This is a genomic window from Dactylosporangium sp. NPDC049742 (genome assembly GCF_040674675.1).
Classification (GTDB): domain Bacteria; phylum Actinomycetota; class Actinomycetes; order Mycobacteriales; family Micromonosporaceae; genus Dactylosporangium; species Dactylosporangium maewongense.
Map to the genome: position 1 here is coordinate 55,181 of NZ_JBFANF010000033.1, position 57,011 is coordinate 112,191.

The following is a 57,011-nucleotide window of genomic DNA, read 5'->3' on the forward strand; positions in this document are numbered from 1 at the left end:
GAACGTCGCTGGTGTGAGGGTGGCGCTCCGCGGTGTGGGCTGGGAGGGTGGCGCTCCGCGGTGTGGGCGGCGACGATGGTGTGATGCGGATGACGTCGGAGCCGCCGGTCGAGTACGTCGCGTTCGTGTCGCGGCACCTGGAGCCGCTGCGGCGCGACGCCGTGCGCGTCGTCGGCGCCGAGGCGGACGCGGATCATCTGTACGGCGACGTCCTCACCGACGTCGCGGCCCGGTGGAGCTGGCTGGAGCTGCAGCGCACCCGGCTCGGGCACGAGGGCGCCGCCGACGACTTCCTCGGCCGGGTCTTCGCCCGCAGGTCCGAGCGCTGGTTCCTCGGCGAGGATGGGGCCGGCGACGACGACCACGAGATCCAGGTGACCGCCTGGCATCCGGACGAGCCCCCGCCGGCGCGCCGCGTGTACGTGAGCAACGCCGTCCGCCTGGCCCCGATGCTCGTGCCGCGGCGCAGGAGCACCGTGTTCGTCGCCGGACCGGTGTGCGAGGCGGCGATCGCGTGGTGGCACGCCTACGAGACGGTCCGGCGGCGGCGCCTCGCGTACCTCGGATTCGCGGCGATCGCGCTGCTGATGGCCCTGGCGAGCGTCAGCGCACCGCCCCCGGCGTGACGCACGGGGGTTGAGCTGCGCGACGGCGGGCCGGGTGTGTTCGGCGTCACGGCATCCTGACCTTGCGGTGGGCGGCGCTCGCGGCTGCGTTGACGGATCCTGCTATCGTCCGCCGAGGGCCGGCTTGGGGGTGACATGAGCACGACGACACGCGTCGCGGGACGCTCGGCGCGGCGGATGCGCGCGCGACGCCGGATCTCGGCTGCCGCGCTGGCCGTCGCCGTCGGCGCCGGGATGTTCGGCGCGCTCGCCGTCACCGGGCCCGCGCAGGCCGCGCCCGCCGAGGCCGACATCGAGGTCAGGGCCGACGGCAGCGCCCAGGGCAAGGCCGGCGAGAAGGCGAACGTCGACTTCGAGGTGGAGAACCACGGTGACCAGGACGTGGTGGTCGTCGTGACGATCCGCGCCCCCTCCAACGCCCAGATCGAGTCCGCCAACCCCTGCAAGGTCGCGGCCAACCGCACCGCAGCCACCTGCCAGGGCACCATCCAGGGCAACCAGAAGATCAACGGCACGATCCAGCTCGTGCTGCGCACCGGCGGCGACGGCGAGGGCGGCATCGTCGCCCGGCTCGCCGCCAACCAGAGGGTCAGCGACCCGAAGCCGGGCAACAACGACGCCAAGTTCAAGGTCAAGGTCACCGGCGCCAGCCCGACCCTGTCGAAGTCCGTGAAGTCCTCGCGCAGCGCCTCCGCCGACCCGGCCGCCACCTCCACCGAGGAGATCGCCCCGCCGGAGGCCGGCAACGGCGCGATCCCGCGCGAAGAGCCGAGGACCACCCCGGTCAAGGACGAGGGCGGCCTGTCGTTCGGCTTCTGGATCGGCGTGGTGGCCATCGTCGCGGCCCTCGGCCTGGTCGGCAGCCTCTTCTACTTCCGCCGCAAGGACCGCCTCGAGCCGGACACCGGCATGTTCCACCTGCCGAACGCCGGCGGCGACAACCCGACCTCGGTGATCCCCCCGTATCAGGGCGGGTCGACCGTCTACGGCTCGCCCGCGGCTCCGCCGCCGCCCGGTCCTCCCGGTCCTGGGTTCCCGCCCGGTCCTCCGTTCCCGCCCGGACCTCCCGGTCCGCCGTCGGGTCCGCCGGTTCCGCCGCCGGGAAACAACGACCAGACCATCCTCATGCGCCGACCCAACGACCTCTGACCCGTGCCGCTCCCGCCCGGATCGGGCAGGATGGGGCGATGCACAGCGAGCGGACCTCATCGATGCGATCGGCCGCGCTCGGCACGGCGCTCGTCTTCACCGCGAGCGGCACGCTGCTCGGCACGTGGGTGTCGCGGATCCCGGCGGTCGTCGCCAAGCTCGACGTCACCGCCGGCGAGCTCGGGCGGGCGCTGCTCGCGCTCGGCATCGGCTCGCTGCTGTCGATGCCGCTGACCGGGCACGTCTGCCGGCGGCTGGGCAGCCGCACCTGGGTCGCGTGCATGTCGGTGGCGGCGGCGGTGGTCCTCAGCTGCGCCGGGCTGGCGCCCGACCTGGTGTGGCTGTCGGTGGCCCTGTTCGCGCTCGGCATGGTGTACGGCTCGTGGGACGTCGCCATGAACGTGCAGGGCAGCGCCGTCGACCAGCTGGCCGGGCGCGAGTGGATGCCGCGGTACCACGCGTGCTGGAGCCTCGGCTCGATCCTCGGCGCGGCGGCCGGCTCCCTCGCGGCCCGCGGCGGCACCGGGATCGCGCTGCACTTCGCCGTGGCCGCCTGCTGCGCGACCGCCGCGACGTTCGCGGGGCTGCTGCGGTACGTGGACGAGCGGGTCTCCCCCGCCCCTTCCTCTGAGGCGTCCGTTGCGCGGCCGACCGGCCCGCCGGTCAGGAACCGGGCGCTGCTGCTCATCGGGGCGCTCACGCTGTGCGCGACCGTCATCGAGGGTGCCGCCGGCGACTGGCTGGCGCTGTACCTGCACGCGGGGCGCGGGCTGTCGGAGGCGTCGGCCGCGCTCGGCTTCTCGGTCTTCGCCACCGCGATGACGGTCGTGCGGTTCGCCGGTACACCTGCCGCGGCGAGACTCGGAAGGGCCGGCGCGGTCCGGGCGGGCGGCCTCCTCGGCATCGCCGGCGTGCTCATCACCGTCCTGTCGCCGTGGGTGCCGCTGACCTACGCCGGCGCGCTGCTGTGGGGCGCCGGGGTGTGCCTGGTGTTCCCGGCCGCCGTGAGCGCCGCCGGCGAGACCGACCGGCCCGCCGAGTCCATCGCGCTCGTCACCACCATCGGCTACGGCTCGATCCTGATCGGCCCGCCGCTCATCGGCGCGCTCGCCGACGTGGTCGGCATGGGCCGGGCGCTGCTGACCCTGGCGGTGCTGGCCGCCGGCGTCGCCGTCCTCGCCCCGGCCGTCCGACCGGCACGCAACCGCGATCAGTCCGGCAGCGCGTCCATCGCCCGGTAGATGCGCACGTCGGAGACCGGGTAGGCGGTGCCGAGCGCCTGCGCGAACAGGCCCACCCGCAGCTCCTCGATCATCCAGCGGATCTCCCGCAGCTCGGGGCTCATGGTCATGCTGGACACCAGCTGGTCGTACTCCCGCTGGACCTCCTGCACGGTCAGCATCCGGTCGCGGTCGCGGGCGGTGTCCGTCGGCACCTTCTCCAGCCGCCGTTCGATGCCGCGCAGGTACCGTTCGAGGTCCGGGAGCCGCTGCCATCCGGTGTCGGTGACGAAACCCCGGTACACCAGCCGCCCCAGCTGCCCGCGCATGTCGGTGAGCGCGGGGAGCAGCAGCGGGTTCTTGGTGCGGGCGAGGCGCTGCTCGACGTCGTAGGACGCGGCGAGGATCCGCTGCACGTTGCCGACGACGTCGAGGGTCAGGTCGACCAGGTCGGCGCGGACCTTGTCGCGCAGCTTCGCGAACGCCTCGCCGTCCCACACGGGCCCGCCGGCGTCGGTCATGAGCTGGTCGACGGCGCAGGAGGCACAGTCGTCGAGCAGGTCGACGGCGTTGCGGTGCGGGTTGCGGCTCAGTGCGAGCTTCGCCTCGTTGGACAGGCGGCCCTGCACGAACTTCGCCGCCGGCGGCAGCGTGAGCAGCAGCAGGCGGCGGGTGCCGGCCCACATCTCGTGCCGCTGCCGGGCCGGCAGGTCGAACGCCTTGACCGCCACCGACGTGCCCTCGTCGACGATCGCCGGGTACACGGTGAGGGTGTGCCCGGCGACGGTCCGCGACAGGCTGCGCGGCAGCGTGCCGAAGTCCCAGGTGGTGCTGCCGGTGCGGGTGACCTCGGTGGCCGCCTCCGCGACCGTCTCCTGCACCTTCGGCGCCAGCCGGTCCCGCAGCTGCGGGAGGCTCTTGCTCTCGGCGAGCACCTGGCCGCCGTCGTCGACGACCCGGAACGACATCTTCAGGTGCTCCGGCACCTTCGTGAGGTCCCAGGCGTCGCGCGGGACGGTCACGCTGGTCAACCGGCGCAGCTCCCGCTCCAGGGCCTCCAGGAGGTGCCCGTCGCGGACGGGCATGCCGGCGAGCGCGTCGCGGGCCGTGTCGGGCGCCGGGACGAAGTTGCGCCGCAGCGTCTTCGGCAGCGACTTGATGAGCGCCGTCACGAGGTCCTCGCGCAGCCCGGGCACCTGCCAGCTGAAGTCCGCGTCCCGGACCCGGCCGAGCAGCGGCAGTCCGATGTGGACGGTGACGCCGTCGGCGTCGGCGCCGGGCTCGAACTGGTACGTCAGCGCGAACCGCTGGCCGTCCTGCTCCCACGCGTCGGGGTACTGGTCCTTCGCGACGCCGCCGGCGGTGTCGTTGACGAGCATCGCCGGGTCGAACGTGAGCAGCTCCGGCTGGTCCCGGCGGGTCTGCTTCCACCAGCTGTCGAAGTGCCGGCCGGAGACGACGTCCGGGCCGATCCGCTGGTCGTAGAACTCGAACAGGGTCTCGTCGTCGACGAGGATGTCACGGCGGCGGGCCCGGTGCTCGAGCTCCTCGACCTCTTCGAGCAGCCGCCGGTTCTCGGCGAAGAACGCGTGGTGGGTCTCCCAGTCGCCCTCGACGAGCGCGTGCCGGATGAACAGCTCGCGCGACAGCGCCGGGTCGATCCGGCCGTAGTTCACCTTCCGGGAGCTGACGATCGGGACGCCGTACAGCGTCACCTTCTCCATCGCCATCACCGCCGCGGGCTTCTTCTCCCAGTGCGGCTCGCTGTAGTTGCGTTTGACCAGGTGCTGGGCGAGCGGCTCGATCCACTCCGGCTCGATCCGGGCCGCGACCCGCGCCCACAGCCGGGTCGTCTCGACCAGCTCCGCCGCCATCACCCAGCGGGGCGTCTTGCGGAAGAGCGCCGAGCCGGGGAACACCGCGAACTTCGCGCCCCGCGCGCCGAGGTACTCGTTCTTCTCCGCGTCCTTCAGCCCGATGTGTGACAGCAGCCCGGCGAGCAGCGAGACGTGGATGTTGTACGGGGCGGCCGGCTCCTCGTTCGGCACCACATCCATGCTGCGCAGCACGGACCGCAGCTGACTGAAGATGTCCTGCCACTCCCGGACCCGCAGGTAGTTGAGGAACTCCGCCTTGCACAGCTTGCGGAACTGGTTGCTGGACAGCTCCTTCTGCTTCTCCTGCAGGTAGTTCCACAGGTTGACGTAGCCGATGAAGTCGGAGTCCTTGTCGGCGAACCTCGCGTGCTGCTGCTGCGCCTGCGCCTGCTTCTCCACGGGCCGCTCCCGCGGGTCCTGGATCGACAGCGCGGCGGTGATGACCATGACCTCGCGGACGCAGCCGTTGCGCTCGGCCTCGAGGACCATCCGGGCCAGGCGCGGGTCGACCGGCAGCTGCGACAGCCGGCGGCCGAGCGGGGTGAGCCGCTGGCCGCTCTCCAGCGCGCCGAGCTCCTCCAGCAGCTGCACGCCGGCGGTGACGTTCCGGCGGTCCGGCGGGTCGATGAACGGGAACGCGGCCAGGTCGCCCAGGCCGAGCGAGATCATCTGCAGGATGACGGACGCGAGGTTGGTCCGCAGGATCTCCGGGTCGGTGAACTCCGGCCTTCCCTCGAAGTCCTCCTCGCTGTACAGCCGGATGCAGATGCCGTCGGAGGTGCGGCCGCAGCGGCCCTTCCGCTGGTTCGCCGACGCCTGCGACACCGGCTCGATCGGCAGCCGCTGCACCTTCAACCGGTGGCTGTAGCGGGAGATGCGGGCCGTGCCGGGGTCGATCACGTACTTGATGCCGGGGACCGTCAGCGACGTCTCGGCGACGTTGGTGGCGAGGACCACCCGGCGGCCGGCGTGCGACTGGAACACCCGGTGCTGCTCGGCGAACGACAGGCGGGCGAACAGCGGCAGGATCTCGGTGTTGCGCAGGTCGAGCTTGGCGAGGGCGTCGGCGGTGTCGCGGATCTCGCGCTCGCCGCTGAGGAACACCAGCACGTCGCCGGGCCCCTCGGCCTGCAGCTCCTCGACGGCGTCGCAGATCGCGTCGATCTGGTCGCGCTCGTCCTCGCCCTCGTCGGGGGCCTCGATCGGGCGGTACCGGACCTCGACGGGATACGTGCGGCCGGACACCTCGATGATCGGGGCGTCGCCGAAGTGCCGGGAGAACCGCTCCGGGTCGATCGTCGCCGAGGTGATGATCACCTTCAGGTCCGGGCGCTTCGGCAGCAGCTGCCTGAGGTAGCCGAGGATGAAGTCGATGTTGAGGCTGCGCTCGTGCGCCTCGTCGATGATCAGCGTGTCGTACTGGCGCAGCAGCCGGTCCTGCTGCATCTCGGCGAGCAGGATGCCGTCGGTCATCACCTTGACCATCGTCTGGTCGCCGGACTGGTCGGAGAACCTGACCTTGAACCCGACCGTGGCGCCGAGCTCGCTGCCCAGCTCCTCCGCGACGCGCTCCGCGACCGTCCGCGCCGCGATCCGCCGTGGCTGCGTGTGCCCGATCTGTCCCGACACGCCCCGGCCGAGCTCGAGACAGATCTTCGGCAGCTGGGTCGTCTTGCCCGAGCCGGTCTCGCCGGCGACGATCACGACCTGGTGGTCGCGGATCGCGGCGAGGATGTCGTCCTTGCGCTGGCTGACCGGCAGCTGCTCCGGATACGTGATCTTCGGAACCCCGGCCCGGCGGACGTCGACCCGCTGCTCGGCGCGCTCCACGTCGGCGCGGATGGCCTCGGCGATCGCCTGGGCGTGCGGGGACTTCTTGGCCCCCTCGATGCGGCGCCGGAGCCGGTGCTGGTCCTGCGGCATCAGCCCGGACAGGCGGGTGCGGAGCTCGCGCAGCAGCTCCTGACCCGCGGTGTTCTCGGGTGCTTTTTCCGCGTGTGTACGACTTCCGGACCGTCTCCGGTTCTGCCTGGCGCTGCTCTTGTCGCCGCTTCTGGCGCTGCTCTTGTCACCGGCCCTGTCGCCGGTTTTGTCGGCCTTGTCGGCGGCCTTGTCGCTGCTCTTGTCGCCGCTTGTTTCGCCGCTGCCCTCGTTGCTGGGCTCGGTCACGCCGGTGGGCTGGGGCACGTCAGACATAACGCTCGCAAGGATAGGCACGCGTCGCCGCGATTGCCCCGTGATTTTCCGCTCCGCGGGTTCCGCGATTCTCGGCGGATCGTCACTTCTGCCACTACCGTCACACCTATGCCCTCTCGTTTTGCGTTCACGGCGCCCGCCGCGCCCCGGCCGCCGAAGGCGCTGGAGCTGGCGACCGTCGACGAGGACGACCTCCACGACGAGGCCGCCTACCGCGGGATCGGCTTCTACGACCTGGACCTGACCGCCCGCTCGGCCAAGGGCGCCGAGTTCGACCAGTGCCGCTTCAACCACGCCGACCTGAGCGAGTCCTCCCTGGTCAAGGTGTCGCTGACCGACTGCCTGGTCGAGAGCAGCGACTTCGCCAACGTGCACGGCGACCAGTCGACCCTGCTGCGGGTGGCGGTCAGGGACTCGCGGCTGACCGGCCTGCACTGGCTCGACGGTGTGCTGCGCGACGTCACGCTCAGCGACTGCCGGATCGACCTGTCGGTGTTCCGCGCCACCCGGTTCGCCGCCGTCCTCTTCGAGGACTGCAACCTGACCGGCGCCGACTTCACCGGCGCCGACCTGACGGGCGCGGCCTTCGCCCGCTGCGACCTGACCGGCGCCCAGTTCTCCGGCGCGACCATGAACGGCACCCGGCTGACCGACTGCGTCCTGTCCGGCGTGGGCGGCGTGACCAGCTTCGCGGGCGCCACGATCAGCACCGGCGACCTGGTCACGTTGTCACGCGCCCTGGCCGCGGCACTGGACATCACCATCTCGGACTAGCTCTCTTGGCTCTTGGCTCTTGGCTCTCTTGGCTCTCTTTGCCGGGTTGCAGGGCGCTCAGCCGGGCGCTTTCAGCTGGGCGCCTTCAGCTGGGCCAGCCGAGGTTGCCGCCCTTCCGGCGGCGGGCGGTCACCTCGATCTCGATCCGCATCCGGGGGTCGGACAGCCCGCACACCTGCATCGTCGCCGCTGGGCGCACGTCGCCGAGCCACTCGCGCAGCACCGGCCAGCAGGGCTCGAAGTCGGCGGCGTCCGGCAGCAGGTACCGCACCCGCACCACGTCCCCGACGCCCGCCCCGGCTTCCCGCAGCGCCGCGTCGATGTTCACCCAGCACTGCCGCGCCTGCGCCACCACGTCGTCGGAGATCGTCATCGACGAGTAGTCGAACCCCGTCGTCCCCGACACGTGCACCCAGTCACCGTCCACGACCGCCCGGGAGTACCCGATCTCCCGCTCGAACGTCGACCCGCTGGAGATCAACCGCCGCTCACTCATGCCGCACACGCTAGCGTCAGACGACCCCGAGCTGCCGCATCACGTCCACCTCGTCCGACATGACCCAGATCTCAGTGATCTTCCCGTCCTCCACGGTCAGGATGTCGGTCACCCGGATCTTCAACTGCCGCCCGGTCGCCTCCACCCGCCCGAGCGGCGTGTCGTACGCCCCCACATGCCGCACATGCATGAAGAAGCCGATCACCAGCCGCCCCGCGGCCTCCACCCGATGCACCAGCTCGGTCCGCCGATCCGCGAACGCCACCTGCAACACCTGCGCCCGCTCCACAAGCGCGTCAGCGCTCACCGGGCTCCCGTTCACCGGCACCGGATCCGCATACCACTTCCTGAAGTCGGCGGCAGCGTCGGTACGACTCCCGACAGGCCGATCCCACAGCGCCAGCACCGCATCGAGGTCGACAGCGTTCGAAGAGTTCTCCACCCCTCCACTCTGCCCAGCCCGAACTCCCCCGCTGGCATCCTTGTCCACATGGCGTCGACATTGAACCGACCCGACCGGCCGAGCCGTGCAGACCTGGCCGCCGCGGCCGACAAGGTCCTCCCGGACGTCATCGCACCCGGCCTCGACGTCCTGCTCTGCGGCATCAACCCCGGCCTCTGGTCCGCCGCCACCGGCCACCACTTCGCCCGCCCCGGCAACCGCTTCTGGCCCGCCCTGCACCTCGGCGGCTTCACCCCCCGCCAGCTACGCCCCGACGAGCAGCACCTGCTCCCCGGCTACGGCCTGGGCATCACCAACCTGGCCGCCCGCGCCACCGCCCGCGCCGACGAACTGACCCGCGAAGAACTCACCACCGGCGGCGCGATCCTCCGCGACAAGGTCGAACGCTTCGCCCCGAAGTGGCTCGCCGTCCTCGGCGTCACCGCCTTCCGCACCGCCTTCGGCACCGCCCGGGTCCAGGTCGGCCCCCAGCCCCAGCACTTCGCCGGCGCCCGCCTGTGGATCCTGCCCAACCCCAGCGGCCTGAACGCCCACTTCACCCTCGACAAGCTCGCCACCGAGTTCGCCACCCTGCACCACTCCGTCACCGCCGCCCCAAACTCCCCCGACGCGGCCCCCACCCCACCGCCCGCCCCGCCAACCTGACACCCCGCCCCCACCGCCCCTGACACCCACCCACCCGGCCCGTCTTCACGGCCCCACCCACACGCCTCACAACGCCGGCCCCACTTCTCCGACCGCCCCCTCAAACCTGGCAGCCCGCTCCCGCAGCAACTGGCCGAACAACCCACTCGGCTGCCCACAGTCCGCGCAGACGAAGTTGTCGTCCAGCCGCGCCCCACCACAGTGATCACAGGCCCCCCGATCCCGCGGGTCCTGATACGAAACCAACGCCTCCACAAACGCCCGCGCCACCCCCGGCGAAAGCCGCACAACGGCATCGCCGACCTTCACCTCAACACCACCCGCCCCGCGCTCCGGCACACCACCGCCACCCCCGCCTTTGCCGTACCCCTCGCCACGCCCACCGTCCCCGCCGTCGCCACCGTCCCCGCCGTCCCCGCCGTCCCCGCCGTCCCCGCCGTCGCCACCGTCGCCGCGGTGCCTGCCGTAACCACCGTCCTCCCTGTGCCCGCCGTAGCCGCCATTCCCGCCATCGCCACCGTCCCCACGGTGCCCCTCAAGGCCACGGTCGCCGCCACGATCCACGTGCCCGCTGTGACCACTGTCCTCGCCGTAGCCACCGTCCTCGCTGTGCCTGCCGTAGCCACCGTCCCCGCGGTGCTCGTCATAGCCGCGGCCGCTGCCATGACCGCCATGACCTCCGTCGGACGGTGCGTCGAACACCGCGATCCTGCGAGCAAACTCCTCCACCGCAGCCGCGACCTCACCGACCGTCGCGCCCGACCACCGCACCGTCATCCAGCGACCCTAACCCGCACCCCGGTCCCACAGCACCAGGTCCACGCCACCCAGCACCACGGCATACCCACCCCACCGCGCCGCTTCCGGACCCACCCACGCCGCTCCGACTCACCCGCGCTGCTCCGGCCCACCCGCGCACCGCTCCGACCCCACTCGCGCCGCACTGACCCACCCTCGCCGCTCCGACCCATCCGCGCACCGCTCTGACCCACCCACGCAGCTCCGACCCGCCCGTGCCGTCCGGCCACACAGCGCCGAGCCGACGCCGGGCTCCAGGTCGGCGCCGCACCGCCGCCACCGCGACCCGCCGCACGTCCGCACCGCAGCGACGTCTTGTCTCCATTCATCGCAGCAGGACGTAGTGCCTCCTCATCGCAGCAGGAGGTTGACGTCGCCGAACTCGTGCCAGAGGTAGCCGGCGCGGACCGCTTCGGCGTAGCAGCGGGCGAGCAGGTCACGGTCGACGACCGCGGCGAGCAGGTCCAGGTGCGACGCCTTCGGCTCGTGCAGGCCGGTGAGCAGACCGTCGACCGCACGAACACCGCGGGCGGGCGTGACGATGAGGTCGGTCCAGCCCTCGCCGGCGACGACTCGGCCGTCCTCGCCGGCGACCGTCTCCAGGGCGCGGACGGCCGTGGTGCCGACGGCGACGACCCTGCCGCCCGCGGCTCGCGTCTCGTTGACGAGCCGCGCCGTGCCTGACGGCACGCGGAACCACTCCGGATACGGCCGTTCGTGCGCCTCAGGCGACGCCACCCCCGTGTGTAAGACCAGCGGCGCGATCTGCACGCCTGCCGAGACGAGCCTGGTCACCACCCGGTCGGTGAACGGCCGCGCCGCGCTCGGCATCTCGGCGCTTCCCGGCTGGGTCGCGAACACCGTCTGATACGCCTCGATCGGCCATTGGCGCCGCACGTAGGGGTAGCGGATCGGCTGCCCGTGGCGATGCAGGAATTCGATGACGGAGGTGCGGGTCTTGACGGAGGCGAACCACAGCCTGCCCCGTGAGTAGGGCTCCTCCAGCGTAACGGTGCCGCCGCCGGGCAGTCGCAGCGGGCCGGGCTGCCCCGGGCGCCGGCCGAGGTCGGCGCCGCGGACCTCGACCAGCCAGCGCCCGTCGGCGAGCTCGGTCGAGAAGTGGACCCGCAGCGGCGCACCCGCGACCGGCACCGATGCGGGCAGCGTGCCGGACGTGTTGACGACCAGCAGGTCGCCGCCACGCAGCAGGCCGGGCAGGTCGGTGAAGCGGTGGTGCGACACCGTGCTCCCCTGTCCGTGCAGCAGCCGCACGCCGTCACGAGGAGTGCCGCGCGCCTCGGGTGGCTCGTGCGCTTCGAGCTCGGGCGGCAGCTCGAAGTCCATGCGGGGTGTGGCGAGCTCGGCGGCCGTCACAGCCGGACCCTCCCCGACTCGGGGCGCGTGGTGACGAGGTCGACGAACGCCGGCGCCACCGTCTCTGGCAGCGGGCGGTCGCTGATGTCCTCGCCGGGGAACGCCTCGGCATGCATCTGGGTGCGCAGGTCTCCCGGGTCGACCCACCAGACGCGCAGGTTGGGCTCCTCGGTCGCGAGCACGTTGCTTGCCTGTTCGGCGGCGGCCTTGGCCGCTCCGTAGCCGCCCCACCCCGCGTACGCCTCCACCGCGGCATCGGACGTGATGGTGACGACCGCGCCGTCGGCCTTGCGCAGCGCGGGCAGCGCGAGCTGGGTCAGGGCGAGGGGCGCGACGACGTTGACCTCGAAGACTTCGCGCAGCGTCTCGAGTGGATAGTCGGCCAGCGGCGGCTGCGGGCTGGGGCCGAGAATGCCGGCGTTGTTGACGAGCAGGTCGAGCCGGCCGGTGGCGAGCGCCGCCTCGACGAGTGCGGCCCGGTGCGTGGGGTCGGTGACGTCGCCGGGCACCCGGATCACCTCGGCGGGCAGCGCATCCGACGGGGTGTCCGCCAGGGTGCGGCCGTCGGCGACGACGGTCCAGCCGGCCTTGATCAGGGCGGTGCTGAGCGCTTGTCCGAGCCCTCGGGAGGCGCCGGTGATGATGGCAGTTGGCATGTCACCGACGCTATGCAGCGCCGCGGCCGGCGACATCGGGCATCGGACGGGCTCGGGTCCCGGTCTTTCGACCTAGGTCCATGAGCCGAGGCGGAGAGCGCGCCGACGTCGGTACTGTCGAAGCCATGAGCACCTACGACCGCGATGAGCTCCGCGAGGTGAGCGCTGCGGTTCTCGCCGTCACCGCGCACCTGTCGGTCCGCGAGGTGCTCCAGACGATCGTCTCCGCTGCCCGCCGGCTCCTGGACGCCGAGTATGCGGCGCTCGGCATCCCCGACGGCCACGGCTCGTTCCGCGAGTTTCTCGCCGACGGGCTGTCCGACGACCAGTGGCGGGCGATCGGGCCGATCCCCCGCCACCACGGACTGCTCGGCGCGATGCTCCACGACCCGAATCCCGTCCGTTCGGCGGACATCCGCACGCATCCGCAGTTCGAGGGCTGGCCGGCCGCGCACCCGGTGATGTCCGACTTCCTCGGCATGCCGATCGTCGACGGCGACGAGATCCTCGGCGAGATCTTCCTGGCCAACAAGCGCTGCCTTCCGCGGTTCGGTGGTTTCGACGAACGCGACGAGGAGCTGCTGCGCCTGCTCGCCGCGCACGCGGCCATCGCGATCGTCAACGCGCGGCTGTATGAGCGCAGCCGCGAGCTGTCCATCGTGGAGGAGCGGCAACGGATCGCACGGGAGCTGCACGACGCGGTGACGCAGAAGCTGTTCAGCCTCCGGCTCACCACCGACGCGGCGGCCGCCCTGGTGGCCCGCGACCCGCAGCGGGCTCTCGCCGAGCTGGAAACCGTGCGCCGCCTCGCCGCGGACGCGACCGCCGAGCTCAAGTCCATCGTGGTCGGCCTGCGCCCCGCCGACCTCGACGGCGACGGACTCGCGGCGGCGCTCCAGCGGCAGGCAGAGCTGCTCGACCGGGTCCACGCCGCGAGGATCCGGTTCACCGGCGACCAGCTGCCGAAGCTGTCCGGGGAGCGTCAGGAGGCGGCGTACCGGGTCGCCCAGGAAGCCCTGCACAACGCACTGCGCCACGGCGACCCCCGCCACGTGGACATCCACCTGCGCCGCTCCGGCCGCGGCTTCGTCCTGCGCATCACGGACGACGGCACAGGCTTCGACAATGGCTCCGGCGCAGGCAGAGCACCCGGCGCAAGCAGAGCAGCCGGCGCAGGCAGTGCAACCGTGGCAGGCAGATCAGCCGGCGCGGGCGGAGCGGCCGACGCAAGCAGAGCAGCCGACACAAACAGAGCAGCCAGCGGGGGCAAAGCAGTCGGCGCTGGTGCTGATGCCGGCGCGGGGGCTGGCATGGCCAGGTCTGGCAACGGCGGCGCCGCCGCGGGAGCCGGTGCTCAGCGTCGGCTTGGGCTCGCGTCGATGCGGGAGCGGGCCCGCAGCGTGGGAGGCAGGTTGACGGTGTCGTCCGAGCCGGGGGCCGGCACGACGGTCACCATGGAGGTGCCCGGTGGCTGCTGATCCGATCAGGGTGCTTGTGGTCGACGACCATCCGGTGGTGCGGCAGGGGTTGCGGACGTTCCTCGATCTGCAGGACGACATCGTGGTGGTCGGTGAGGCGCAGGACAGCGCGTCGTGCGTTGCTGCTGCGGCTGAGACGTCGCCTGACGTGGTGCTGCTGGACCTGAAGATGCCCGGCGGTGACGGGGTCGAGGCGCTGCCTGGGCTGCGTGGGGTGAAGGTGCTCGTCATCACCAGCTTCACCGACCCGTCGGCGGTGCTGCCGGCGATACGGGCCGGGGCGGCGGGGTACGTGTACAAGGACATCGACCCGCCGGCGCTCGCCTCGGCGATCCGGGCCGTCCACGCTGGGCACGTGCTGCTGCATCCAGAGGTCGCGCGGCTGCTGGCGGACAGCGGGCCGGCGCCGGAGCTGGCGCACCTGACCGCCCGGGAGCGGGAGGTGCTCGCCGAGATGGCCCGTGGCCGGTCCAACCGGGAGATCGCTCGTGTCCTCGGGCTGGCGGAGAAGACGGTGAAGACCCACGTGAGCGCCATCCTCACGAAGCTCGGCGTACAGGACCGCACTCAGGCCGCCCTGTACGCCGTCCGCTCCGGCCTGGATGGTGCCTAATGCTGCGCGGTGTCGCCGATCGCCTGGTCCAGCATCTCCAGGCCCTGGTCGATCTCCTCGTCGGTGCTGGTCAGTGGCGGCGCGATCCGGAAGGTGCCGCCCATCCCGGGCAGCTGGACCACGTTGACGTGCAGGCCGAGCTCCAGGCAGCGCCGGGTCACGGCGGCGCCGATCCGGTCCGCGCCTGCGCCCTCGTCCTTCAGCTCGATGCCCTGCAGGAGTCCCCGCCCGCGGACGTCGGCGACGACCGGGTGGCGGCGCTGGATGTCCAGGAGCCCGTTGCGCAGGCGGGTGCCGAGGGCCGCGGCGCGGAGGTCGAGCTGGTCGCGTTCGAGGACGTCGAGGACGGTGTTGCCGACGGCGGCGACGAGCGGGTCGGAGACGTGGGTGGTGTAGAAGAGGTAGCCGCGGTCGTGGGCGCGCTCCTCGATCTCGGCGCTGGTGAGCACCGCCGCGAGGGGCAGCCCCGCGCCGAGCGTCTTGGACAGGGTGAGGATGTCGGGGACGACGCCGTCGCGTTGGAAGGCGTACCAGGTGCCGGTGCGGCACAGGCCGGTCTGCGCCTCGTCGAGGATCAGCAGCATGCCCCGCTCGCGGCACTTGCGGTGCAGCGCGGCGAAGTAGCCGAGCGGTGGTTCGATGACGCCGCCGGAGCTGAGGATCGGCTCGACGAGGCAGGCGGCGAGGCTGCCGACGGACTGGGCGTCGACGAGGTCGAAGGCGACGTCCAGCTGCCGGCGCCAGTCGTGGGAGCCGTCCGGTGTGGTGAAGTCCGGGCGGTACGCGTTCGGCGTCGGGATGGCGATGTTGCCGGGGGCGTTCGGTCCGTAGCCCTTGCGGCCGGCGCTGTACGTCGCGGCGGCGGCGGCCTGCGTCATGCCGTGCCAGGACTTGGCGAAGGAGACGATCTCGTGGCCGCCGGTGACGAGCTTCGCCATCCGGACGGCAGCCTCGTTGGCCTCGGCGCCGGTGGTCAGGAGGAGCACCTTGTCCAGGGGGCCGCCGCCGACCGGCGCGCCCGGCAGCCCCGACGCCCCGGCCGACGACCCGTCCAGCAGCGCCGAGCCCCCAGCGGGCAAACCGTCCGACAGCGCCGAGACGCCAGCAGACGAGCCGTCCGACAGCGCCGAAGCGCCAGCGGGCGAACCATTCGGCAGCACTGGGGCCCCGGCGAGCGAACCGTCCGGCCGCGCCGAGAGGCCCGCAGGCGAGCCGTCCAGCAGCGCTGAGGCGGCGGCTTTTTCGACGGAGGCGGCGAGGCGGCGGCTGAGTTCGACGACCGGGCGGGACAGCATGCCGCTGAAGAGGTGGTCGAGCGTGCCGACCTGGCGGCGCACGGTGGCGACGATGTCCGGGTGGGAGTGGCCCAGGATGGCGCTCATCTGGCCCGAGGTGAAGTCGAGGATCGGGCGGCCGTTCTCGGTGTAGACGTAGCTGCCTTCGGCTCGGTCGATGATTTCCGGCGTGAACGTTCCGCCGTACCGGATGACATGCCGCCGCACGTCCTGCCAGAAGTCGTCGTCGCTCATGGGTCGACGGTAGGCGCGTGCATTGTCAGGCTCCAGCGCATCATTCCGCACATACTGTTCGGGACCACCGGACAACAGGAGGCCGGCGTGCTGGATCCGTGGCGGTTGCGGCTGCTCACGCTGCTGGAGAGCCTGGGCACGGTGCGGGCGGTGGCCGGGGCGGCGCGGTTGAGTCCGTCGAACGTGTCCGAGCAGCTGGCCGTGCTCGAGCGGGAGGCCGGCGCCGAGCTGTTCGAGCGCGCGGGGCGCCGGTTGCGGCTCACGCCGGCGGGGGCGGCGCTGGCCCGGCACGCGCGGGTGATCCTCGACCAGATGGGCGCCGCGCACGAGGAGCTGGCCGCGTTCGACGCCGTGGAGGGTGGGCTGGCCGGACGGGTCCGGCTGGGCGCGTTCACGAGTGCGCTCAACACGTTCGTCCTCGGCGCGGTGCGGGACCTCCAGCGGGAGCATCCCCGGCTGCGGGTCACGGTGTGGGAGCTCGACCCGGCCGAGAGCGTGGCGGCCCTGCAGCGCGGCGAGTGCGACGTCGTGGTCACGGCCGACCTCGGCACCGGCGAGGCCGCGATCGTGCCGGACGTCGTCCACACTGTCCTCGCCACCGACGAGATCATGCTGGTCACGGCGGGACCGGGCCGCGGGACGGTGGACCTGGCCGACTTCGCGCGGCACCCGTGGAGCGTCGAGCTGCCGGGCACGTGGACGTTCGACCTGGTGACGACGGCCTGCCGGCGGGCGGGGTTCGAGCCCGAGATCGCGGGCTGCTTCGCCTCCTACGGCCCGCTGCTGGCGCACGTCGAGGCGGGCCTGTCGGTGACGCTGCTGCCTGAGCTCGCCGTCGATCCGCGGTACCGGGTGGCCGCGCGGCCGGTCCGCGACCCGATGCGGCGCCGGATCACCGCCGCCGTCCGGCGCAGCTCAGTGGAGCGGCCCTCGGTCGCGACGGTCGTCGACAGCCTCCGCCGCGCCGCCGCCTGACAAAGCCCGCCGCCTGACAAAGCCCTCCACCTGACAAAGCCCTCCACCTGACAAAGCCCTCCACCTGACAAAGCCCTCCACCTGACGAAGCCCTCCGCCTGACGAAGCCCTCCGTCTGACAATGCCTACGGACGGGAAGGGGCAGCGGCGCGCAGGTGGGCCAGGACGAGCGGGTCGATGGCGTCGTCGACGAGGCGCTCCTCCAGGTTCTCCACGCCGGCCCAGCCGGCCAGGTCGGCGAAGCCCAGCGCCGCCAGCCGCTCCGCCACCTCGGCGGCCAGCTCGCCCGTCAGCGGCAGCAGCGTCGCCGGGTCCGGCTTCTGGAAGTACAGCTCCCACAGGTCGATCAGGGTGCCCAGCCGCGTGACCGGGTCGGGGTCGTCGTCGACGCGCAGGTCGACCTCGACGTCGCTGAGGCCGCCGTACCCGGCACCGCGCCGGACGACGAACAGCGCCGCGCTCTGCCGGCCGCGGCTGTCGCCACCGGCCCGGTCCCCCGCGGCGAGCGCCGCGTGCAGCCGCCGGGCGAGCGGGGCGGCCGGGTCGGCGAGCCAGGCGGCCTCCATGTCGCGGACGACGTCGGCGCCGGTGAGGATGTTGCCCTGGATCGCGTACCCGTCGCCGGCCACGCCGCCGGCCCACGGGAAGCACTCGTCGCCGGTGAACGTGGCCCCGTCCCCGGCCCGGCCGACCACTCCGAGCTGCCGGGACGCGCGGCCCGGGTCGGCGGCGGTGAGCCCGGCGACGGTGTCGGCGGCCGTCGTGCCGGTGCCGAGCAGGGCCAGGCCCTGGACGCGGTACGCCAGGTTCGCGAACGACTGCGTGGCCAGCGCCCCGACGTCGGCCTGGGCGGCGGGGACGGCCGCGCCGACGGCGAGGAATTTGCTGGCCACGGCGACACCGAGGGACTGCCCGTCAGCGGACCGCCCGACGATCGAGAACGTCATGGCGCACACCGTAACGGAACCGGCGTGGCACGGGCCCGACCGCACCTCGAACGGCCCCGCGACCGGAGGGATAGCCGCCCCGACCACCACGAACCGCCGTACATGCGGAAAAACCGCAAGCAGAACGGCGTGGCGGTCCGCAGCACCACCTCAGGTCGGCAGCGCGCCCGGCGGCTGGGAGAGGCAGACGAAGGGGCCCCGCACCCCGGCGCTGAAGCGCTCCGCCGCCCGCAGCGCCACCTCGACCCGCCGCTGCGGCGCCATCCGGGAGCCGGCGGTCGCGAAGAGCGCCCCGAGGGCGATCTCGTCGCCGACGCCCACCGCCGCGTACCCGTCGGCGGCCTCGGCGACCTGGTAGTCGTCGTGGACGGTGAACAGCCGCCCCTTCACGCCGACGAGGAAGGTGCCGCCCTCCTCGCGCTCGCTGTCCCGGCGGGCCCATCCGCCGGCCTTCAGCGCCTCGCGGACGGAGTCGATGAAGCGCGTCGCCATGAACCGCTCGATGTCGCCGACTGGTTTCGGCGGCTTCAGCGCGTACCGGATGAGCTGCCCCATCCGGAACGAGGTGGTGAACCCGAAGAGGTAGCCGTTGTTGTGGAACACCTTGCTGTCGGCGCGGACGGTGAGGCTCCACCCCGAAGCGCCCGCGCTGTCGCCGCCGATGTACACGGTGCCCGAGTGCACCAGCCCAACGATCGCCGTCATTTCCCGCCCCCGCCCACGAAACCCGACACCCGAGACGACTCAACCACACGCCCGGTGGCGTGCCGCGCGAGGCCGTCCACCATGAGGTCGATCGCGAACGCGAACCGCTCGTCGCCGCTCCCCTCGGTCATCGCCGGCGCCATCGCGACCAGGTTGGGGAAGCGGTCCACCGGCAGTGACGCGTAGTAGTCCCGGATCTGCGCGAGGTACGGCGCGGCGTCCGCCTCCGACTGCCGGCCGTGGCTGACGTGGATCGAGGTCTCGACGGCGTCGGCGACGATCACCAGCGACATCTGGTCCATGCCCCACGCGGCGACCTTGTCTGGGATGCCGGCGCCGCGGAGGACGGCGAGCATCGCCTCGGTGTAACGCAACGAGTTGGGCCCCACGGGGATGTTGGCCCGGGCGACCTTGACGAGGTCGCGGTGGGCGAGGAACACCGCCCGGCTGTCCCAGCAGCTGCGCTTCACGATCGCCGCCCAGTCGCCGGACGCGTCGAGCACCGGCAGCGGGATCTCGCCGACGACCCGGTCGAGCAGCTGCTCCAGCAGCTCATCCTTGTTGGCGAAATACGCATACAGGGAGGCCGGTCCGGTCCCGAGATCCTGCGCCACCCGCCGCATGCTCAGCGCGTCGAGCCCGTCCCGGTCGACGAGCCGCAGCGCGGTCTCGATCACCGCCTCCGCGCTCAGCGGCTGCCGCGCCGCGGGCGCCTTCCGCCGGGTCCGCCAGGGCGGCGCCGGCACCGCCGATCCGTGCAGAGCGCTGGTCTCCACCACGACGCTGGACGAGGGCACGGCACTGGAATCGGGGACGGATGGCACCCACCAATCCTACTTGACACGAACAGTGTTCGCGAGTAGAACGGTGTTCGTGAACAACGAACAGCGTTCGAAGACGTATCGCTGGCGCTGGGCAGTCCTCGCCGTGGTCCTTGCCGCCGAGGTCATGGACCTGCTCGACGCCACGATCATCGCCATCGCCGGCCCGTCCATCCGCACCGATCTGGTGGGCCCCGAGGGCGGCACCGCCTTCCTGCAGTGGCTCGCCGCCGGCTACACCCTCGCGTTCGCCGTCGGCCTGGTCACCGGCGGCCGGCTCGGCGACATCTTCGGCCGCCGCCGCATGTTCCTCGCCGGTGCCGCCGGGTTCACCCTGATGTCGCTGCTGTGCGCCATCGCGCCCGGCCCGGCGTCGCTCGTGGTGTGCAGGATCCTGCAGGGCCTCGCCGGCGCCGTCCTCATCCCGCAGGGCCTGGGCCTGATCAAGGCGGCGTTCCCGCCGGAGCAGATCGGCGCGGCGTTCGGCGCGTTCGGCCCCGTGATGGGCCTGTCCGCGGTCTGCGGCCCGATCCTCGCCGGCGTCCTCGTCGACGCCGACCTGTTCGGCACCGGCTGGCGGATGATCTTCCTCATCAACCTGCCCGTCGGCGTCGCGGCGCTGATCGGCGCCTGGCTGGTGCTGCCGCGGCCCACCCCCGGCGACGAGGCGAAGCTCCGGCTCGACCTGACCGGCACGGTCCTGCTCAGCGCGTCCTTACTGCTGCTCGTCTTCCCGCTGGTGCAGGGACGCGAGCTCGGCTGGCCCTGGTGGGCGTGGGCGATGATGGCGCTGGCAGTTCCCATGTTCTGGGTGTTTCAGCGGTACCAGCAGCGCCTGCACCGCGAGGGACGCAGCCCGCTCATCGAGCCCAGTCTGCTGGCCAAGCAACGGTTCACGGCCGGCCTGCTCGTCGGCCTGATCTTCTTCGCCGGCCTGATGGGCCTCACCCTCATCCTCAGCATCTACCTGCAGCTGGGCCTCGGCTTCTCGCCGCTGCGCGCGGGCCTCACCCAGTCGCCGTGGGCGTTCGGCATGGCCGTCGGCGCGGTGGCGGGGCACGTGCTCAGCGCCAAGCTCGGCGGCCGGCGGCTCCTGGTCGGCGGCACCGCCGTGCTGGCCGCGGGGGTGGTCGCGCTGCTGGTCACCCTGACGGTCGCCGACGGTCCGGTGTCGTCCGTGGCACTGCTGCCTTCACTGCTGGTGCTGGGCGTCGGCATGGGCTGCTCGATGGCGCCGTACTTCGACATCGTCCTGGCCGCCGTCGACGAGCACGAGGTCGGTTCGGCGTCCGGCACCCTGACCGCCGCCCAGCAGGTCGGCGGCGCGATCGGCGTGGCCGCGCTCGGCACGGCGTTCTTCGCCTGGGCGGGCAGCGACTTCGACTCGGGGCTGCGGCAGGTGCTGTGGCTGGAGCTCGGCCTGCTGGCGCTCGCCGCGGGCCTGTCGTTCCTCCTGCCCGCCCGCGCCCGGCCCGAGACCCCTGACCACATCCAGCCCGAGACGCCAGCCCCCGCCCGATCCGAGGCGCCTGCCCACACCTAGCCCGCCCCGCCCGCACCCGACCGGAGGCGCCTGCCCGCACCCAGCGCGGGCGGGCCGCCCTCACCTGGTCCGGGGCGCCCGCCCACGCCCGGTCTGAGCGGTCTGCCCACGGCCGGCCAGCGTCCGGAGGGGCGGCGCGGCGGCCTCGGACAGAGGTTTCCTCGCCCGGTCCGGCAATGGGCAGAGGTGGCGTGACGTGCGTTGACCCGGGCGTTCACGAGGAGATCAGGGCTGCGGCAGGTGCTGTGGTTGGAGCTCGGGCTCCTGGCACTTGCCGCGGACCTGTCGTTCCTCCTGCCCGCCCGTGTGCCCCGGCCCGAGACGCCGGACCACGCGCCCGATCCGAGGAGCTGGCCCACACCTAGCCGGAGGGGCCAGCTGACCCAGGACATCGGCGGCGGGCAGGGGCCCACACTGAGCCTGAGGCGCCTGCCCACGCCCGGCCCGAGGCACCCGTCCACACCAGGCCCGGGTCTGGGGGCGGCGCGGCGGCCTCGGACTGCGGCTCCTCGCCCAGGCCGGGAGGCGGGCGCGGACATGGCGTGACGTGGGTTAGCCCCAACGTTCACGGGAAGTCGGGGCTGTGGCTGAAAGCTCGGACTGCTGGCACTCGCCGCAGGCCTGTCGTTCCTTCTGCCCGCCCGCGCCCAGCCCGAGACACCGGACCACGCCCGCCCGGCCCGAGACACCAGACCACACCCAGCTCGAGGCGCTCATCCACGCCGGAGGCGCCGGCTGACTCAGGGCATCGGCGGCGGGCAGGGCCCCACTTAGCCGGAGGCGCCGGCCCACGCCCACATCCGGCCCGAGGCGCCGGCGTACACCCGACCAGAGGCGCATGCCCTCACCCAGCCCGAGCGGCTTGCTCCCACCTGGTCTCCGAGGCGCCCGCCCGCGCACGGTCTGAGTGGCCTGCACGCGTCCGGAGGGGCGGTGCGGCAGGCTCGGACAGGGGGGCATCGCCCGGTCGGGGAGGCGGTGTGGAGGTGGCGTGACGTGGGTTAACCCGGGCGTTCCCGGGGAAACACGTACATGCGGGCGAGAGGAGAAGCCATGACGTACACCGTGAACGACCGGCCGGCCACCGCGCCGCGCGTGCAACCCCCGGCCATCGCGGGGACTGCCACCTCGGGAACGGACCACCGCTCGACGGCGGACCTGGTGAAGCTTGCCGCCGAACAGATCTCCACGCTGGTGCGGGACGAGCTGAAGCTGGCCCAGGTCGAGCTGGCGCAGAAGGGCAAGCGGGCCGGGATGGGTGTGGGCATGTTCGGCGGAGCCGGCCTCGTCGCGCTCTACGGCGTGGGTGCCGTCCTCGCCGCCGTCATCATCGCTCTCGCCGCGGTCATTCCGGCGTGGCTGTCGGCCCTGCTGGTCGGTGTGGTCCTGCTGGCCGTCGCCGGGGTCCTCGCGCTGCTCGGCAAGTCGCAGGTGAGCAAGGCCGGGTCGCCGGTGCCGCAGGACGCGGTCGCCAGCGTCAAGGCTGACATCGACACGATCACGCACTCCGTGAAGAACGGGGGGCACCGATGACCGCCACGCACTCGAAGAACAGTCACAACGGGCACGCCCCCACCGATCCCGAGGCGCTTCGGCAGGAGATCGCCCGGACCCGGGCGGGGCTGGGTGAGACCGTCGAGGCCCTCGCGGCCAAGGCCGACGTGAAGGCCCGCGCGCAGGACGCCGTCTCCACCTCCGTGAACGCGGCGAAGCTGCGGATGCGGGAGGGTGTGGAGCAGGTCGCGGTCAACGCCGCGTACGCCAGTCGCGAGCTGCGGACCAACCCTCGCCTGACGCTGGAGCTCACGCTGCAGCGGATGGTCCAGTCGGTCCGGGACCGCCCCGCGCCGTGGGTGGTGGCATCCGGGCTGCTCATCCTGGCCGCGCTGGTCGGTTACCGGAAGGGGAACGAGTGAACAAGGTCCTGTACAAGCCGTTCAGCATCGCGTTCAGCGTGGCCGGCGGCGTCGCGGCGGGGATCGTGTTCAAGCAGATCTGGAAGCGGCTCTCCGGTGAGGACGAGGCACCGCAGGCGACCTCGCGGGACTACGGCTGGGGCGAGGTGCTCGCCGCGGCCGCGCTGCAGGGCGCGATCTTCGCCGTCGTGAAGGCCGCGATCGACCGCGGCGGCGCGGCGGGCGTACGGCGCCTCACCGGCGACTGGCCCGACTGAACCGCCGACCGGCCCGACTGAACCGCCGACCGGCCCGACTGAACCGCCGACCGAACCGGCGACCGGCCAGATCAAGAGGCAGGCGTGAGAAGGGTCTCCCCGAGCGGGGCGGCCCTTCTTCGTGTCCACCGCCCGGAGGACACGAAGAGGCCGGCAACGCACGCACTCCCGTCCTCGAACCGTCCCGCGCAACACGAGCGGCCCAGAGTCTGTCCTGCAAGCGTGATCCAGCGCCGGCACCGCACGAGGGAGCGGGACCGGCGCGCGGGAGTCCGGTGCCGGGCCGTTCGGGCGGACGGTCCGGCACCGGAACCCCAGACACGCGGCACAGGGGCCCGGCCAGACGCGCGGCAGGCACCACCGTTGACGCGGCTCGGGCCGGGACGCCCCAACAGTGTCCCGGCCCGCCTCCCGTCAGGTGCCTCACCAAACACCCGCGGGCAGTACCACTTACCGCAGCAGCGCCTGAGCCCGGTCCCGGACGTCGGCGTACACCTTCCGGGTCTCCGCCGACTGCGGCGCCGGTGCATCGGCCGAGGCCGCTCCCGGAACGCGCCAGGCGGGCGGCTCCGCGCCCCCGTCCAGCACCCACGCCGCCTGCCGGGCGGCGCCCAGCGCGACGTACTCCCCCGGATCCGGCACGCCGACCGGCACCCCGAAGAGCGCGGGGGCGACCTCCCGTACCGCCGCCGACGCCGCAGCGCCGCCGATGAGCAGGACCCGCTCCACCGGCACGCCCAGGGCGCGCACCGCGTCGATGCCGTCGGCGAGCCCGCAGAGCATCCCCTCGACCGCGGCCCGGGCCAGGTTCGCCGGGGTCGCGTTGCCGCGGGTGATGCCGTTGAGCAGGCCACGGGCGTCGGGCAGGTTCGGGGTGCGCTCGCCGTCGAGGTAGGGCAGCAGCGTCAGCCCGCCCGCCCCCGGCGCCGCCGACAGGGCCAGCCGGTCCAATGTGGACAGGTCGACCCCGAGCAGCGCGGCGGCGGTCGACAGGACCCGGGCCGCGTTGAGGGTCGCGACGAGCGGCAGGTGCCTGCCGGTCGCGTCGGCGAACCCGGCGACCGTCCCGCTGACGTCGGTGACCGGCCGCTCCGACACCCCGAAGACGGTGCCCGAGGTGCCGAGCGACACGACCACGTCGCCCGGGCGCAGTCCGAGCCCGAGCGCCGCGGCCATGTTGTCGCCGGTGCCCGGCGCAAGAAGAGCACCGGCGACCGTCTCACCCACCACCTCGGCCGGCCCGGCGACCCGCGGCACGGCCAGTTCCCGGCCGAACGCGAGTTGCAGGAGCCGCATCTGGTACGAACCGTCCGCCGGCGACCAGTACCCCGTCCCGGACGCGTCGCCGCGGTCGGTCGTCGGGCTGCCCGCACCGCGGTCGGCGCGCAGCAGGTCGGTGATCCAGTCGTGCGGCAGCAGGACGCTCGCCGCGCGGGCGGCGTTGTCCGGCTCGTGCTCGGCGACCCACCGCAGCTTCGTCACGGTGAAGCTGGCGACCGGCACGAGCCCCGTCGCGGCGGCCCAGTCGGCGGCCCCGCCGGGCAGCTCGGCGATCAGGTCGGTGGCGGCCGCGGCGGACCTGGTGTCGTTCCACAGCAAGGCGTCGCGGACGACGGCGCCGGCCTCGTCGAGCAGCACCATGCCGTGCTGCTGCCCGCCGACGCCGATCGCCTTGACGTCGTCGAGGAGCCCGTCGCCGGTCGCCTCGCCGAACGCCCGCCACCAGTGGGCCGGGTCGACCTCGGTCGCGTCGGGGTGCCCGGCGCGACCTTCCCGCACGACCTCACCGGTGTCGGCGTCGCAGACGAGCACCTTCGTCGACTGCGTTGACGTGTCGACGCCGGCCACGAGACGCCGGGTCATGCCGTCATGACCTGACGCCGAGCAGGTGCTCCATCGCCAGCTGGTCCAGGTGCTCGAACGCGCTGCCGCGGGCGGCGAGCTTGTCGACGTCGAACTCCTCGGCCCGCAGCGACTCGATCGTCTCGCCCTCGCCGAGGGTCGGCTCGTAGAGCTCGTTGACCCGCGCCGCCTCGAGCGCCGCCGCGACCTCCGGGTCCGCCCGGAACGACGCGACCCGCTCCTTGAGGATCAGGTAGTTGCGCATGCAGGCCCGCGCGGTCTCCCACACGCCGTCGTAGTCCTCGGTGCGCGGGGGCTTGTAGTCGAAGTGGCGGTAACCGGTGTAGCCGCCGGTCTCCAGCACGTCGACGGTCCAGAACGCGCCGCGCAGGTTGCCGGCGCCGAAGCGCAGGTCCTGGTCGAAGCGGGGACCGTGCTGGCCGTTGAGGTCGATGTGGAAGAGCTTGCCGTGCCAGAGCGCCTGGGCGATGCCGTGGGCGAAGTTGAGCCCGGCCATCTCCTCGTGCCCGACCTCGGGGTTGAGGCCCACCCGGTCCGGCTCGTCGAGCGTGGAGATCAGCGCGAGGGCGTGGCCGATCGTCGGCAGCAGGATGTCGCCGCGGGGCTCGTTGGGCTTCGGCTCGAGGGCGAAGCGGATGTCGTAGCCCTGGTCGCGCACGTACGCGCACAGGAGGTTGAGCCCTTCGCGGTACCGGTCGAGCGCCGCCGACACGTCCTTGGCCCCGCCGGACTCGGCGCCCTCGCGGCCGCCCCACAGCACGTAGGTCTCGGCGCCGAGCTCGGCCGCGAGGTCGATGTTGCGCAGCACCTTCTTGATCGCGAACCGACGGACCGCGCGGTCGTTGGACGTGAACCCGCCGTCCTTGAAGATCGGGTGGCTGAAGAGGTTCGTGGTGACCATCTCGACCCGGATGCCGGTCGCCTTGAGCGCGTCCTTGAACCGGCCGATCAGGTGGTCGCGGGTCGCGTCGTCGCTGCCGAACGGGAACAGGTCGTCGTCGTGGAACGTGACGGCCGCGGCGCCGAGGTCGGACAGGCGGTGCACGGCCTCGACCGAGTCGAGCGGCGCCCGGGTCGGCCCGCCGAAGACGTCCTGCGCCTGCCAGCCGACGGTCCACAGCCCGAACGAGAACTTGTCGTCACGGCTGGGCTGGTAATCGTTCATTCGCTACCTCTTAGCGGGGGTGTTCGTTGGCGGACGCCTTGCACCCTACGCCGCCGGACGGGGTTAGTTCAATAACAGAACTAACCTGTTTCAGACCTCTCCCACTATCCCTTTTTTCGGGGTTTACTGCGTTTCAGGCCCGAAAGACGACTCTGTAGTACGTCTCCGAGTGCTGCAACGCGAGCAGCACCGCGCCCCGCACCTCGGCGTCCGGGCCCAGCACCGAGGCGCGGATCTCGACGCCGCGCAGCGCCGGCGCCAGGGCGTGCCGGGCCACCGCGGCCCGCAGGGGGTCCAGCAGCAGGTCCCCGATCGGGGCGAGACCGCCGCCGACCACGACGACCGCCGGGTTGTACGCGTTGATCAGCCACGACGCGGCCAGGCCCAGGTGCGCGCCGACCTCGGCGATCACCGACGCGGCCAGGGCGTCGCCCGCGCGGGCCGCCGCGGTCACGTCGCGCGCGTCGAACGCCTCCAGGTCCGCCAGGCTCGACGTCGCGCCGTCCTTCAGCGCCCGCCGCACGGCCCGGACGATCGCCGGGCCGGACGCGACCGTCTCCAGGCAGCCGACATTGCCGCAGTTGCAGGGCTCCTCGTTGCCGGGGACGGCGTTGTGGCCGATCTCGCCGGCCGTGCCGCCGACGCCGTGGAACACCCGGCCGTCGGACAGGACGCCGGCGGAGAGGCCGGTGCCCGCGTACAGCAGCGCCAGATCGCCGACGCGGCCGCCGGCACCCTCCAGGTTCTCGGCGACGGCGGCGGCCTGTCCCGCGTTGTGCACGTAGACAGGGGCGCCGAGCTCGGCGGCGAGGATGTCCCGGACCGGCACGTCACGCCAGCCGAGGTTGGGCGCGAGCAGGCAGACGCCGGTGTGGAAGTCGGTGAGCCCGGGCAGCACCGCGCCGACCGCCGCCAGCCGGGCCGACGGCAGCGCCGTGCTCTCGATCGCGGCGCGCGCCTCGGCCGCCACCATCCGCAGCGCGTCCGCGGGCGCCACCCCGCCTCCTGTCGCGGTTGCGGCGTCGGTACCGGCCGCGAGCGCCGTCGGAGTGGGGAACTCCCGCCGGGCGATCTCCTCCCCCGCGGCGTCGCCGATCGCGACCGTGGTGCGCCGGGCGCCGATGTGGGCGCCGACCACCAACTGGGAGCGGGCGTTGAACTCCAGCAGGATCGGCGGGCGCCCGCCGCTCACCGCGGTCGACCCCGGCCCGATCTCGCGGACCAGCCCGTCGGCGATGAGCTCGTCGACGATCGCCGACACCGTCGGCTTCGCGAGGGTCGTCGACCTGGCGATGCTCGCGCGGGAGACCGGCCCGCCCTCCTTGACCAGCGCCAGCACCAGCGAACGGTTGACCTCGCGCATCACGTTGTGATCGGCACCGCGGCGGGGCTCGGGTGAGCGCTCACCCACACGTTCGTCTGGTCGCATAATCCGACAACGCTACCCCGGCGATCACCCGGAGGCGCGCACCCTACATTGGTATCGGACATTCCCCACCGGCTAGCTCCACAAAGCTGGCCCCGCGGCAGGCTCCGACGGCCCGTCGCGGGCACGGCGACACTCTCTGCGGGAAGGCAGTCTCAGTCATGCACATCTCGGCACGCGGCGACTACGCGGTGCGCGCCTCGCTCGGTCTGGCGGCCGCCTACCCCGCGGTCGTCTCGGCCGCCGGCCTCGCCGACGAACAGGAGATGCCCCGAAAGTTTCTCGAGGCCGTCCTCGGGGACCTGCGCCGGGCCGGGCTCGTCCGCGGCCAGCGCGGCGTCGACGGCGGGTACGTGCTGACCCGCCAGCCATCGGAGATCATGGTCGGCGACGTGCTCCGCGCCGTCGACGGCCCCCTGGCCGAGGTCCGCGGCGTGCGCCCCGAGGAGGCCATGTACTCGGGCACCGCCGAGCACCTGCAGCAGCTGTGGGTCGCGGTCCGCGCCGCCGTCCGCAACGTACTCGACGAGGTCAGCCTCGCCGACGTCGTCCGCGGCCGGATGCCCGCCCACGTCAGGCGGCTCACCACCCCGCCGCAGGCCTGGCAGCCGCGCTGAAACTCCTGAACCGGGGGTGAGCCGCGGGTTCCCGCCCTACGCTCAGGTCATGTCTAAGGCGCACGACCCCTACCTGCAGGCGGCCGAGGGCTTCCTGCACGCCATCCGCGACGAGCTGGACATGGCCGACGACCTGAAGATGGACCGGACGCTGCAGGTCACGCAGACCTACGCGCTGGTGAGCATCGCCCGCTCGCTGAACGTCCTCAGCGACCAGGCCGACACCGCCGACGACTCCCCGCTCGCCATGGCGGGCAACCTCATCAGCCGCTGACCCGCGCTTCGGTCGCCTTCCCGGCGCTCAGGCGGTCGTGTCGGCGGTGAACTCGTCGGCGATCCGGGTGACGTACTCGGCGGCGGCGGTGCCCGCGTTGGCCAGCTCCGACTCGACGACGGCCAGGCCGGGGGTCACCGGGACCGCGGCGAGCTCGCCGAGCAGCTCGCGCAGGTGCCGCTCGGTCGCGTCGGCCTGCGGGCGGACCCCGGCGGTCACGACGGTCACCGCGGCGACGTCCTTGAGACCTTCGGCGGGCAGCTGGTCGAGCAGGACCTTCAGGACGCCCGTGTACGTGCCCTTGTACGTCGGCGTCGCCACCACCAGCACGCTCGCCCGCCGGAGCCGGCTGAGCGCGTCGGCGACCGCACCGTCCCCGGTCTGCAGCAGCCGCGTGCCCAGGGCGGCCACGTCGATGGTGTGCGGCACCGGCTGCCCGAGCCGCTCCGCCAGCGCCGCCCCGACCTCCTCCGCCAGGTGCAACGTACGAGAGTGCGGCCGCGGATTCCCCGAAAGCACAACGATCATGCCGCCGATCCTATCTCCTACCGCACCGATCGGAAATAGCGTCTACCGCATGTGGCCTCTTCCTCATGATCCGGAAGACTTGTTGCCGCTATGACGACACAAAGTCTTCCGGATCATGAGGAAGCAATCCCACGGCGGACCGGAGCAGGGAAGCTTTTGAAAAGTCAGACCCAGGCTCGCGGGTCTGCCACGAGGTCGCGGACGCGCTCGGGGAGTTCGCCCGTGACAACGTCCTCGATGGTGACGGTTTCGAGGATGAGGCGCTCGTTGGCGCGCAGGGCGATCCACACGTCCTGCAGAGCGGAGGCGGCGCCGTGGTAGCCGAGGTCCTCGGGGCGCTGCCCGCGGACGTTGGCGAGGGGGCCGTCGATCACGCGGATGATCTCGGCGAGGCTGATCTCGTCGGCGGGGCGGGCCAGCCGGTAGCCACCCTCGGGGCCGCGCTGGGCGACGACGATGCCGCCACGGCGCAGCTGCAGGAGGATGCTTTCGAGGAACTTGGGCGGGATCTGCTGGGCCGACGCGAGACGGTCGGCGGTCACCAGCTTGCCGTCACCGGCCGAGGACGCCAGCTCCGCCACCGCGCGGAGGGCATAGTCGACCCGGGCTGAAAGGCGCATGACCTATCCTCCCACGCGCCGCAACAGGCCTTCCTGCACGGCGGTCGCTATGTGGCGGCCGTCGCGGGTGAACATGCGGCCGTTGGCGAGGCCGCGGGCGTCGGAGGCCGACGGGCTGATCGAGTCGTAGAGGAACCACTCGTCGGCGCGGAAGCCGCGGTGGAACCACAGGGCGTGGTCGAGGCTGGCGCCGCCGTAGCCGCCGGGGCCCCAGACGGCGCCGTGCACGGCGAGCACCGAGTCCAGCAGGGTGAGATCGGAGGCGAACGTGAGCGCGCACGCGTGCAGCAGCGGGTCGTCGGGGAGCTTGCCGTCCAGGCGCATCCAGACGCGCTGGGTCGGGGAGGCGGGGCGGTCGCCGGGGCGGACCCAGCCGGGCTCGCCGACGTAGCGCACGTCGATCGGGCGCTGGATCATCGACCAGATGCCGGCGCGCTCCGGGTACTTGGCGAGGCGCTCCGCCATGGTCGGCACCTCTTCCGGCGGGGGCACGTCGGCGGGCGCGGCCTCCTGGTGGTCCAGGCCGTCCTCGGGGACGTGGAACGACGCCGACATGAAGAAGATGACCTTGCCGTGCTGCTGGGCGACGGAGCGGCGCACGGAGAAGGAGCGGCCGTCGCGGATGTTCTCCACCGCGTACGTGATGGGCTCCGCCGGGTCGCCGGGGCGGACGAAGTACCCGTGCAGCGAGTGCACCTGGCGCTCCGGGTCGACGGTGCGGCCGGCGGCGACGAGCGCCTGGCCGGCGACCTGCCCGCCGAACACACGCTGGGGGCCGACCGGCGGGCTCATGCCCAGGAACCGGTCGTCCCCCAGCGCTTCCAGGTCAAGGAGTCGGACGAGGGCGTCTACCGCCGCCTGTCCAGTCGCATGCTCGTCCACTCCTGCAATCTAGAGGTTCCTACTCGCTCTGTTCGTGTGACAGTGCTCCCAGCGTGTGGACCCGCAGCGTGTTCGTCGAGCCGGGGGTGCCGGGCGGAGAGCCCGCGACGATGACGACGTCGTCACCGGCGCTGAGCCAGGGCAGGCCGACCATGGCCATGTCGACCTGCTGGAACATCTCGTCGGTGTGCTGGACGAACGGCACGTCGAACGTCTGCACGCCCCACGACAGGGCCAGCTGGTTGCGCACCGTCGGCTCGGGCGTGAACGCGAGCAGCGGCAGCTCGCAGTGCAGCCGGGCGAGGCGGCGGACCGTGTCACCGGTCTGCGAGAAGGCGACGAGCGCCTTCGCGCCGATGTTGCGGGCGATGTTGGACGCGGCCGAGGTGAGCGCGCCACCGCGGGTGCGGGGGTCGTGCTGCAGCCGCGGCACCGACAGCGAGCCGCCCTCGGTGGTCGCGATGATCCGGGCCATCGTGGAGACGGTCAGGATCGGGTAGCGCCCGACGCTGGTCTCGCCGGAGAGCATGACGGCGTCGGCGCCGTCGAGCACGGCGTTGGCGACGTCGGACGCCTCGGCGCGGGTCGGGCGGGCGTTCTCGATCATGGAGTCGAGCATCTGCGTGGCCACGATGACCGGCTTCGCCGACTCGCGGCACAGCTGGACGGCCCGCTTCTGCACGAGCGGCACCTGGTCGAGCGGCATCTCGACGCCGAGGTCGCCGCGGGCGACCATGACGCCGTCGAAGGCCGAGACGATCTGCTCGAGGGCGGCGACCGCCTCCGGCTTCTCGACCTTGGCGATGACCGGGCGGTGCACCCGCTCCTCGTCCATGATCTCGTGGACGAGCTTGATGTCGTCGGGCGAGCGCACGAACGACAGTGCGATCCAGTCGGCGCCGAGCTGCAGCGCGAACCGGAGGTCCTCGGCGTCCTTGTCGGACAGGGCGGGGACGCTCACCGCGACGTTGGGCAGCGAGACGCCCTTGTTGTTGGAGACCATGCCGCCCTCGGTGACGAGGACGGCGATGTCGTTGCCTTCGACGCTGGTGACCTCGACGGCGACCTTGCCGTCGTCGATCAGCAGCCGGTCGCCGGCCTTCACTTCCTGCGGCAGCTTGGTGTAGGTGCACGAGACCCGGTCGGCGGTGCCGACGATGTCGTCGCTGGTGATGACGGCCGTGTCTCCGGTGCGCCACTCGTGCGGTCCGTTGGCGAAGCGACCGAGCCGGATCTTGGGACCCTGGAGGTCGGCGAGAATGCCCACGGAACGGCCGGCGGCAGCGGCGGCCTCACGGACGAGGTTGAACACCGCGGCGTGGTCCTCATGGCTGCCGTGGCTGAAGTTGAGCCGCGCGACGTCCATCCCGGCGTCGACGAGGCCGCGAATCCGCTCGGGCGACGATGTGGCGGGTCCGAGCGTACAGACGATTTTTGCGCGTCGAGTCACCCGTTGAGGCTAGCCCCTCCGCCCGGTGACGATTCGTCCGACCCACGGTGGCGCCATCAGTTGAGACACTGTCCACCTGCCGTTCCCGGAGATAATCGGACGATGTCATCCAGCTCCCAGTGGCACCGGCCGATGGGCACCCGCGACACCCATGAGCCGCACCGCGTCGCGACGCCGCTCGAGCTGCTGTTCGACCTGTGCTTCGTCGTCGCCATCGCGCTGGCTGGGCAGCTGCTGCACCACTCGATCACCGAGGGTGACGTAGCACACGGGATCGTCGCCTATCTGACGGTGTTCTTCTCCATCTGGTGGGCCTGGATGAACTTCACCTGGTTCGCGTCCGCGTACGACACCGACGACGTCGCGTACCGGCTGACGACCCTCGTGCAGATCGCCGGGGTGCTCGTCCTGGCCGCCGGCGTCACCGACGCGTTCCACGGGCACTTCGGCACCGTCACCGTCGGGTACGTCATCATGCGCGCCGCCCTGGTCACGCAGTGGCTCAGGGCGTCCGTCCGGGACGGGACCCGGCGCACGGCCCGCCGGATGGCGTTCGGCGTGACGGCCTGCATGGTCGGCTGGGCGCTGATCCTGCTCACCCACGGCACCCTGCACCTGGTGCTCTTCGCCGTCATGGTCGCCGCGGAGCTGGCCGTGCCCATGTGGGCGGAGCGCTACCACCCCACCCCGTGGCACCCGCACCACATCGCCGAGCGCTACGGGCTGCTGTTCATCATCGTGCTCGGCGAGATCGTGCTGTCCACGACCGTGGCGGTCCAGGCGGGCTTCGTGCAGGACCGGCTGTGGTGGGTGGCCGCGAGCGGGCTGGTCATCGTGTTCGCGTTCTGGTGGCTGTACTTCGACCAGCCCGCCCACCGGATCCTCGTCGACAACCGGCACGCGTTCGTGTGGGGATACGGGCACTACGTCGTGTTCGCGTCGGCGGCGGCGATCGGGGCGGGCATCGCGGTCATCGTCGACCGGCCCGACCTCTCCGGCGCGTCCGTCACCATCCCGGTGGCCACCCTGCTGATGGCGCTGTGGTTCCTGCACCTGCGCCCACGCACCTGGCTGGAGCCCACCGCCGCGGCGCTGATCCTGGCCGCCACCTTCGTGGGACCGTCGCTGGTCATGACAGCAGTGGTGGCGTCGGTACTGGTGGCCGCCCGGCTGATCCTGCTGCGCTCCCGCGCCGCCTAGCGCTGTTAGTATTCGCGCTCCCCGCCGGTGAAGGCCTCCGCGCGGGCCCGGCCGTCGACGCTGTGGCTGAAGACCCGCGCGTCGCTGTCGGCGGTGTGCGTCTGCCCCGTCAGCGTCGCGTGCAGCGGCAGCGCCGACGTCACCTCCGCCCGCGTCCGCGGCAGCGACGACGGGTGCGCGTCCCGGATCCACGTCACCATGTGCTCCCGGATGAAGCACCGCAGGTCCCACAGCTTCGGCGCGTCGGTCGCGCTGACCAGCGCCCGCAGCCGCATCGCAGTGCCCGTGGCCTCCACCACCTGCAGCACCGACACCCGCCCGTCCCACAGGTCGGTCGACTCCAGCGCCCGGCGGAGCTCCTCCCGCGCCTCCGGCACCGGCAGCCACCAGTCGACGTCGAGCATGACGTCCCCGAGCAGCGCCGCCTCCGTCCGCGTCCAGTTCTGGAACGGCTTCTCCGTGAAGTACGACGTCGGCAGGATCAGCCGCCGGTCGTCCCACACGTGGACCACGACGTACGAGAGCGTGATCTCCTGGATCCGCCCCCACTCCGACTCGACGATCACGACGTCCCCGAGCCGCACCGCGTCGCTGAACGCCAGCTGCAGCCCCGCGAACAGGTTCCGCAGCACGCTCTGCGCCGCCAGACCCGCGATGATGCCGACGAACCCGGCACTCGCCAGCACGCTGGTCCCGAGAATCCGCGCCTGCGGGAACGTCATCAGCATCACCGCACCGGCGATCACGGCGATCGTCGCCACCGTCACCCGCCGGATCATCACCACCTGCGTGTGCACCCGCCGCGCCTGCCGGTTGTCCGGCACGTCCGTCCTGAACCGCGCCAGCGCCGCATCCTCCGCCACCACCAGCAACCCGGCGACCAGCCATGCCGCCGCACCGATGATGAGCAGCTGCTCCACGTGCAGGAACGTGGGCCGCCAGTCCGCCTCGTTCGCCGTCCCGCGAACCGAGAAGTAGATCGCCGACAGCACCACCACCCACTGCGTCGGCCGGTGCGCCCGGTTCGCCAGCTCGGTCAACAACACCGACCGCCGCCCCACCCACAACAGGACCAGATGCACCCCCTGCACCACCACCAACGCAACAAGCGCCGCCCCGAGCGCAATCCCCAGCGGCTTGAGCGTGTCGATGAGCGTGTCTCGCATTCGGCGCTAAGTACCCGGGCCCCCTGGCCACCTAACGTGTCCTGCGTCGCACCCACCAGCCAACCACCCCGCCAACCGCCACCACCGCCACCACGACCCACCCGACCCCCCAACCCCCACCCTTCGGCCCCCGTTCCCGACCCGCCTCCGGCACCCCCGAAGCCGGAGACCCAACCGCCGGCACCTCAGCCGTCAACGCCGCCACCGGATCGACAATCCCGAACCCGAACTCCTCATCCCGCCCCGGCTTCCCCCGATCCGTAGCGGTCGCCGTCAACCTACGGACCACCTCGGCCGCAGACAGCCCAGGAAACTTCGCCCGCACCAACGCCACCACCCCAGCCACAATCGCCGTCGAGTCACTCGTCCCCTCACCAACCACGTACTTCCCGAACGCCCCAATCGAAACAATGTCCACCGCCGGCGCCGCCAACACCACCTCCGGCCCAGTAGCCGAAATCGCCGCATGATTCCCGTCCCTGTCCGTCCCCGCCACCGCCACCACCCCAGGCAACTTCGCCGGAAACCCCACCTGCTTACTCTTCGGCGTATTACCAACCCCCGCCACCACCACGACATCAGCCTTGATCGCGGCCGCGACCGCATCCTTGACCTGCGAATATTCGCTCGTCCCGGCCGCGATGCAGATGACTTTCGCGCCTTGGCCGACCGCCCACGTGATGCCGTCCGCCAGATCGATCGGCGAACCACCGAACTCACTGTGCAGCGTCTGCACAGGCAGAATGGTCGCCTCCGGCGCGATACCGAGCACTCCGGCGTTGTTGGGAAGGCCACGCCCGGCGATGAGGCCGGCCATGGCTGTGCCGTGTCCGTCTGTGTCAGCCTTGCCGTTGCCGGTCGGCTGCTCCCCGAACTCCTTACCGTTGAGTACCGCGCCGGCCAGCTCTCCGTGACGGTCGTCGACGCCGGTATCCGTGACCGCGACAACAACTCCCGCACCCCGGCTGATCGCCTGTGCCTGCGAAATCCGCAGCGCCTGCAGGTGCCACTGCCGGTCACGAATGCTGTCAGCCGCCGCGAGTCGCTGAACCCCGACGACGGTCGTCACCGACACCAGGCAGAGCACCACTGCCCAGCGAACCGCCTTCAACGGTCAAGTCCGAGGACGCCCGAGCCCGGATCATGTGCACGGACCGGCGGAACATCGATCACCGGCGGCACCCCATGCTCCACCGACCATTGTTCGCCCGCACCCTCCCGCGGTACGCGACGCGTGCTGGCGGAGCTGTCGCGATTGCCGACGCCGGCCGCTCCACGCATGGCCGCGCCACCAACTCCTGGCGCACCCGCCACCGGCCGACCGGCCATTCCCCCACCACTGTTGACGCCGCGTATGCCACCCGCCGCAGCCGAACCCGGCATCGACGATTCGACCGGAAGCCTCCCCAACACCCGCCCCGGACCCAACAGCGACGGCACGGCCGGACTCCCGGGTCCCGCGGCCGTGCCAGCCGCGGGAAGAAGGCCAACCGGTGTCGCCTGTACAGACTCCGCAGGCCCACCTGTCAGCCCGAACTCCTCCCCGGGCAGAGTGACAGCGGGCCGGGGCGGGTCGAACCGCGGCATCGCAGGACCACCTCCCCCGAGCCTCGCGACGCTTCCACCTGTGGCGCCTCCGCCACCCGTCCCACCACTCAGCGGAGCAACGACATCGGTCTGCATCCCGAACGGCTCGTAGACAGGCAGTTGGACATCCATTCCGGCCGCAGGATCCGCCACCGCCGCATCGGCTTCCCTGAGAATGCGCCGAGCGTGCTCGTCCAGCAGCCTCCGCGCCTGCTCCCCCACCCGCTGGTCGGGCAGATGCTCCGTTCGCCGATACTCCTCGACCAGCGGCGCAAGCTCAGCGCGAGCCTGACCCAGCGCCTCGACAACAAGAGCCACCCGGCTCCGCACCTCCGCCGCACCCACCGCGGTCAGAGACATGGCTCGAATCATGTCGTTGAGCCGCTGGATGAACGCGCTCGCCGCTTCGCTCTTCTCCGGCGGCCACCCATCGGCGAGCTGGTCCCGCAAGAGCCGCAGGCCGTCGCGCTGCGTCTCCAGGGCGGTCTGCTGGCGACGCAGCGTCGCCAGGTGCACGTGAGCATCGGCCTCGTCGTCCGCCGCGACCATCTCCCACAACTGCGGCAACCGCCACCGCTTGTACGTCTCACCCATCAGACCGGCTCCACCACACACCATCCAACCGGCACATGATCACTCACCGCATCCTCCCCGCCACGATGCGCAATAGACAACCGTGACGGTACCGCACACTCAACGCCTCACAACGCCCTCGATTCGCACCACCCGCACAGCGCGACACCCACTACCGCCGCCGCCTGACCAGCAGCCCCACACAAAGAAGCAGCACCCCACCACCGACAACCACCCACACAACCCCCGACCACCCCGCACGCCCCGCCGGCACCCCCACCCCAGACGAAGACACCGACGGCACCACACTCGGCACCGAAGCCGTCAACGCCGCCACCGGATCGACAATCCCGAACCCGAACTCCTCATCCCGCCCCGGCTTCCCCCGATCCGTAGCGGTCGCCGTCAACCTACGGACCACCTCGGCCGCAGACAGCCCAGGAAACTTCGCCCGCACCAACGCCACCACCCCAGCCACAATCGCCGTCGAGTCACTCGTCCCCTCACCAACCACGTACTTCCCGAACGCCCCAATCGAAACAATGTCCACCGCCGGCGCCGCCAACACCACCTCCGGCCCAGTAGCCGAAATCGCCGCATGATTCCCGTCCCTGTCCGTCCCCGCCACCGCCACCACCCCAGGCAACTTCGCCGGAAACCCCACCTGCTTACTCTTCGGCGTATTACCAACCCCCGCCACCACCACGACATCAGCCTTGATCGCACGCTCGATCGCCACACGCACCTCGGGATACTCGCCGGTGACGGCAGCCACGCAGATGACCTTCGCGCCTTGCGAGACCGCCCATTCGATGCCCGCTGCGAGGTTCGTCGGAGAGCCCCCGAATTCGCTGTGAATCGTCTGTACCGGCAGGATGATCGCCTTCGGAGCAATGCCGAGGACGCCTCCGCCATTCGCGAGGCCACGCCCCGCGATCAGGCCGGCCATCGCCGTGCCGTGCCCGTCGGTATCAGCCTTCCCGTTGCCTGACGCGCCTTCCCCGAACTCTCTGCCTTCGATCACGGCACCGGCCAACTCGCCACGACGATCGTCGACACCGGTGTCCGTCACTGCGACGAGCACTCCTTCGCCGAGGCTCCACCGATGCGCATCAAGGACACCGAGTGAGGCCAAGTGCCACTGCCGGTCGCGAATGGCATCCGCGGAAGCGGGAACCGGCCAAGCGAGCGTCGCCATCGTCACCGCGATGACGGCGGTCGAACGGAGCACCCGGTTCAACGATCAAGTCCAATCACGCCCGGGCCTGGATCATGCGTCCGGACTGGCGGCAGCGCCTCAAGGAGCGGCGTCACTCCTTGATTCACCGCCCACTGCTCGTCATGCCCCGTGTCCTGCACCCGCCGCCGCGCGACGTACTCCTCGAATGACCGATCCTGGTGTCCGCCGGCTCCGGACGGACGAACTCCAGCAGACACGGACCGCGCCGACGCTGCAGCTGTGCGCATGACGCCGCCACGCGCTGCCATCGGCGGCGCACTGCCGATCACCCCACCCGGAACTCCCCGCGTCACTCCCCCGCCAACGCCTCGGGCGATCCCATCGTTCACGGACACAGGCATTCCACTCACCGGACCGACACCAAGGACTCGACCAACGGTCGGATTCATCTCGAGCGAACCGCGAGGCGACACCCCGCCTGAAGAGCCAGTTCCCGTGTCACCTGGCCACAAGCCGTTCGCCTGCACTCCGCGCGGCTCCTCAGCAAGGACAACGTCGTCGCCGGCTATGTCGGCGGTGACAGGAGCGGGTGGGTCGAATCGCGGCGGACGCAGTTCACCCAAGCGCTCCGAGGCTCGCTTCGCGCCGCCTCCGCCACTACCGGCGCCGGTCACATCGCCGCCACTGGTCACGGGCGGGACGTCCGTCAGCATGCCGATCCGCGCATACGTGGGAAGCGCCACCTGCAACGCCGTGTTCGCGTCACGCACCGTGCCATCTGCCGAGATGAGGATCTGGCGAGCCTCCTGATCCAGCACCTTCTTTGCCTGCTGGGAAACCCGCGGGTCGACGACCGCCTCGGCCTTCGCGTACCGCTCGACCAACGGCGCCAACTGATGCCGCGCCCCCTCGATCGCATTGACAGTCAGCGCTACCGCCACCCGCACATCGGCGGCGCCTCGTGCTGTTGCGGTCAACGCGTCGAGCATGTCGTTGAGCCGCTGGATGAACGCGCTCGCCGCTTCGCTCTTCTCCGGCGGCCACGCTTCGGCGAGGTGGTCTCGCAGGAGTCGCAGGCCGTCGCGTTGGGTTTCCAGGGCGGTCTGCTGGCGGCGCAAGGTGGTCAGGTGCAGGTGGGCGTGTTCGGGGTCGTCGGCGGTCAGCATTTCCCAGAGTTGGGGCAGGCGCCAGCGCTGGTACGACTCGGCCATCAGAGTGACCTGCCGGTCCTCGGGTCGTGCTGGGCGGCCCACAGCGCGTCGTCGACCTTGGCTGAGGCGACGGCCAGCGCAGTCTTGAACTGGTCGCCGCTCAGTGTGTCCGCGTGGGAGTATGCTGCCGCGACCTCCTCGGCTGCCTGCACGAACACCGCGCCGTTGTGGATGAAGGCGTCCATCAGGTCCAGGAGTTCGATGAGCTTCCGGTGGTACAGGGTCGCCGCGGCCTGCACGTCTGGGCTGGCCGTGCGGGTCCCGAACGTCGGGGTGTCGACGAACGTGCGCAGGATCTGGTCGTGCTCCGGCGACAGATGGCCGCTCAGGTCGGCCCGCAAGCCGGTCCCGAACGACCGGACCGCCTCCAGGTCGACGCTGAACCCAGCCGCATGATCACTCACCGCGTCCTCCCCGCCACGATGTGCAATAGACAGACGTGACGGTACCGCACGTTCAGAACCTCAAGACGCCCCGTTTCGCACCAACCGCAAAGCGTGACCGCAAAAGCGGGACAGCACAAACCCGCAGAGCGCGACCGCAGGGTCAGCCGTGGTAGGAGGAGGGCATGTCGCAGGCTTCGAGGCTCTGCTCGTAGCCGTCGAAGAAGGCGCCGGTGCGTTGGGCGGCTGAGCCGTGGGCGCCTTCCTGGAACCAGGGTTCGTCGTCGGGGTCGGCGACGGAGAGGAGGCCGTTGCGCAGCTCGTCCAGGTCGCCGTCCTCGAGGGTGAAGTCGCCGACCTTGATGGAGTCGCCGATGTAGGCGCCGGCGAAGCAGTCGGCCTGGAGCTCCTGGTAGATGGTGAAGGCGTACTCGATGCCGAGGCGTTGCTGGATGGCGTGGCCGTATTCGTGGCCGAGGAGGTAGAAGACGAAGGCGTCGCCGAGGTCCTTGTAGACCTCCTCCGACCAGTTCACGTCGTACGCGATGAAGTCGCCGATGGGGCAGTAGGCGGCGTTCTGGGTCGGGATCGGCTGGGAGCCGCACATGACCTCGCCGTCGATGCGGTAGGGCACGATGCGGGAGACGGGCTTGAAGCCGACGATCCGGGAGCTCCAGTAGCGTTCGACGACCTTCACCGCGATGCGGACGTCGTTGGCGAACGTGGAGTCGGGCGCCGCGGCCCGCGCCGGGGAGGAGTAGGTGGGCGCCGAATAGCCGGGAGGAGGCGTGTACGAGGGACGCGGAGCGGGGAACGGCGGCGCGGACGGGATGGTCGGCGCCCAGAACGGTGTGGTGTCGGCGAAGGCGGCCTCGGCGGGGAGCAGCGCGAGGCCCACGACGAGCAGCGAGAGGATGAGCGGGCGTTTCATGGCCGAGGGGTACCCGGGAGCGGCCCCGCGAACAGGACCGCTCCCGATTAGCAACCCGTCAGGCGGTCAGGGCGGCGGCGCTCGGCTCGACCGGTGCCGGCAGGGCGCCGTCGCCGCCGAGGTAGGCGTGGATCGACGCGGCCGCGGAACGGCCCTCGGCGATGGCCCAGACGATGAGTGACGCGCCCCGGTGCATGTCGCCGGCGACGAAGACGCCCGGCGTGGCCGACTGCCAGTCGGCGCCGGTGTCGATGCCGCCGCGGCGGTTGCGGGTCAGGCCGAGGTTGGTCAGCAGCGGGCCGGGCTCGGTGCCCTCGAAGCCGATCGCGAGCAGGACCATCTCCGCGGGGTAGAGCCGCTCGGTGCCGGGGATCTCGGTGACGACCCGCCGGCCGTCCACTCTGGACACCTGCACCTCGGCGATGCGCACGCCGGTGAGGTCGCCGTCGTCGTTGCCCTCGAAGGCGGTGACGGCGACCGCGAAGGCGCGCGCGCCGCCCTCCTCGTGCGCGGGGTAGTCGCGCAGGATCCAGGGCCACGTCGGCCACGGGTCGCGCGACTCGTCCCGGGTGGACGGCGGCACCGGGTACTGGTCGAGCTGCAGCACGGACTTCGCGCCCTGCCGGTGCGCGACGCCGAGGCAGTCGGCCGCCGTGTCGCCGCCGCCGATGATGATCACGTTCTTGTCGAAGGCGGAGATCGACGCGGATGGCACCCGCCCGGCGACGACCCGGTTGGCCTCGACGAGGTGCTCCATCGCGAGGTGTACCCCGGAAAGCCCGCGGCCCTCGATCTCGACGTCGCGGGCGGCCAGGGCGCCGCAGGCGAGCAGGAGCGCGTCGTGGCGGGCCCGCAGGTCGTCGACGGAGACGGTGACGCCCACGTTGACGCCGGTCTCGAAGCGGACACCCTCGGCACGCAGCTGGTCCAGCCGCATGTCGATGTGCCCCTTCTCCAGCTTGAAGTCGGGGATGCCGTAGCGCAGGAGCCCGCCGAGGGCGTCGTCCCGCTCGTACACCACGACGTCGTGACCGGCGCGGGCCAGCTGCTGCGCGGCGGCGAGCCCCGCGGGGCCCGAGCCGACGACGCCGACGCTCTTGCCGGACCGCTCGGGCGCCGGACGGGGGGTGACCCGGCCGGCGGCGACCGCGCGGTTGATGATCTCGACCTCGACCTGCTTGATCGTGACGGGCTGGCCGCCGGCGATCGACAGGACGCACGCGGCCTCGCACGGCGCGGGGCACAGCCGCCCGGTGAACTCCGGGAAGTTGTTGGTCGCGTGCAGGGCCTCGATGGCGAAGTCCCAGTTGCCGGTGCGGACGAGGTCGTTCCAGTCGGGGATGCGGTTGCCGAGCGGGCAGCCGTCGTGACAGAACGGGATGCCGCAGTCCATGCAGCGGGTCGCCTGCTCGGCGATCAGCTCGTCGGACGCGGGCGGGTACACCTCGCGCCAGTCGCGCAGCCGGACCGGGACGGGGCGGCGGGTGGGCAGGCGCCGCTCGTACCGCAGGAAACCGTTCGGGTCAGGCACGCGCCACCTCCATGACCGCCTCGTCGACGTCGCGGCCGGCCGCCTCGGCGGACCGCCTGGCGTCCATGACGCGCTTGTAGTCGCGCGGCACGACCGCCGTAAAGGCTGCCACGGAAGTGTCCCAATTGTCCAGGATGCGCGCGGCCACCGCGGAACCGGTCTCGGCGAGGTGCGCCTCGACCAGCGACCGCAGCGGGGCGGCGTCGGTCACCGGCTCCAGGTCCACCAGTTCGGCGTTGACCAGCGTGTGGTCGAGGTTCCAGATGTACGCGACGCCACCCGACATACCGGCGGCGAAGTTCCGCCCGGTGGGGCCGAGCACGACCACGGTGCCGCCGGTCATGTACTCGCAGCCGTGGTCGCCGACGCCCTCGACGACGGCGGTCGCGCCGGAGTTGCGCACGGCGAACCGCTCGCCCGCCTTGCCGCGCATGAACAGGGTGCCGCCGGTGGCGCCGTACAGGGCCGTGTTGCCGCCGATGATCTGGTCCTCGGCGACGAACGTGGCGGTCGGGTCGGGGGTCACGACGAGCTTGCCGCCGGACAGGCCCTTGCCGACGTAGTCGTTGGCGTCGCCGAGGAGCCGGAGGGTGACGCCGTGCGGGACCCAGGCGCCGAAGGACTGCCCGGCGGTGCCGCGCAGCGTGACGTCCACGGTGCCGTCGGGCAGGCCCGCGCCGCCGACCCGGCGGACGATCTCGCCGCCGAGCATCGCGCCGACGGAGCGGTGCTCGTTGCGGACGGCGATCTCCAGCTTGATCGGCGTGCCCTCGTCGAGGGCGGGCGTGACCGCGGCGATGAGCTGGTTGTCCAGCGCCCGCTCCAGGCGGTGGTCCTGCTTGGTGGTCTGGCGCCGGGCGGCGTCGTCGGCGAGCGGCGGAACGTGCAGCAGCGGGGTCAGGTCGAGCCCGCCGGCCTTCCAGTGGTCGACGGCCGAGCGGACGTCGAGCAGCTCGGTGTGGCCGATCATCTCGTCGAGCGTGCGGAAGCCCAGCTCGGCCAGGTAGCCGCGGACCTCCTCGGCCATGAACCAGAAGAAGTTCTCGACGAACTCGGGCGAGCCGTTGAACTTCTTGCGCAGCGCCGGGTTCTGGGTGGCGATGCCGACCGGGCACGTGTCGAGGTGGCAGACGCGCATCATGATGCAGCCCGACACGATGAGCGGCGAGGTCGCGAAGCCGAACTCCTCGGCGCCGAGCAGCGCCGCGATGACGACGTCACGGCCGGTCTTGAGCTGGCCGTCGACCTGGACGCTGACCCGGTCGCGCAGCCCCGACAGCAGCAGCGTCTGCTGGGTCTCGGCGAGGCCGAGCTCCCACGGCGTGCCGGCGTGCTTGAGCGAGTTGAGCGGCGAGGCGCCGGTGCCGCCGTCGTGGCCGGAGATGAGGATGACGTCGGCCTTGGTCTTCGCCACGCCGGCGGCGACGGTGCCGACGCCGACCTCGGAGACCAGCTTCACGTGGACGCGGGCCGCCGGGTTGACGTTCTTCAGGTCGAAGACCAGCTGGGCGAGGTCCTCGATGGAGTAGATGTCGTGGTGCGGCGGCGGGGAGATCAGCCCGACGCCGGGGGTGGCGTGACGGGTCTTGGCGATCCAGGGCCACACCTTGTTGCCGGGCAGCTGGCCGCCCTCGCCGGGCTTGGCGCCCTGGGCCATCTTGATCTGCAGGTCGTCGGCGTTGACCAGGTACTCGGTGGTCACGCCGAAGCGTCCGCTGGCGATCTGCTTGATGGCGGAGCGGCGGCGCGGGTCGTGCAGCCGCTCGGGGTCCTCGCCGCCCTCGCCGGTGTTGGACTTGCCACCGATGTTGTTCATCGCGATGGCGAGGGTCTCGTGCGCCTCCATGGAGATGGAGCCGTAGGACATGGCGCCGGTCGCGAAGCGCTTGACGATCTCGGTGGCCGGCTCGACCTCCTCGATCGGCACGGCGGGGCGGACCCCGGTGCGCAGCTCGAAGAGGCCGCGCAGGGATCCGGCCTGGCCGGCGAGCTCGTCGACCTTCGCGGTGTACCGCTGGAAGACGTCGAACTGCTTGGACCGGGTCGCGTGCTGGAGGAGGAACACCGTCTCCGGGTTGAACAGGTGCAGCTCACCCTCGCGGCGCCACTGGTACTCGCCGCCGACCTCGAGCCGGCGGTGCGCCCGCTCGGCGTCGTTGGCCGGGTAGGCGCGGGCGTGCCGCGCGGCGATCTCGGCGTGGATCTCGGCGAGGCCGATGCCGCCGATCTTGCTCGGGGTGCCCGTGAAGTACCGCTCGACGAGGCGCGGGTCGAGACCGACGGCCTCGAAGACCTGGGCGCCGCAGTACGAGCTGACGGTCGAGATGCCCATCTTCGACATGATCTTCAGGACGCCCTTGCCGAGCGCCTTGACGTAGTTGTAGATCGCCTTCTCGGGGTCGACGCCGGGCAGCGCGCCGGTGGCGATGAGGTCCTCGGCGCTCTCGAAGGCGAGGTACGGGTTGACCGCCGAGGCGCCGAACCCGGACAGCAGCGCGACGTGGTGCACCTCGCGGCAGTCGCCGGACTCGACGACCAGCGACACCTGGGTGCGGGTCTGCTCGCGCACCAGGTGCTGGTGGACGGCGGCGGTGAGCAGCAGCGACGGGATCGGCGCCAGGTCGACGGTCGAGTCGCGGTCGGACAGGACCAGGACCCGCACGCCGTCCTCGATCGCCTCGGACACGCCGCGCATGATCTCCACGAGGCGCCGCTTGAGACCGGTCGCGCCGTCGCGGATCGGGTACAGGCCGGAGACCCGGACGGCCTTGAAGCCGGGCAGGTCGCCGTCGTCGTCGATGTGCAGCAGCTTCGCGAGGTCGTCGTTGTCGATGACCGGGTACGGCAGGGCGATCTGCCGGCAGGACGCCGGGCCGGGCTTGAGCAGGTTGCCCTCGGGGCCGATGGTCGCGGCGACGCTGGTGACGATCTCCTCGCGGATCGCGTCCAGCGGCGGGTTCGTGACCTGGGCGAAGAGCTGCGTGAAGTAGTCGTACATGAGCCGCGGCCGCGTCGAGAGCACGGCGACGGGCGTGTCGGTGCCCATCGAGCCCAGCGGCTCCGCGCCGGACCGCGCCATCGGCCCGATGAGGATCTTCAGCTCCTCCTCGGTGTAGCCGAAGGTCTGCTGGCGGCGCTGCACGGAGTCGTGCGTGTAGACGACGTGCTCCCGCTCGGGCAGCGTGTCGAGGTCCATGAGCCCGGCGTGCAGCCAGTCCTCGTAGGGCTCGGCCTGCGCCAGCTCGGACTTGATCTCGTCGTCGGTCTTGATGCGGCCGGCGGCGGTGTCGACGAGCAGCATCTTGCCGGGCGCCGAGCGGCCCTTGGCCACGATCGTCGCCGGGTCGAGGTCGAGCACGCCCGCCTCGCTGGCGAGCACGACGAGACCGTCGGCGGTCTGCCACCAGCGGCCGGGGCGCAGCCCGTTGCGGTCCAGGACCGCGCCGACGACCGTGCCGTCGGTGAAGGCGACGCTCGCCGGGCCGTCCCACGGCTCCATCAGGCAGGCGTGGAAGCGGTAGAACGCCCTGCGGAGCGGGTCCATCCGAGGGTCGTTCTCCCACGCCTCGGGGATCATCATGAGCACCGCGTGCGGCAGGCTCCGGCCCGCCAGGTGCAGCAGCTCGAGCACCTCGTCGAAGTTGGCGGAGTCGGACGCCTCGGGCGTGCAGATCGGGAAGAGCCGGCGGATGTTGCCGGGCAGGTTCTCGGTCGCCAGGAGGGCCTCGCGGGCCGCCATCCAGTTCCGGTTGCCCCGGATGGTGTTGATCTCCCCGTTGTGGGCGATCAGCCGGTACGGGTGCGACAGCTCCCACGAGGGGAACGTGTTGGTCGAGAAGCGCGAGTGGACCAGCGCGATCGCCGACGTGACGCGCTCGTCGGACAGGTCGGGGAAGAACGACACGACCTGGTCGGGGGTGAGCATGCCCTTGTAGGTGATGGTGCGCGAGGACAGCGACGGCAGGTAGAGCTGGATGCCGCGCTCGCGGGTCTCCCGCTCGGTCTGCTTGCGCACGCAGTAGACGACCCGGTCCAGGTCCAGGTCGGACAGCACGGCGCCGGGCGCGCCGAGCCTCTCCGCGCTGATGAAGACCTGCTTGATGCGCGGCATCGCGGCGAGCGCGGTCGCGCCGAGGTCGGAGGCGTCGATCGGGACGTCGCGCCAGCCGAGCACGTGGGCACCCTCGACGAGGGCGTACTTCTCCAGGACGCGCATCGCGCGCTGGGCGGCCTCGTCGTCGACGGGCAGGAACGCCAGGCCGGTCGCGTAGGAGCCGGCGGGCGGCAGGTCGATCCCGGTCCCGGCGGTGACGTCCCTGAGGAACGCGTCCGGGATCTGGATCATGATGCCGGCACCGTCGCCGGTGTTCTGCTCGGCCCCGCGGGCACCTCGGTGGTCCATGCGCAACAGCGCGGACAGCCCCTTGTGCACGACGTCATGGGACCGGCGGCCGTGGATATCGGCCACGAACGCGACCCCGCAGGCGTCGTGCTCAAAAGCAGGGTCGTACAGACCCTGCGGCTGCGGTCCCGGGTAACCCATCGGGCCTCCTGACGTCATCGATTGCGAGTCGGGACAACGTCGGCCCTAAAAACACCTTACGGAGCAGTCTTGCCAGTGTACGCGAAGATTGCGGCGCGATCCTCATGTGTTGTCCCGACCGGCCGCCACGCGCGATGCCGACCAACGTACCGCCTGTACCGCCGGACGGCCTACAACGTGAGATCGTGACAAATCCCACGAGCCGCAGGTAGGGGCGCTGCGGATGGTCCGTTACCGAATCGGGACGCAACCTCCGGCAGTCTGGAACACGTCCAAGGAGCGGATGGCTCGGGCCGTCCGTTACTTCCTACGATGATGCACGGCAAGATCGCCCGCCACCAGTTCGGCGACGAGTTGAACCGGCTGGCACAAACCAGGGATACACCGGCGTAGTTCGCCGGCGCATGCTCGACCTCAACAACGCTAGCCCAACGAAGGAGGTGTGGACATGGGAGTCTCCGCACGCGCACTGGCCACGATCACCGCCCTTGCCGGCCTGATCGCCCTCTCCGCTTGCAGCGCTGACGAAAAGCCCAGATGGAGCGGCAGCAGCAACAGTGCCGGCGGCCCCTCGGCTTCCGCGTCCGCCGCGCAGCCAACCGCGACCCTCACCGCGCCCGCCGACGGCGCGACCGGCGTCTCCACCGCCACCGAACTCGCCCTGCAGGCGGCGCCCGGCGCGAACGCGTCGGTCACCCTGACGGACGCGTCCGGCGCGGCGGTCGACGGCGGCCTGCGCTCCGACGGCTCGACCTGGATCCCGGCTAAGCAGCTCAAATACGGCACGCAGTACACGGCGACCGTGACCTCCGCCGGCGACAGCGCCGGGAAGAAGGTCACGTTCACGACCATGGCGAAGCCCGGCAAGACGGTCAACGTGTCGACCGCCCTGTCCGACAACAAGGTCTACGGGGTGGCCATCCCGATCGTCGTCCGCTTCGGCTCCAGCGTCCCCCAGGAGCTGCGGGCGAGCGTCGAGAAGCGGCTGCTCGTCACCAGCACCCCGCCGCAGGTCGGCACCTGGTACTGGTTCAACGGCGGCGAGGTGCACTTCCGCCCGAAGGACTACTGGCAGACCGGCACGAAGGTCAGCGTCCGCCTGGCGACGGGTGGCCTGCAGCTGACCAAGACCGGCTGGGGCACCAAGGACGTCACGACCAACTTCACCATCGGTGACAAGATCATCATGGTCACCGACGACAAGACCCACCAGATGACGGTGGAGAAGAACGGCGAGGTCATCAAGACCATCCCGGTGAGCCTCGGCAAGGCCAAGACGCCGAGCTCCAGCGGCGCCATGGTGATCATGGACAAGCAGCAGTCCGAGCTGTTCGTGTCGACCGACCCGTCCGACCCCTACCGCGAGACCGTGTACCTGACGCAGCGCATGACCAGCGGCGGCGAGTACATCCACGCGGCCCCGTGGTCCGAGGGCGACCAGGGCAAGCGCAACGTCTCGCACGGCTGCACGAACGTCTCGCAGAAGAACGCGAAGTTCCTGTTCGACCTGACGAAGATCGGCGACATTCACATCGTCAAGAACACCCCGCGCAAGCTCGCCTGGGGCAACGGCTGGACCGACTGGGACAAGACCTGGGACGAGTACGTCAAGGGCAGCGCCCTCCCGCCGCCGGCCGCGCCGGCCGCGGACCCGAGCGCCAGTCCTTCGGTGACCGTGTCGCCCTCCGCGTGACGCATTGAAGGGGCCGCTGTCCCCGTCCACCGAAACGGTGGGCTGACAGCGGCCCCTTCGCTGTCTCATCATGGCTGCCGTGCTCGACTGGATCGACCCGACGTTCCGCGCCACCGAGGTGATCCTCACGGTGCTGGTGATCGCCGTCCTGACCGTCACGGTCCTGCGGGCGTCACCGGACCGGATGCGGGCGCGGATCGCGGCCGGCGGCCTCGTCGCGGCGTTCCGCCGGTCGGCGGCGACGAACACCCTGACCGCCCTCATCGCCCTCGAGGCGGTCCTCGTCGGCCCCGGCCTGACCCTCACCGACCTCGGCCTGCGGCCCGCGACCCTCGGCGACGCCGCGATCGCGCTGGGCCTGTCCGCCGCGGCCGCCGGCACCGCCGCGGTGCTGACCGTCCGCGCCGGCCCCATCGCCCCGGACGACGATCCGCTCGCGTTCCTGCGGCCCACGACGCCGCCGGAGCGACGCTGGGCGGCCGTCGGGGCCGTCGCCGCCGGGACCGGCGAGGAGATCGTGTTCCGCGGCCTGTTCATCGCCGCCGGCATCGGCGTGCTCGGCCTCCCCGCGTGGGCGGCGGCCGTCCTCTCGGCGCTGCTGTTCGGGCTCGGCCACCGCTACCAGGGCCTGCGGGGCGTGGTCGCCACCACCGGGGCGGCGGTCGTGTTCACCGTCCTGTACGCGGTGACCGGCAACCTGCTCGTGCCGATCGCCCTGCACATCACGGTGGACCTGGTGTCGCTGCTGCTCGTGCCGATGCTGCTCGCCCGGCGGGCGGCCGCGTCATGAACGGCAGGATCCGCCTGTACCGCGGCGGCATCATCACCTCGATCGCGCTGACGTCACGCAGCGCGACGCCGCGGTGAGCGCCGGGTCGATATCGGCAATCGGATATCGCATGCGGATCGATGCGGCGCTAGCGTCTCGGCCATGGCTCTCGTCCGTCGCACGAACGTGCTCGGTCCCCACTCCAGCCGCGTCGTCGCGGCCGCCTCGGTGACGCCCGCCGCCGAGGCCCCCGCCGTCGGCCGGGCCCACGTGCCCGCCCAGTCCGCCCCGTTCTCACCGGGCGCCTCCACCCAGTCCGCGAGCGCCGAGGCCGCCGCGTCACCGGGCGCCGGGGTCGCCGCGGCGGGCGACGAGGTGGGGATCGCGATCGCCGCGGCCGGCCCGCCCGAGCCCACGCCGGGCGGCGAGGCCGCCGCGGTCCCGCCGCAGCCCGCGTCGGTGCTCTCCCTGGTGTCGGCGTTCCTCCTGGTCGCCGCCGGCGGCGTCGGCTCCTGGGCGCTCTGGCACTACAAGATCAACGCCCAGGCGATCCACCTGCCCGACGCGACGACGTTCTTCGCGGTGCTGTTCGCGTTCGCCACCGCCGTCGAGCGGATCCTGGAGCCGTTCGCCAGGTTCCTGCCCGGCAAGCACGCCCGCGGCGAGCTGGAGGCCGCCGTGGCCAACCTCGCCAACAAGTACCACGACGCGACCCTCGACGACCTGATCCAGGTCGCCCACGCGAAGTCCATGGTGGAGAAGGGCCGGGCCAGCCGCGGCCTCGTCTCCTGGGGCATCGCCACCGCCGTGGCCACCGTCGCGTCCTCGGCCGGCGGCCTGTACCTGCTGCACTCCATCGCCGGCGAGTCCTGGGACGGCATCCCCGTCTGGATCGACGCCATCGTCACCGGCATCGTCGTCGGCAGCGGCACCAAGCCCCTCCACGACGTCATCAGCAAGGTCCAGAAGAACAAGGAGAAGTCCGAGGACTCCCCCTGACCCGTCGCGGTCAGAGGACCAGGAGGCCGTCGGTCTGGGCGCTGTGGGTCATGGCGGACAGGGCCGCCGGGACGGTCAGGAACGGCAGGTAGGGCAGGTCGTAGGGGTGCATCCGCAGGACCTGGGTGGCGTGGTGGCCCGGCACGACGCCCGAAGGGTAGGCGCGGGCGCAGCGGCGGTCGACGAGGCCGTGGCGGGTGGCGAAGGCCGCGACGGCCTGCCACTCCTCCAGCCGCGCGACGGTCGGCAGCGGCATGCCCGGGGGTTCGGCGAAGACGTCGACGGAGGTGAAGGGTTCGCTGCCGGCCAGCCACCACGACAGGGAGCGGACCGCGGAGCGCAGGGGATGCTCGCACCAGTACGGGACGAGGCCGGCGCGCAGGACGTGCCAGGGATCCAGCAGCCGGCCGCATTCCACGACGAGACGGGCGGCGGTGCGGGTGCCGGCGCGCAGCCAGCCCCGGTAGAGGTCGGCGACGGCGCCGCTGAGCACGTCGGGGTGGCGGTAGAGGACCTGGCGGATGGGGTGGCCGTGCGCTGAGCCGTACCGGCGGAGGTCCTCGACCAGGCCGCGGTCGACGGCACGTTCGCCGTCGCTGTCGGCACGGGGGGACCGGCCGCGCAGGGACCGGTCGTCGCGGTAGTCGCCGGGGCCGAGGCCGCTGGCGCGACTGCCGAGCTGGAAGGAGTAGCCGTCGTCACCGGCGGACGTCTGCCAGCGGCTGACGTCCCGGACCACGACGATGGGGGCGTCCGGGTTCAGGCGCTCGGCGATGAGCCGGCGGTACGCCAGCGGCAGGCGGCGCCAGCGCACCACCGCATAGGCGGTCGCGGCACCGGACCAGCCGCGCCACACCGGGTCGTACACCTGACGGATGCCGACATCGGGGTTGTCCATGAGGATGTCCCGGGCGAGGCGCTCACCGTCCTGCGCGGGGCGTTCGCCGGCGGCGACCTCAGGGGTCGGCACCTCGAACGCGACCGGCAGCCACGGCACGCCGAGGGCCATCGCGAGATGGACGGCGGCGCCGTGCGGGGAGCCGACGACGAGACCGTTGTAGGCGCCCTCGGGGAGCTGGCTGACGAGCCACGCGGCGACGTCCTCGGCGTCGAGCTCGCGGCGGGCGTGCCGGCCGGCGCCGTCGGACCGGCTGCCCGGCTGGGCGCCGATCCGGCCCGACCGATCCATTGTCCACTGTGGAGCGGCGACGACCGGGCGGGCGACGCCGCCACGGTACGCGAGCGCCCGGCCCGACGCGATGGCGAGCGTGGTGCCCAGCCCGTTCGGCCACAGCGCCTCGACGTCTTGCGTGGCTTCGACCCGCCGCCTCATACCGCTCCTCGACCTCCGGTCCGTCCGCCGATCACCCGATCACCCAACCGCGGTCTTCCCAGCCGCGCCCCCGGTAAACCACGTCCGGCCAAGCCAGGTGGCCGTCCCCGGAAGCCGGGAACGGCCAGGCCCGGAGGCACCGGGAAATGGCGCCGGGGGCGCCAAACCCGTAGACTCGCTACACATGAAGGCGGACGCGCTGCGCGGGCATCTCGACGCACTCCTGCTCGCGGTGCTGGACGGCGAGCCCCGCCACGGCTACGCGATCATCGAGGCCCTCCAGGAGCGCAGCGGCGGCTCGCTGGCGCTGCCGACGGGCACGGTCTATCCCGCGCTGCGCCGGTTGGAGCGCGCGGGCTATGTGGAGAGCGCCTGGTCCACGGTCGGCGGCCGCGAGCGCCGCACCTACAGGCTGACCAACGCCGGCCGGAAGGTCCTGGCGGAGGAGCGGTCGGCGTGGCAGGAGTTCACGGCCACGATCGGCGCGGTGCTGCTCCCACCGCCCGCGACGGCCTGACCGTCAGGCCCTTGCCGCCGGTGTACTGGTGGCCGACACGCACCGGATCGCCAGGCACCCCGCATAGCCGAACGCGGCGGTGTTGACGGCCATGCCGATGAGCACCGGCGGCCACGTCGCGGCGGCCGGCCACTGGTGCAGGCTCAACCCGAAGACGGTCAGGCCCAGCAGCGCGTGCATGCCGAGGAACACGACCGTCGCCTGGCCGACGAGGCGGGCGTACCGCATGCCGTCGCGCAGGAACCGGCTGCCCCAACCGAATCCGACGATCGCGAGCCCGGCGGCCGCCGCGGCGAGGAACGACGTGTACTGGAAGTGGTCGACGAGCACCCAGTAGACGTGGCTGGCGCGCTCGTCGGAGCTCCACTTCGTGTTCCACCACATGAGCGGCTCGAGCAGCGTCATGACCGGCAGCACGAGCGCGATCCACGTCGCGGTGCGGCGGCCCTGCAGCGCGGCGAGCTCGGTCTGGTAGCCGGGCACGACCTGCGGGTGGGTGCCGAAGTCGACGACGGCCCTGTGCTGCGCGTCGAGCGGGTCGTGGCCCTCGTCCGCGTAGGCCTCGGCGGCGTCGAACAGGCTGTCCCGCGCCTCGGTGATCATCTCCTGCCGGTGCCGGCGCGGCCCACGCAGCGCGGCGGCGAGGCCGTCGACGTAGACGTCGATCGGGCCGGCTCCATGGGTCACCCCGTCCACCGCTCAAGGTTCCCACATGGTGGTTGTCCGGCGTCAACCGCCGTTCGTCCGGCCTTCCTCCACGCCCACGACCCAGCGGCGCTCCCCGACGCGGACGCTCCGGCGGTGTCAGTCGCCGCTCGTCCGGCGCTTCCCGACGCGCACGCCCCGACCGCTGCCCGTCCAGCCTTTCCTGGCGCGCACGCCTCCGGCCGCGTCAGGCGCTGGTCGTCCGGCCTTCCTCCACGCGCACGACGCGGTCGAACCGGCCGAGCTCCGCCGCGCGGTGCGTCACGACGACCACGGTCCGCTCCCCCGCCGCCCGCAGCGCGCTGTCGAGGACGGCGTCGGCCGCGCCGGCGTCGAGGCCTTCGGTCGGTTCGTCCAGCAGCAGCACGGGCGGCGCCGCCACCAGCGCCCGCGCCAGGAGCAGCCGCTGCCGCTGGCCGCCGGAGAGCTTCCCGCCGTCCTCGCCGACGATGTCGTCGAGCCGGTCGGCGTACTCGGGCAGCCCGGCGTCCACGAGCGCCTGCCGGAGCGCCGCGTCGTCGAACCCGTCGCGGCCGAGGAGCAGATTGTCGCGGACCGTCGAGTGGAAGACGTGCGCGTCGGCGAACACTCCCCCGGCCACCTGCCACGCCGCGACCCCGCCGGGCACGCCGTCGACGGCGCCGGACGCGAGGGGCACCCGGCCGGCGATCGCGGCGAGGAGCGTCGACTTGCCGGACCCGCTGGCCCCGACGACCGCGACCCGGCTCCCCGCCGGCAGCGCGAGGTCGACGTCGGCGAGGGCGGGCGGCAGGTCGTCGCCGTACCGGACGGTCACGCCCCGCAGCGCCAGGTCCACGGTGCCGGCCAGCGGGCCGTCGGGCTCGTCCGAAGGCAGGTCGTCGACGGTGGTGGCGAGCAGGGCACGGACCCGGCGCAGGCCGCCGCGCAGCTCGGTCTGCCGGACGGCGGCCGCGGCGAGCGGCACCACGACCTCCCCGACGGCGAGCGCGACCAGCGCGAGCACCGCCGCCGACGAGCCGCCGGCGACCACGCCGACCCAGACCGCCACCGCGGCCGGGACGACCGCGGCGACCCCGCCGACGACCGCGGCCACGGTCGCGGACCGGGCCTCCAGCGCGGCGAGCCGGCGGCCCCGCGCCTCGGCGTCGGCGAGCGCCGCGGGCAGCGCCCCGAACGCGGACAGCTCCGCCGCTCCGTGCATCACATCGACGGTCGCGGTCGTCAGCTCGCCCCGCGCCGCGGCGATCTCCCCGCTCCGGGCGGCGGTGAGGCGGTGCCCGGCCCACGGCAGCACGACCCCGGCGACGACGAGCCCGGCCAGCAGCGCCAGCCCCGCCGCAGGGTCGGCGACGGCGAGCCCCGCGACCCCGCCGAGGCCGACGACGGCGGCGACCCCGGCCGGCAGTGCCCCGCGGAGGACGGCGTCCTGCACCCCGTCGACGTCGGAGACGACCCGGCTCAGCACGTCGCCGGACGACACCCGCCCGCGGGACGCGGTGAGCGCGGCGAACGCGCGGGCCCGCAGATCGGCCAGGACCCGGAGGACGGCGTCGTGGCCGGCGAGCCGCTCGGCGTACCGCAGACCGCCCTTGACCAGGGCGAAACCACGGACCGCCGCGATCGCCACCGACAGCGCCGCCAGTGGTGGCTGCTCGGCCGCCCGGACGATCATCCAGGTGGCGGTGCCGACGAGCCCGATCCCGGCGACCTCCGTCAGCACGCCGAGAAGCCCGGCGAAGACCAGCCGGACGAGCGCGGACGCGGGGATGAGCCTCACGCGGCCACCACCGCGGACGCGACGCCGTCCTTGATCTCGACGACGCGGGTGGCGATCGACAGCAGCGCCGGCCGGTGCGCGACGAGCAGGGCGGTGCGGTCCACCGCCAGCCGGGCGGCGGCGTCGATCACCGCCGCCTCGCTCGCCGCGTCGAGTCGGGCGGTCGGCTCGTCGAGCAGCAGCAGGTCCGCCGTGTCGCGCCGCAGGAACGCCCGGGCCATGGCGAGCCGCTGCCGCTGGCCGCTGGAGAGCCCGTGCCGGCCGAGGTCGGTGTCGTACCCCTGAGGCAGGGCCCGGATGAACGCGTCGGCGTCCGCGGCGACGGCGGCGTCGACGACCTCCTGAGCCAGTGCCGACGAATGCTGATATTTCCGGTTTAGCGGGCGCGGAGCGCCTGATAAACCGGAAGCAGGACCCGGCAGACCGGAAGCGGCACCCGGCAGACCGGAAGCAGCGCCTGGCAGACCGGAAGCAGGACCCGGCAGACCGGAAGCGGCACCCGGCAGACCGGAAGCAGCGCCTGGCAGACCGGAAAGAGCGCCTGGCAAACCGGAAGCAGCACCCGGCAGGCCGGGAAGAGCGACTGGCGAATCAGGAGAAGCGCCTGACGAGGCGGGAGGAGCGCCGAGGCGGATGTTGTCGGTGACGGTGCCGGCGAAGAGGTGTGGGCGCTGCGGCATCCATGCGAGCCGGGCCCGCCACGCGGTCAGGTCCAGGTCCGCGAGGTCGGCGCCGTCGACGAGCACCCGGCCCGACGCCGGCGTGACGAAGCCGAGCACCAGCGACAGGAGCGTGGACTTGCCGCCGCCGCTCGGGCCGACGAGGGCGACCCTGTCGCCGTGCATCACCTCGAGGGTGAGGTCGCGCAGTGCCACGACGTCGCCGTACCGGACCTCCACGCGGTCGAACACGAGACCCGCGAAGCGCGCGTCCGGGAGGCGGGGCGCCGCCCGTACCGGCGGAACCGGCGCGGCGTCGAGGACCTTGAAGATCTCGGCGGAGGCCGCGAGCCCTTCCTGGCTGGCGTGGAACTTGGTGCCCAGCGCCCGCAGCGGCAGGTACGCCTCCGGGGCGAGCAGCAGCACGACCAGCGCCGCGGCGAGGGTCAGCTTCCCGTCGAGGAGCCGCAGGCCGACGGGCACCGCGACGAGCGCCACCGAGACGGTCGCGACGAGCTCCAGCACGAGCGCGGACAGGAACGCCAGGCGCAGCGTCCGCATCGTCGCGACCCGGTAGGCGTCGGCCATGGCCCGGACCCGGCGGACCTGTGACCGTTCGGCGCCGAACGTGCGCAGCGTCGGCAGGCCGATGACGGTGTCCAGGAAGTGGCCGCCGAGGCGCTGCAGCAGGTGCCACTGGTGCTTGGTGCGGGCGCCGGTCTGCTTGCCGACCAGCACGCCGAAGACCGGGATGAGCGGCAGCGTCACCCCGACCACGATCGCGGAGGTGAGGTCGGTGAACGCGAGCCAGCCGAGCGTGGCGAGCGGGACGGTGACGGCGAGGAACACCTGCGGCAGGTAGGAGGAGAGGTACCCGTCGAGCCCGTCGACGCCGCGGCCGGCGAGGGTGGCGAGCTCGCCGGCGCGCTGCCCGCCGAGCCAGCCGGGGCCGCGGGCGGTGGCGGCGCCGAGCAGCTCCGCCCGCAGGTGCGCCTTGACGCGGGCGGTCGCGCGCCCGGCGACCGCGCCCGCGACGGCGCCGTGCGCGCCGCGCAGCACGACGAACGCGAGGCAGGTCAGTGCGGCGTTCGTGGTGAAGCCCGTCAGCAACGTGGCGAGGCTGACCGCCTGGCCGACGATCAGGATCGCGGCCAGGACGGCCGAGCCGGCCAGCACCGTCGCATAGTGCCTGACCGGCCCGAGCCGCAGCAGTCTTCTGTCCATGAACGTCCGCGCGCCCTACCAGTAGAGAGGGGTGGGCTGACTCTCCCGCCGCCTGAACAGCCACCAGCAGGAGATCTGCACGGCGACCAGCACGGGCAGCAGCGGCGCCGCGCCGATGGCGAGCAGCCGGAGGGTGTCCCCACCGGCGGCCGCGCTGTCGACGGTCACCGTCGCACCCGGGTCCATCGTGGACGCTAGCACGCCCGGGTACCTGGCCAGAGCCACCGCGATCACGGGTAGGGCGCACGCCACAAGCGTGGCCGCGAACGCCCGCCCCGGACGTTTCGCGACGCCGGCGAGGACCAGCGCGGCCACGACGACCGCGGCCAGGACGGTGGCGAGCAGCGGGTTGCGGATGTCCGGCGGGTCCTGCAGATACCAGGCGCCGGCCGCGAGCACCACGAGCACGGCGGCGGCAGGCCCGGTCCTCGACGGTGCCCCGACGCCGCGCCAGTTGAGGTACGCCGCGCCGTTGGCCACGACGAGGGCGACGTTGGCGAGCGCGGTGAGCCACACGGCCGGGCTCGCGAGGGGCGCGAAGCCGTGCACGTGGCCGCCGGCGTCCACCGGTACACCGTGCAACACGACACCGAGCAGCAGACCCCAGCCGGCGGCGAGGACCAGGCCGCCGCCGGTGATGAGCGCGTCGAACCCGCCGCGGCGCACCGCCCGGCCGCGCAGCTGCACGCCGGCGTTCAGGGCGATGAGGCCGAGCACCACGGCGACGACCACCGGGTACGCGGCGCCGAACAGCTCCCCCTCCAGCCGGGGGAACGCGGCGACGAGGACGCCGACCGCACCGACGATCCACACCTCGTTGCCGAGGAACATCGGCCCGACGGCGTTGAGCGCGCCCCGTTTGGCGTCGTCGCTCCTGTACAGCGGAAGCAGCAGCGCGACGCCCTGGTCGAGCCCGCCGAGCGCGAAGTACGTCGCGAACAGCAGCCCCAGAACTGCGAACCAAAACGTGCTCACACCAGCACCTCCTCGCGTGCGGGCAGGGTCTCGGGCAGGAACTCGTCGCCGGGGCCGCGTCTGGCCCTGCGGGCGAGCAGCCACCAGTCGGTGAGGGCGAGGCCGGCGACGAGCACCGTGAAGCCGATCGTCGACAGCGTCAGCGCCCGGTCGCTCATCGGCGAGACGGCGTCGGCGGTCTTGAGCAGCC

50 protein-coding genes and 1 pseudogene (1 of these 51 cut by a window edge) are annotated in these 57,011 nt (G+C 72.2%); 19 read left to right on the plus strand and 32 right to left on the minus strand.

The window, feature by feature from the left end:
* Nucleotides 1-83: 83 nt before the first annotated feature.
* The 3 genes from AB0J72_RS33520 (at nt 84) to AB0J72_RS33530 (ending at nt 3,016) form a co-directional block, all read left to right on the plus strand.
* Nucleotides 84-626 (plus strand): hypothetical protein, encoded by a 543-nt coding sequence (locus AB0J72_RS33520; RefSeq protein WP_363405597.1) that lies wholly within the window; start codon nt 84-86, stop codon nt 624-626.
* Nucleotides 627-761: 135 nt separating this feature from the next.
* A complete protein-coding gene (locus AB0J72_RS33525; RefSeq protein WP_363405599.1) occupies nt 762-1,775 on the plus strand; it encodes a hypothetical protein in 1,014 nt (337 codons plus the stop codon).
* 38 nt (nt 1,776-1,813) lie between these two features.
* Nucleotides 1,814-3,016: an MFS transporter gene (locus tag AB0J72_RS33530; RefSeq protein WP_363405601.1), complete on the plus strand. Its 1,203-nt coding sequence runs from the start codon at nt 1,814-1,816 to the stop codon at nt 3,014-3,016.
* On the opposite strand, the gene hrpA is transcribed toward AB0J72_RS33530, so the two are convergent.
* On the minus strand, nt 2,986-6,795 hold the full coding sequence (hrpA, locus tag AB0J72_RS33535) for an ATP-dependent RNA helicase HrpA (RefSeq protein ID WP_363405709.1): 3,810 nt from the start codon (nt 6,793-6,795) through the stop codon (nt 2,986-2,988). The two genes, AB0J72_RS33530 and hrpA, sit on opposite strands and share 31 nt — an antisense overlap.
* A gap of 381 nt (nt 6,796-7,176) precedes the next feature.
* On the opposite strand from hrpA, the gene AB0J72_RS33540 reads away from it, so the two are divergent.
* Complete coding sequence (locus AB0J72_RS33540) at nt 7,177-7,842, plus strand: pentapeptide repeat-containing protein (RefSeq protein ID WP_363405603.1); 666 nt, start codon at nt 7,177-7,179, stop codon at nt 7,840-7,842.
* Nucleotides 7,843-7,927: 85 nt separating this feature from the next.
* Here AB0J72_RS33540 and AB0J72_RS33545 read toward each other — a convergent pair whose 3' ends face one another.
* Both AB0J72_RS33545 and AB0J72_RS33550 read right to left on the minus strand, forming a co-directional pair.
* Nucleotides 7,928-8,338, minus strand: a complete 411-nt coding sequence (locus tag AB0J72_RS33545) for a RidA family protein (RefSeq protein WP_344503067.1) — start codon at nt 8,336-8,338, stop codon at nt 7,928-7,930.
* A gap of 16 nt (nt 8,339-8,354) precedes the next feature.
* A complete protein-coding gene (locus AB0J72_RS33550) occupies nt 8,355-8,780 on the minus strand; it encodes an ester cyclase (protein WP_363405606.1) in 426 nt (141 codons plus the stop codon).
* 48 nt (nt 8,781-8,828) lie between these two features.
* Between AB0J72_RS33550 and mug the strand changes: the two genes are divergently transcribed.
* The gene (gene mug / locus AB0J72_RS33555) at nt 8,829-9,446 is read left to right on the plus strand and encodes a G/U mismatch-specific DNA glycosylase (protein WP_363405608.1); all 618 of its coding nucleotides are present in this window, start codon (nt 8,829-8,831) and stop codon (nt 9,444-9,446) included.
* Nucleotides 9,447-9,512: 66 nt separating this feature from the next.
* On the opposite strand, the pseudogene AB0J72_RS33560 reads toward mug, so the two are convergent.
* From AB0J72_RS33560 to AB0J72_RS33570, 3 genes and pseudogenes are all read right to left on the minus strand, one after another.
* Nucleotides 9,513-9,716: pseudogene (locus AB0J72_RS33560) on the minus strand (hypothetical protein); the annotation flags it as partial.
* Between the two features lie 879 nt (nt 9,717-10,595).
* The gene (locus AB0J72_RS33565; RefSeq protein WP_363405610.1) at nt 10,596-11,618 is read right to left on the minus strand and encodes an S-adenosylmethionine:tRNA ribosyltransferase-isomerase; all 1,023 of its coding nucleotides are present in this window, start codon (nt 11,616-11,618) and stop codon (nt 10,596-10,598) included.
* Nucleotides 11,615-12,274 carry an SDR family oxidoreductase gene (locus AB0J72_RS33570; protein WP_363405612.1) on the minus strand — a complete coding sequence of 220 codons (660 nt, stop codon included), beginning with the start codon at nt 12,272-12,274 and terminating at the stop codon, nt 11,615-11,617. The genes AB0J72_RS33565 and AB0J72_RS33570 overlap by 4 nt, the downstream gene beginning before the upstream one ends.
* 125 nt (nt 12,275-12,399) lie before the next feature.
* On the opposite strand from AB0J72_RS33570, the gene AB0J72_RS33575 reads away from it, so the two are divergent.
* Both AB0J72_RS33575 and AB0J72_RS33580 read left to right on the plus strand, forming a co-directional pair.
* Nucleotides 12,400-13,752 (plus strand): GAF domain-containing sensor histidine kinase, encoded by a 1,353-nt coding sequence (locus AB0J72_RS33575; RefSeq protein WP_363405614.1) that lies wholly within the window; start codon nt 12,400-12,402, stop codon nt 13,750-13,752.
* Nucleotides 13,742-14,365: a response regulator transcription factor gene (locus AB0J72_RS33580; protein ID WP_344503074.1), complete on the plus strand. Its 624-nt coding sequence runs from the start codon at nt 13,742-13,744 to the stop codon at nt 14,363-14,365. Before AB0J72_RS33575 ends, AB0J72_RS33580 begins: the two co-directional genes overlap by 11 nt.
* Here the strand turns inward: AB0J72_RS33580 and AB0J72_RS33585 are convergent.
* Complete coding sequence (locus AB0J72_RS33585; protein ID WP_363405616.1) at nt 14,362-15,894, minus strand: aspartate aminotransferase family protein; 1,533 nt, start codon at nt 15,892-15,894, stop codon at nt 14,362-14,364. The genes AB0J72_RS33580 and AB0J72_RS33585 overlap by 4 nt on opposite strands.
* An 87-nt stretch (nt 15,895-15,981) precedes the next feature.
* Between AB0J72_RS33585 and AB0J72_RS33590 the strand changes: the two genes are divergently transcribed.
* Nucleotides 15,982-16,869, plus strand: coding sequence for a LysR substrate-binding domain-containing protein (locus AB0J72_RS33590; RefSeq protein WP_363405618.1), 888 nt, complete (start codon nt 15,982-15,984; stop codon nt 16,867-16,869).
* A 125-nt stretch (nt 16,870-16,994) separates the two neighbouring features.
* Here the strand turns inward: AB0J72_RS33590 and AB0J72_RS33595 are convergent, their stop codons facing one another.
* The 3 genes from AB0J72_RS33595 to AB0J72_RS33605 all read right to left on the minus strand — a co-directional run bounded on the left by AB0J72_RS33595 (nt 16,995) and on the right by AB0J72_RS33605 (nt 19,345).
* On the minus strand, nt 16,995-17,816 hold the full coding sequence (locus tag AB0J72_RS33595; protein ID WP_363405620.1) for a DUF1028 domain-containing protein: 822 nt from the start codon (nt 17,814-17,816) through the stop codon (nt 16,995-16,997).
* Between the two features lie 150 nt (nt 17,817-17,966).
* Nucleotides 17,967-18,521, minus strand: coding sequence for a hypothetical protein (locus AB0J72_RS33600; RefSeq protein WP_344503078.1), 555 nt, complete (start codon nt 18,519-18,521; stop codon nt 17,967-17,969).
* Nucleotides 18,518-19,345, minus strand: a complete 828-nt coding sequence (locus AB0J72_RS33605; RefSeq protein ID WP_363405622.1) for a TetR/AcrR family transcriptional regulator — start codon at nt 19,343-19,345, stop codon at nt 18,518-18,520. Before AB0J72_RS33605 ends, AB0J72_RS33600 begins: the two co-directional genes overlap by 4 nt.
* A gap of 49 nt (nt 19,346-19,394) precedes the next feature.
* On the opposite strand from AB0J72_RS33605, the gene AB0J72_RS33610 reads away from it, so the two are divergent.
* The 4 genes from AB0J72_RS33610 to AB0J72_RS33625 all read left to right on the plus strand — a co-directional run bounded on the left by AB0J72_RS33610 (nt 19,395) and on the right by AB0J72_RS33625 (nt 23,058).
* Nucleotides 19,395-20,885 (plus strand): MFS transporter, encoded by a 1,491-nt coding sequence (locus tag AB0J72_RS33610; RefSeq protein ID WP_363405624.1) that lies wholly within the window; start codon nt 19,395-19,397, stop codon nt 20,883-20,885.
* A 1,053-nt stretch (nt 20,886-21,938) separates the two neighbouring features.
* Nucleotides 21,939-22,418, plus strand: a complete 480-nt coding sequence (locus tag AB0J72_RS33615; protein ID WP_363405626.1) for a phage holin family protein — start codon at nt 21,939-21,941, stop codon at nt 22,416-22,418.
* Entirely contained in the window at nt 22,415-22,801 is a 387-nt protein-coding gene (locus AB0J72_RS33620) for a DUF3618 domain-containing protein (protein WP_363405628.1), read from the plus strand. Before AB0J72_RS33615 ends, AB0J72_RS33620 begins: the two co-directional genes overlap by 4 nt.
* Nucleotides 22,798-23,058 (plus strand): DUF4235 domain-containing protein, encoded by a 261-nt coding sequence (locus tag AB0J72_RS33625; protein WP_344503084.1) that lies wholly within the window; start codon nt 22,798-22,800, stop codon nt 23,056-23,058. Before AB0J72_RS33620 ends, AB0J72_RS33625 begins: the two co-directional genes overlap by 4 nt.
* Before the next feature lie 450 nt (nt 23,059-23,508).
* On the opposite strand, the gene xylB is transcribed toward AB0J72_RS33625, so the two are convergent.
* From xylB to AB0J72_RS33640, 3 genes are all read right to left on the minus strand, one after another.
* On the minus strand, nt 23,509-24,921 hold the full coding sequence (gene xylB / locus AB0J72_RS33630) for a xylulokinase (protein WP_363405630.1): 1,413 nt from the start codon (nt 24,919-24,921) through the stop codon (nt 23,509-23,511).
* A gap of 4 nt (nt 24,922-24,925) precedes the next feature.
* On the minus strand, nt 24,926-26,086 hold the full coding sequence (xylA, locus tag AB0J72_RS33635) for a xylose isomerase (RefSeq protein WP_363405632.1): 1,161 nt from the start codon (nt 26,084-26,086) through the stop codon (nt 24,926-24,928).
* Nucleotides 26,087-26,219: 133 nt separating this feature from the next.
* Nucleotides 26,220-27,449, minus strand: a complete 1,230-nt coding sequence (locus AB0J72_RS33640) for an ROK family transcriptional regulator (protein ID WP_363405634.1) — start codon at nt 27,447-27,449, stop codon at nt 26,220-26,222.
* A 224-nt stretch (nt 27,450-27,673) separates the two neighbouring features.
* On the opposite strand from AB0J72_RS33640, the gene AB0J72_RS33645 reads away from it, so the two are divergent.
* Complete coding sequence (locus tag AB0J72_RS33645; protein ID WP_033359691.1) at nt 27,674-28,129, plus strand: Rrf2 family transcriptional regulator; 456 nt, start codon at nt 27,674-27,676, stop codon at nt 28,127-28,129.
* A gap of 49 nt (nt 28,130-28,178) precedes the next feature.
* Nucleotides 28,179-28,403, plus strand: a complete 225-nt coding sequence (locus tag AB0J72_RS33650) for a hypothetical protein (RefSeq protein WP_344503089.1) — start codon at nt 28,179-28,181, stop codon at nt 28,401-28,403.
* A gap of 27 nt (nt 28,404-28,430) precedes the next feature.
* Here the strand turns inward: AB0J72_RS33650 and AB0J72_RS33655 are convergent, their stop codons facing one another.
* The 4 genes from AB0J72_RS33655 to pyk form a co-directional block, all read right to left on the minus strand.
* Nucleotides 28,431-28,931 (minus strand): NAD(P)H-dependent oxidoreductase, encoded by a 501-nt coding sequence (locus tag AB0J72_RS33655; protein ID WP_344503090.1) that lies wholly within the window; start codon nt 28,929-28,931, stop codon nt 28,431-28,433.
* A gap of 164 nt (nt 28,932-29,095) precedes the next feature.
* Nucleotides 29,096-29,551 (minus strand): Rrf2 family transcriptional regulator, encoded by a 456-nt coding sequence (locus tag AB0J72_RS33660; protein ID WP_363405637.1) that lies wholly within the window; start codon nt 29,549-29,551, stop codon nt 29,096-29,098.
* A 3-nt stretch (nt 29,552-29,554) separates the two neighbouring features.
* Nucleotides 29,555-30,433 (minus strand): acyl-CoA thioesterase II, encoded by an 879-nt coding sequence (locus AB0J72_RS33665; protein WP_363405639.1) that lies wholly within the window; start codon nt 30,431-30,433, stop codon nt 29,555-29,557.
* A gap of 19 nt (nt 30,434-30,452) precedes the next feature.
* Complete coding sequence (pyk, locus tag AB0J72_RS33670) at nt 30,453-31,883, minus strand: pyruvate kinase (RefSeq protein WP_363405641.1); 1,431 nt, start codon at nt 31,881-31,883, stop codon at nt 30,453-30,455.
* Nucleotides 31,884-31,985: 102 nt separating this feature from the next.
* On the opposite strand from pyk, the gene AB0J72_RS33675 reads away from it, so the two are divergent.
* Nucleotides 31,986-33,083 (plus strand): low temperature requirement protein A, encoded by a 1,098-nt coding sequence (locus AB0J72_RS33675; RefSeq protein ID WP_363405643.1) that lies wholly within the window; start codon nt 31,986-31,988, stop codon nt 33,081-33,083.
* A 5-nt stretch (nt 33,084-33,088) separates the two neighbouring features.
* On the opposite strand, the gene AB0J72_RS33680 is transcribed toward AB0J72_RS33675, so the two are convergent.
* The 9 genes from AB0J72_RS33680 to gltB form a co-directional block, all read right to left on the minus strand.
* The gene (locus tag AB0J72_RS33680; RefSeq protein WP_363405645.1) at nt 33,089-34,249 is read right to left on the minus strand and encodes a mechanosensitive ion channel family protein; all 1,161 of its coding nucleotides are present in this window, start codon (nt 34,247-34,249) and stop codon (nt 33,089-33,091) included.
* Between the two features lie 31 nt (nt 34,250-34,280).
* Complete coding sequence (locus AB0J72_RS33685) at nt 34,281-35,318, minus strand: S8 family serine peptidase (protein ID WP_363405647.1); 1,038 nt, start codon at nt 35,316-35,318, stop codon at nt 34,281-34,283.
* Between the two features lie 38 nt (nt 35,319-35,356).
* Complete coding sequence (locus AB0J72_RS33690; protein WP_363405649.1) at nt 35,357-36,430, minus strand: hypothetical protein; 1,074 nt, start codon at nt 36,428-36,430, stop codon at nt 35,357-35,359.
* A 151-nt stretch (nt 36,431-36,581) separates the two neighbouring features.
* Nucleotides 36,582-37,640 carry a S8 family serine peptidase gene (locus AB0J72_RS33695; protein WP_363405711.1) on the minus strand — a complete coding sequence of 353 codons (1,059 nt, stop codon included), beginning with the start codon at nt 37,638-37,640 and terminating at the stop codon, nt 36,582-36,584.
* A gap of 5 nt (nt 37,641-37,645) precedes the next feature.
* Nucleotides 37,646-38,800 carry a hypothetical protein gene (locus AB0J72_RS33700; RefSeq protein WP_363405651.1) on the minus strand — a complete coding sequence of 385 codons (1,155 nt, stop codon included), beginning with the start codon at nt 38,798-38,800 and terminating at the stop codon, nt 37,646-37,648.
* Nucleotides 38,800-39,204, minus strand: coding sequence for a hypothetical protein (locus AB0J72_RS33705; protein ID WP_363405653.1), 405 nt, complete (start codon nt 39,202-39,204; stop codon nt 38,800-38,802). The genes AB0J72_RS33700 and AB0J72_RS33705 overlap by 1 nt, the downstream gene beginning before the upstream one ends.
* Nucleotides 39,205-39,346: 142 nt before the next feature.
* Nucleotides 39,347-40,114, minus strand: coding sequence for a neutral zinc metallopeptidase (locus tag AB0J72_RS33710; RefSeq protein ID WP_363405655.1), 768 nt, complete (start codon nt 40,112-40,114; stop codon nt 39,347-39,349).
* Nucleotides 40,115-40,172: 58 nt separating this feature from the next.
* Nucleotides 40,173-41,645: a glutamate synthase subunit beta gene (locus tag AB0J72_RS33715; RefSeq protein ID WP_363405657.1), complete on the minus strand. Its 1,473-nt coding sequence runs from the start codon at nt 41,643-41,645 to the stop codon at nt 40,173-40,175.
* Nucleotides 41,638-46,206, minus strand: coding sequence for a glutamate synthase large subunit (gltB, locus tag AB0J72_RS33720; protein WP_363405659.1), 4,569 nt, complete (start codon nt 46,204-46,206; stop codon nt 41,638-41,640). Before gltB ends, AB0J72_RS33715 begins: the two co-directional genes overlap by 8 nt.
* A 430-nt stretch (nt 46,207-46,636) precedes the next feature.
* On the opposite strand from gltB, the gene AB0J72_RS33725 reads away from it, so the two are divergent.
* The 3 genes from AB0J72_RS33725 to AB0J72_RS33735 all read left to right on the plus strand — a co-directional run bounded on the left by AB0J72_RS33725 (nt 46,637) and on the right by AB0J72_RS33735 (nt 49,649).
* Entirely contained in the window at nt 46,637-47,881 is a 1,245-nt protein-coding gene (locus AB0J72_RS33725) for an Ig-like domain-containing protein (RefSeq protein WP_363405661.1), read from the plus strand.
* A gap of 79 nt (nt 47,882-47,960) precedes the next feature.
* Nucleotides 47,961-48,671: a CPBP family intramembrane glutamic endopeptidase gene (locus AB0J72_RS33730; protein ID WP_363405663.1), complete on the plus strand. Its 711-nt coding sequence runs from the start codon at nt 47,961-47,963 to the stop codon at nt 48,669-48,671.
* Between the two features lie 141 nt (nt 48,672-48,812).
* A complete protein-coding gene (locus tag AB0J72_RS33735; protein WP_363405665.1) occupies nt 48,813-49,649 on the plus strand; it encodes a hypothetical protein in 837 nt (278 codons plus the stop codon).
* A gap of 10 nt (nt 49,650-49,659) precedes the next feature.
* Here AB0J72_RS33735 and AB0J72_RS33740 read toward each other — a convergent pair whose 3' ends face one another.
* Complete coding sequence (locus tag AB0J72_RS33740; RefSeq protein ID WP_363405667.1) at nt 49,660-50,982, minus strand: hypothetical protein; 1,323 nt, start codon at nt 50,980-50,982, stop codon at nt 49,660-49,662.
* Nucleotides 50,983-51,166: 184 nt separating this feature from the next.
* Between AB0J72_RS33740 and AB0J72_RS33745 the strand changes: the two genes are divergently transcribed.
* Nucleotides 51,167-51,499: a helix-turn-helix transcriptional regulator gene (locus AB0J72_RS33745; protein WP_190255311.1), complete on the plus strand. Its 333-nt coding sequence runs from the start codon at nt 51,167-51,169 to the stop codon at nt 51,497-51,499.
* A gap of 3 nt (nt 51,500-51,502) precedes the next feature.
* On the opposite strand, the gene AB0J72_RS33750 is transcribed toward AB0J72_RS33745, so the two are convergent.
* The 5 genes from AB0J72_RS33750 to AB0J72_RS33770 form a co-directional block, all read right to left on the minus strand.
* Nucleotides 51,503-52,186: a permease prefix domain 1-containing protein gene (locus AB0J72_RS33750; protein ID WP_363405669.1), complete on the minus strand. Its 684-nt coding sequence runs from the start codon at nt 52,184-52,186 to the stop codon at nt 51,503-51,505.
* A gap of 205 nt (nt 52,187-52,391) precedes the next feature.
* Nucleotides 52,392-53,963 (minus strand): thiol reductant ABC exporter subunit CydC, encoded by a 1,572-nt coding sequence (gene cydC, locus AB0J72_RS33755; protein WP_363405671.1) that lies wholly within the window; start codon nt 53,961-53,963, stop codon nt 52,392-52,394.
* Nucleotides 53,960-55,846, minus strand: coding sequence for a thiol reductant ABC exporter subunit CydD (gene cydD / locus AB0J72_RS33760; RefSeq protein WP_363405673.1), 1,887 nt, complete (start codon nt 55,844-55,846; stop codon nt 53,960-53,962). The genes cydC and cydD overlap by 4 nt, the downstream gene beginning before the upstream one ends.
* Nucleotides 55,847-55,861: 15 nt before the next feature.
* A complete protein-coding gene (locus AB0J72_RS33765) occupies nt 55,862-56,821 on the minus strand; it encodes a cytochrome d ubiquinol oxidase subunit II (RefSeq protein WP_363405675.1) in 960 nt (319 codons plus the stop codon).
* Nucleotides 56,818-57,011, minus strand: partial view of a cytochrome ubiquinol oxidase subunit I gene (locus AB0J72_RS33770; protein WP_363405677.1) — the final stretch only. 1,054 nt of this gene lie beyond the right edge of the window; the window shows 194 of its 1,248 coding nt (coding positions 1,055-1,248); the start codon falls outside the window, past its right edge; its stop codon occupies nt 56,818-56,820. Before AB0J72_RS33770 ends, AB0J72_RS33765 begins: the two co-directional genes overlap by 4 nt.

Bases quoted from the DNA above. Each gene is read 5' to 3' on its own strand.
- AB0J72_RS33600 (WP_344503078.1), bottom strand. From the start codon at position 18,521: ATGACGGCGATCGTTGGGCTGGTGCACTCGGGCACCGTGTACATCGGC.
- AB0J72_RS33725 (WP_363405661.1), top strand. From the start codon at position 46,637: ATGGGAGTCTCCGCACGCGCACTGGCCACGATCACCGCCCTTGCCGGC.
- cydD (WP_363405673.1), bottom strand. From the start codon at position 55,846: ATGGACAGAAGACTGCTGCGGCTCGGGCCGGTCAGGCACTATGCGACG.
- mug (WP_363405608.1), top strand. From the start codon at position 8,829: ATGGCGTCGACATTGAACCGACCCGACCGGCCGAGCCGTGCAGACCTG.
- AB0J72_RS33660 (WP_363405637.1), bottom strand. From the start codon at position 29,551: ATGCGCCTTTCAGCCCGGGTCGACTATGCCCTCCGCGCGGTGGCGGAG.
- AB0J72_RS33570 (WP_363405612.1), bottom strand. From the start codon at position 12,274: ATGCCAACTGCCATCATCACCGGCGCCTCCCGAGGGCTCGGACAAGCG.
- AB0J72_RS33680 (WP_363405645.1), bottom strand. From the start codon at position 34,249: ATGCGAGACACGCTCATCGACACGCTCAAGCCGCTGGGGATTGCGCTC.
- AB0J72_RS33585 (WP_363405616.1), bottom strand. From the start codon at position 15,894: ATGAGCGACGACGACTTCTGGCAGGACGTGCGGCGGCATGTCATCCGG.
- AB0J72_RS33690 (WP_363405649.1), bottom strand. From the start codon at position 36,430: ATGGGTGAGACGTACAAGCGGTGGCGGTTGCCGCAGTTGTGGGAGATG.
- AB0J72_RS33620 (WP_363405628.1), top strand. From the start codon at position 22,415: ATGACCGCCACGCACTCGAAGAACAGTCACAACGGGCACGCCCCCACC.
- AB0J72_RS33615 (WP_363405626.1), top strand. From the start codon at position 21,939: ATGACGTACACCGTGAACGACCGGCCGGCCACCGCGCCGCGCGTGCAA.
- AB0J72_RS33640 (WP_363405634.1), bottom strand. From the start codon at position 27,449: ATGCGCGAGGTCAACCGTTCGCTGGTGCTGGCGCTGGTCAAGGAGGGC.
- AB0J72_RS33520 (WP_363405597.1), top strand. From the start codon at position 84: ATGCGGATGACGTCGGAGCCGCCGGTCGAGTACGTCGCGTTCGTGTCG.
- AB0J72_RS33745 (WP_190255311.1), top strand. From the start codon at position 51,167: ATGAAGGCGGACGCGCTGCGCGGGCATCTCGACGCACTCCTGCTCGCG.
- AB0J72_RS33530 (WP_363405601.1), top strand. From the start codon at position 1,814: ATGCACAGCGAGCGGACCTCATCGATGCGATCGGCCGCGCTCGGCACG.
- AB0J72_RS33675 (WP_363405643.1), top strand. From the start codon at position 31,986: ATGTCATCCAGCTCCCAGTGGCACCGGCCGATGGGCACCCGCGACACC.
- AB0J72_RS33655 (WP_344503090.1), bottom strand. From the start codon at position 28,931: ATGATCGTTGTGCTTTCGGGGAATCCGCGGCCGCACTCTCGTACGTTG.
- gltB (WP_363405659.1), bottom strand. From the start codon at position 46,206: ATGACGTCAGGAGGCCCGATGGGTTACCCGGGACCGCAGCCGCAGGGT.
- AB0J72_RS33545 (WP_344503067.1), bottom strand. From the start codon at position 8,338: ATGAGTGAGCGGCGGTTGATCTCCAGCGGGTCGACGTTCGAGCGGGAG.
- AB0J72_RS33735 (WP_363405665.1), top strand. From the start codon at position 48,813: ATGGCTCTCGTCCGTCGCACGAACGTGCTCGGTCCCCACTCCAGCCGC.
- AB0J72_RS33575 (WP_363405614.1), top strand. From the start codon at position 12,400: ATGAGCACCTACGACCGCGATGAGCTCCGCGAGGTGAGCGCTGCGGTT.
- xylB (WP_363405630.1), bottom strand. From the start codon at position 24,921: ATGACCCGGCGTCTCGTGGCCGGCGTCGACACGTCAACGCAGTCGACG.
- AB0J72_RS33700 (WP_363405651.1), bottom strand. From the start codon at position 38,800: ATGGCCGAGTCGTACCAGCGCTGGCGCCTGCCCCAACTCTGGGAAATG.
- hrpA (WP_363405709.1), bottom strand. From the start codon at position 6,795: ATGCCGCAGGACCAGCACCGGCTCCGGCGCCGCATCGAGGGGGCCAAG.
- AB0J72_RS33645 (WP_033359691.1), top strand. From the start codon at position 27,674: ATGCACATCTCGGCACGCGGCGACTACGCGGTGCGCGCCTCGCTCGGT.
- AB0J72_RS33740 (WP_363405667.1), bottom strand. From the start codon at position 50,982: ATGAGGCGGCGGGTCGAAGCCACGCAAGACGTCGAGGCGCTGTGGCCG.
- AB0J72_RS33525 (WP_363405599.1), top strand. From the start codon at position 762: ATGAGCACGACGACACGCGTCGCGGGACGCTCGGCGCGGCGGATGCGC.
- AB0J72_RS33650 (WP_344503089.1), top strand. From the start codon at position 28,179: ATGTCTAAGGCGCACGACCCCTACCTGCAGGCGGCCGAGGGCTTCCTG.
- AB0J72_RS33540 (WP_363405603.1), top strand. From the start codon at position 7,177: ATGCCCTCTCGTTTTGCGTTCACGGCGCCCGCCGCGCCCCGGCCGCCG.
- xylA (WP_363405632.1), bottom strand. From the start codon at position 26,086: ATGAACGATTACCAGCCCAGCCGTGACGACAAGTTCTCGTTCGGGCTG.
- AB0J72_RS33595 (WP_363405620.1), bottom strand. From the start codon at position 17,816: ATGACGTTCTCGATCGTCGGGCGGTCCGCTGACGGGCAGTCCCTCGGT.
- AB0J72_RS33710 (WP_363405655.1), bottom strand. From the start codon at position 40,114: ATGAAACGCCCGCTCATCCTCTCGCTGCTCGTCGTGGGCCTCGCGCTG.